This is a genomic window from Streptosporangium longisporum, from assembly GCF_039534895.1.
Lineage (GTDB): Bacteria > Actinomycetota > Actinomycetes > Streptosporangiales > Streptosporangiaceae > Streptosporangium > Streptosporangium longisporum.
Genome location: NZ_BAAAWD010000022.1, coordinates 1 through 56,947, shown reverse-complemented (window position 1 = coordinate 56,947; position 56,947 = coordinate 1). Strand labels below are relative to the sequence as shown.

Annotated in this window: 58 protein-coding genes and 1 pseudogene (1 of these 59 cut by a window edge); 37 read left to right on the top strand and 22 right to left on the bottom strand. The window is 70.6% G+C overall.

Translation table 11 applies throughout. The features are described 5' to 3' along the window. The 3 genes from ABD832_RS35660 to ABD832_RS35650 all read right to left on the bottom strand — a co-directional run. Positions 1-66, bottom strand: the beginning of a protein-coding gene (locus ABD832_RS35660) for an urease subunit alpha (protein WP_344904869.1). It extends 1,650 nt beyond the left edge of the window; only the first 66 of its 1,716 coding nucleotides appear in the window; it begins with the start codon at positions 64-66; its stop codon lies beyond the left edge, outside the window. Next, entirely contained in the window at positions 56-382 is a 327-nt protein-coding gene (locus ABD832_RS35655; RefSeq protein ID WP_344904866.1) for an urease subunit beta, read from the bottom strand. Before ABD832_RS35655 ends, ABD832_RS35660 begins: the two co-directional genes overlap by 11 nt. Positions 383-488: 106 nt before the next feature. After that, a complete protein-coding gene (locus ABD832_RS35650) occupies positions 489-791 on the bottom strand; it encodes an urease subunit gamma (protein WP_344904863.1) in 303 nt (100 codons plus the stop codon). A 327-nt stretch (positions 792-1,118) separates the two neighbouring features. Here ABD832_RS35650 and urtA point away from each other — a divergent pair, with 327 nt between their 5' ends. The 7 genes from urtA (at position 1,119) to ABD832_RS35615 (ending at position 8,270) form a co-directional block, all read left to right on the top strand. Further along, entirely contained in the window at positions 1,119-2,357 is a 1,239-nt protein-coding gene (urtA, locus tag ABD832_RS35645; RefSeq protein WP_344904860.1) for an urea ABC transporter substrate-binding protein, read from the top strand. Between the two features lie 117 nt (positions 2,358-2,474). Continuing rightward, complete coding sequence (urtB, locus tag ABD832_RS35640; RefSeq protein WP_344904857.1) at positions 2,475-3,341, top strand: urea ABC transporter permease subunit UrtB; 867 nt, start codon at positions 2,475-2,477, stop codon at positions 3,339-3,341. After that, positions 3,338-4,444 (top strand): urea ABC transporter permease subunit UrtC, encoded by a 1,107-nt coding sequence (gene urtC, locus ABD832_RS35635; protein WP_344904853.1) that lies wholly within the window; start codon positions 3,338-3,340, stop codon positions 4,442-4,444. The genes urtB and urtC overlap by 4 nt, the downstream gene beginning before the upstream one ends. 5 nt (positions 4,445-4,449) lie before the next feature. Beyond that, the gene (gene urtD / locus ABD832_RS35630) at positions 4,450-5,199 is read left to right on the top strand and encodes an urea ABC transporter ATP-binding protein UrtD (protein WP_413224485.1); all 750 of its coding nucleotides are present in this window, start codon (positions 4,450-4,452) and stop codon (positions 5,197-5,199) included. Next, positions 5,177-5,866, top strand: a complete 690-nt coding sequence (urtE, locus tag ABD832_RS35625; RefSeq protein ID WP_344904848.1) for an urea ABC transporter ATP-binding subunit UrtE — start codon at positions 5,177-5,179, stop codon at positions 5,864-5,866. Before urtD ends, urtE begins: the two co-directional genes overlap by 23 nt. A 170-nt stretch (positions 5,867-6,036) precedes the next feature. After that, positions 6,037-7,254, top strand: a complete 1,218-nt coding sequence (locus ABD832_RS35620; protein ID WP_344904845.1) for a transporter substrate-binding domain-containing protein — start codon at positions 6,037-6,039, stop codon at positions 7,252-7,254. Further along, positions 7,251-8,270 (top strand): hypothetical protein, encoded by a 1,020-nt coding sequence (locus tag ABD832_RS35615; RefSeq protein ID WP_344904842.1) that lies wholly within the window; start codon positions 7,251-7,253, stop codon positions 8,268-8,270. The genes ABD832_RS35620 and ABD832_RS35615 overlap by 4 nt, the downstream gene beginning before the upstream one ends. Here the strand turns inward: ABD832_RS35615 and ABD832_RS35610 are convergent. Both ABD832_RS35610 and ABD832_RS35605 read right to left on the bottom strand, forming a co-directional pair. Next, positions 8,248-9,675 (bottom strand): pyridoxal phosphate-dependent decarboxylase family protein, encoded by a 1,428-nt coding sequence (locus ABD832_RS35610; RefSeq protein WP_344904839.1) that lies wholly within the window; start codon positions 9,673-9,675, stop codon positions 8,248-8,250. The genes ABD832_RS35615 and ABD832_RS35610 overlap by 23 nt on opposite strands. Before the next feature lie 251 nt (positions 9,676-9,926). Further along, positions 9,927-10,172 carry a DUF2630 family protein gene (locus tag ABD832_RS35605; RefSeq protein WP_344904836.1) on the bottom strand — a complete coding sequence of 82 codons (246 nt, stop codon included), beginning with the start codon at positions 10,170-10,172 and terminating at the stop codon, positions 9,927-9,929. Positions 10,173-10,458: 286 nt separating this feature from the next. Between ABD832_RS35605 and leuA the strand changes: the two genes are divergently transcribed. From leuA to ABD832_RS35570, 7 genes are all read left to right on the top strand, one after another. After that, positions 10,459-12,201, top strand: coding sequence for a 2-isopropylmalate synthase (gene leuA / locus ABD832_RS35600; protein WP_344904833.1), 1,743 nt, complete (start codon positions 10,459-10,461; stop codon positions 12,199-12,201). A gap of 627 nt (positions 12,202-12,828) precedes the next feature. Beyond that, a complete protein-coding gene (locus ABD832_RS35595; protein ID WP_344904830.1) occupies positions 12,829-12,972 on the top strand; it encodes a hypothetical protein in 144 nt (47 codons plus the stop codon). Between the two features lie 28 nt (positions 12,973-13,000). After that, positions 13,001-13,657, top strand: a complete 657-nt coding sequence (locus tag ABD832_RS35590; protein WP_344904827.1) for an SSI family serine proteinase inhibitor — start codon at positions 13,001-13,003, stop codon at positions 13,655-13,657. 167 nt (positions 13,658-13,824) lie between these two features. Beyond that, positions 13,825-14,610 (top strand): aminoglycoside phosphotransferase family protein, encoded by a 786-nt coding sequence (locus ABD832_RS35585; RefSeq protein WP_344904824.1) that lies wholly within the window; start codon positions 13,825-13,827, stop codon positions 14,608-14,610. A 143-nt stretch (positions 14,611-14,753) separates the two neighbouring features. Next, positions 14,754-15,140 carry a TraR/DksA family transcriptional regulator gene (locus ABD832_RS35580; protein ID WP_344904821.1) on the top strand — a complete coding sequence of 129 codons (387 nt, stop codon included), beginning with the start codon at positions 14,754-14,756 and terminating at the stop codon, positions 15,138-15,140. Between the two features lie 153 nt (positions 15,141-15,293). Continuing rightward, on the top strand, positions 15,294-16,577 hold the full coding sequence (locus ABD832_RS35575; protein ID WP_344904818.1) for an FAD-binding protein: 1,284 nt from the start codon (positions 15,294-15,296) through the stop codon (positions 16,575-16,577). Positions 16,578-16,817: 240 nt separating this feature from the next. Next, on the top strand, positions 16,818-17,369 hold the full coding sequence (locus ABD832_RS35570; RefSeq protein ID WP_344904815.1) for a hypothetical protein: 552 nt from the start codon (positions 16,818-16,820) through the stop codon (positions 17,367-17,369). Between the two features lie 81 nt (positions 17,370-17,450). Here ABD832_RS35570 and ABD832_RS35565 read toward each other — a convergent pair whose 3' ends face one another. From ABD832_RS35565 to ABD832_RS35555, 3 genes are all read right to left on the bottom strand, one after another. After that, positions 17,451-18,335 (bottom strand): acyltransferase family protein, encoded by an 885-nt coding sequence (locus ABD832_RS35565; RefSeq protein ID WP_344904812.1) that lies wholly within the window; start codon positions 18,333-18,335, stop codon positions 17,451-17,453. Positions 18,336-18,590: 255 nt separating this feature from the next. Continuing rightward, positions 18,591-19,034: a hypothetical protein gene (locus tag ABD832_RS35560; protein WP_344904809.1), complete on the bottom strand. Its 444-nt coding sequence runs from the start codon at positions 19,032-19,034 to the stop codon at positions 18,591-18,593. A 228-nt stretch (positions 19,035-19,262) separates the two neighbouring features. Further along, positions 19,263-19,964, bottom strand: a complete 702-nt coding sequence (locus ABD832_RS35555) for a TetR/AcrR family transcriptional regulator (RefSeq protein WP_344904806.1) — start codon at positions 19,962-19,964, stop codon at positions 19,263-19,265. Between the two features lie 174 nt (positions 19,965-20,138). Between ABD832_RS35555 and ABD832_RS35550 the strand changes: the two genes are divergently transcribed. Both ABD832_RS35550 and ABD832_RS35545 read left to right on the top strand, forming a co-directional pair. Continuing rightward, complete coding sequence (locus tag ABD832_RS35550; protein ID WP_344904800.1) at positions 20,139-21,083, top strand: NAD-dependent epimerase/dehydratase family protein; 945 nt, start codon at positions 20,139-20,141, stop codon at positions 21,081-21,083. 26 nt (positions 21,084-21,109) lie between these two features. After that, a complete protein-coding gene (locus ABD832_RS35545; protein ID WP_344904797.1) occupies positions 21,110-21,997 on the top strand; it encodes a Gfo/Idh/MocA family protein in 888 nt (295 codons plus the stop codon). A 120-nt stretch (positions 21,998-22,117) separates the two neighbouring features. On the opposite strand, the gene ABD832_RS35540 is transcribed toward ABD832_RS35545, so the two are convergent. Beyond that, positions 22,118-23,002 (bottom strand): DUF2382 domain-containing protein, encoded by an 885-nt coding sequence (locus ABD832_RS35540; protein ID WP_344904794.1) that lies wholly within the window; start codon positions 23,000-23,002, stop codon positions 22,118-22,120. Between the two features lie 593 nt (positions 23,003-23,595). Here ABD832_RS35540 and ABD832_RS35535 point away from each other — a divergent pair. After that, positions 23,596-25,200 carry an alkaline phosphatase D family protein gene (locus ABD832_RS35535; RefSeq protein WP_344904791.1) on the top strand — a complete coding sequence of 535 codons (1,605 nt, stop codon included), beginning with the start codon at positions 23,596-23,598 and terminating at the stop codon, positions 25,198-25,200. Between the two features lie 148 nt (positions 25,201-25,348). Here the strand turns inward: ABD832_RS35535 and rocD are convergent, their stop codons facing one another. From rocD to ABD832_RS35510, 5 genes are all read right to left on the bottom strand, one after another. Then, positions 25,349-26,560 (bottom strand): ornithine--oxo-acid transaminase, encoded by a 1,212-nt coding sequence (rocD, locus tag ABD832_RS35530; protein ID WP_344904788.1) that lies wholly within the window; start codon positions 26,558-26,560, stop codon positions 25,349-25,351. Further along, positions 26,557-27,396, bottom strand: coding sequence for a dimethylargininase (ddaH, locus tag ABD832_RS35525; RefSeq protein WP_344904785.1), 840 nt, complete (start codon positions 27,394-27,396; stop codon positions 26,557-26,559). Before ddaH ends, rocD begins: the two co-directional genes overlap by 4 nt. 132 nt (positions 27,397-27,528) lie before the next feature. Next, positions 27,529-28,026 carry an Lrp/AsnC family transcriptional regulator gene (locus ABD832_RS35520; RefSeq protein WP_344904782.1) on the bottom strand — a complete coding sequence of 166 codons (498 nt, stop codon included), beginning with the start codon at positions 28,024-28,026 and terminating at the stop codon, positions 27,529-27,531. Positions 28,027-28,143: 117 nt separating this feature from the next. Beyond that, on the bottom strand, positions 28,144-28,851 hold the full coding sequence (locus tag ABD832_RS35515; protein ID WP_344904780.1) for a DUF5941 domain-containing protein: 708 nt from the start codon (positions 28,849-28,851) through the stop codon (positions 28,144-28,146). After that, positions 28,848-30,425: a CDP-alcohol phosphatidyltransferase family protein gene (locus ABD832_RS35510; RefSeq protein ID WP_344904777.1), complete on the bottom strand. Its 1,578-nt coding sequence runs from the start codon at positions 30,423-30,425 to the stop codon at positions 28,848-28,850. The genes ABD832_RS35515 and ABD832_RS35510 overlap by 4 nt, the downstream gene beginning before the upstream one ends. A gap of 169 nt (positions 30,426-30,594) precedes the next feature. Here ABD832_RS35510 and recO point away from each other — a divergent pair, with 169 nt between their 5' ends. Both recO and ABD832_RS35500 read left to right on the top strand, forming a co-directional pair. Beyond that, positions 30,595-31,332: a DNA repair protein RecO gene (gene recO / locus ABD832_RS35505; RefSeq protein WP_344904774.1), complete on the top strand. Its 738-nt coding sequence runs from the start codon at positions 30,595-30,597 to the stop codon at positions 31,330-31,332. Further along, positions 31,329-32,144, top strand: coding sequence for an isoprenyl transferase (locus ABD832_RS35500; protein WP_344904771.1), 816 nt, complete (start codon positions 31,329-31,331; stop codon positions 32,142-32,144). The genes recO and ABD832_RS35500 overlap by 4 nt, the downstream gene beginning before the upstream one ends. 78 nt (positions 32,145-32,222) lie before the next feature. Here the strand turns inward: ABD832_RS35500 and ABD832_RS35495 are convergent, their stop codons facing one another. From ABD832_RS35495 to ABD832_RS35470, 6 genes are all read right to left on the bottom strand, one after another. Then, complete coding sequence (locus ABD832_RS35495; RefSeq protein ID WP_344904768.1) at positions 32,223-32,771, bottom strand: CGNR zinc finger domain-containing protein; 549 nt, start codon at positions 32,769-32,771, stop codon at positions 32,223-32,225. Positions 32,772-32,942: 171 nt separating this feature from the next. Then, positions 32,943-33,353 (bottom strand): Fur family transcriptional regulator, encoded by a 411-nt coding sequence (locus ABD832_RS35490; protein ID WP_344904765.1) that lies wholly within the window; start codon positions 33,351-33,353, stop codon positions 32,943-32,945. After that, entirely contained in the window at positions 33,350-34,183 is an 834-nt protein-coding gene (locus ABD832_RS35485; protein ID WP_344904762.1) for a metal ABC transporter permease, read from the bottom strand. The genes ABD832_RS35490 and ABD832_RS35485 overlap by 4 nt, the downstream gene beginning before the upstream one ends. Beyond that, positions 34,180-34,932, bottom strand: coding sequence for a metal ABC transporter ATP-binding protein (locus ABD832_RS35480; protein ID WP_344905414.1), 753 nt, complete (start codon positions 34,930-34,932; stop codon positions 34,180-34,182). Before ABD832_RS35480 ends, ABD832_RS35485 begins: the two co-directional genes overlap by 4 nt. A gap of 36 nt (positions 34,933-34,968) precedes the next feature. Next, complete coding sequence (locus tag ABD832_RS35475) at positions 34,969-35,955, bottom strand: metal ABC transporter substrate-binding protein (RefSeq protein ID WP_344904759.1); 987 nt, start codon at positions 35,953-35,955, stop codon at positions 34,969-34,971. A 294-nt stretch (positions 35,956-36,249) separates the two neighbouring features. Further along, entirely contained in the window at positions 36,250-36,639 is a 390-nt protein-coding gene (locus ABD832_RS35470) for a DUF6703 family protein (protein ID WP_344904756.1), read from the bottom strand. 218 nt (positions 36,640-36,857) lie between these two features. Here ABD832_RS35470 and ABD832_RS35465 point away from each other — a divergent pair, with 218 nt between their 5' ends. From ABD832_RS35465 to ABD832_RS35420, 10 genes are all read left to right on the top strand, one after another. Beyond that, positions 36,858-37,136 carry an antibiotic biosynthesis monooxygenase family protein gene (locus ABD832_RS35465; protein ID WP_344904754.1) on the top strand — a complete coding sequence of 93 codons (279 nt, stop codon included), beginning with the start codon at positions 36,858-36,860 and terminating at the stop codon, positions 37,134-37,136. Positions 37,137-37,468: 332 nt separating this feature from the next. Beyond that, a complete protein-coding gene (locus ABD832_RS35460) occupies positions 37,469-38,854 on the top strand; it encodes a glycine--tRNA ligase (RefSeq protein WP_344904751.1) in 1,386 nt (461 codons plus the stop codon). A 242-nt stretch (positions 38,855-39,096) separates the two neighbouring features. Then, the gene (locus tag ABD832_RS35455) at positions 39,097-39,264 is read left to right on the top strand and encodes a hypothetical protein (RefSeq protein ID WP_344904748.1); all 168 of its coding nucleotides are present in this window, start codon (positions 39,097-39,099) and stop codon (positions 39,262-39,264) included. Continuing rightward, positions 39,261-40,316: an AAA family ATPase gene (locus ABD832_RS35450; protein ID WP_413224486.1), complete on the top strand. Its 1,056-nt coding sequence runs from the start codon at positions 39,261-39,263 to the stop codon at positions 40,314-40,316. Before ABD832_RS35455 ends, ABD832_RS35450 begins: the two co-directional genes overlap by 4 nt. Further along, positions 40,316-41,236, top strand: a complete 921-nt coding sequence (locus ABD832_RS35445) for a DUF58 domain-containing protein (RefSeq protein WP_344898453.1) — start codon at positions 40,316-40,318, stop codon at positions 41,234-41,236. Before ABD832_RS35450 ends, ABD832_RS35445 begins: the two co-directional genes overlap by 1 nt. Next, positions 41,233-42,021 (top strand): VWA domain-containing protein, encoded by a 789-nt coding sequence (locus ABD832_RS35440; protein WP_344904745.1) that lies wholly within the window; start codon positions 41,233-41,235, stop codon positions 42,019-42,021. The genes ABD832_RS35445 and ABD832_RS35440 overlap by 4 nt, the downstream gene beginning before the upstream one ends. Positions 42,022-42,034: 13 nt before the next feature. Continuing rightward, positions 42,035-42,172, top strand: a complete 138-nt coding sequence (locus ABD832_RS35435; RefSeq protein ID WP_344904742.1) for a hypothetical protein — start codon at positions 42,035-42,037, stop codon at positions 42,170-42,172. 10 nt (positions 42,173-42,182) lie between these two features. After that, on the top strand, positions 42,183-43,103 hold the full coding sequence (locus ABD832_RS35430; RefSeq protein WP_344904739.1) for a S1C family serine protease: 921 nt from the start codon (positions 42,183-42,185) through the stop codon (positions 43,101-43,103). A gap of 125 nt (positions 43,104-43,228) precedes the next feature. Continuing rightward, complete coding sequence (locus ABD832_RS35425) at positions 43,229-43,471, top strand: response regulator (protein WP_344904736.1); 243 nt, start codon at positions 43,229-43,231, stop codon at positions 43,469-43,471. A gap of 150 nt (positions 43,472-43,621) precedes the next feature. Then, a complete protein-coding gene (locus ABD832_RS35420) occupies positions 43,622-43,903 on the top strand; it encodes a hypothetical protein (RefSeq protein WP_344904733.1) in 282 nt (93 codons plus the stop codon). 469 nt (positions 43,904-44,372) lie between these two features. Here ABD832_RS35420 and ABD832_RS35415 read toward each other — a convergent pair whose 3' ends face one another. Next, entirely contained in the window at positions 44,373-44,813 is a 441-nt protein-coding gene (locus tag ABD832_RS35415; protein ID WP_344904730.1) for a hypothetical protein, read from the bottom strand. 146 nt (positions 44,814-44,959) lie between these two features. Between ABD832_RS35415 and ABD832_RS42410 the strand changes: the two genes are divergently transcribed. From ABD832_RS42410 to ABD832_RS35400, 4 genes are all read left to right on the top strand, one after another. Beyond that, complete coding sequence (locus tag ABD832_RS42410; RefSeq protein ID WP_425582713.1) at positions 44,960-45,400, top strand: sensor histidine kinase; 441 nt, start codon at positions 44,960-44,962, stop codon at positions 45,398-45,400. A 137-nt stretch (positions 45,401-45,537) separates the two neighbouring features. Then, on the top strand, positions 45,538-45,849 hold the full coding sequence (locus tag ABD832_RS35410; RefSeq protein ID WP_344904726.1) for a hypothetical protein: 312 nt from the start codon (positions 45,538-45,540) through the stop codon (positions 45,847-45,849). Positions 45,850-45,961: 112 nt separating this feature from the next. Beyond that, positions 45,962-46,645: a hypothetical protein gene (locus ABD832_RS35405; RefSeq protein ID WP_344904723.1), complete on the top strand. Its 684-nt coding sequence runs from the start codon at positions 45,962-45,964 to the stop codon at positions 46,643-46,645. 386 nt (positions 46,646-47,031) lie between these two features. Then, the gene (locus ABD832_RS35400) at positions 47,032-47,880 is read left to right on the top strand and encodes a putative PEP-binding protein (protein WP_344904720.1); all 849 of its coding nucleotides are present in this window, start codon (positions 47,032-47,034) and stop codon (positions 47,878-47,880) included. Between the two features lie 2,316 nt (positions 47,881-50,196). Here the strand turns inward: ABD832_RS35400 and ABD832_RS35395 are convergent. Continuing rightward, on the bottom strand, positions 50,197-50,346 hold the full coding sequence (locus ABD832_RS35395; protein ID WP_344904717.1) for a hypothetical protein: 150 nt from the start codon (positions 50,344-50,346) through the stop codon (positions 50,197-50,199). A gap of 5,311 nt (positions 50,347-55,657) precedes the next feature. Here ABD832_RS35395 and ABD832_RS35390 point away from each other — a divergent pair. The 4 genes and pseudogenes from ABD832_RS35390 to ABD832_RS35380 all read left to right on the top strand — a co-directional run. Then, a pseudogene (locus ABD832_RS35390) lies at positions 55,658-55,903 on the top strand (hypothetical protein); the annotation flags it as partial. Further along, positions 55,854-56,240: a sigma factor gene (locus ABD832_RS35385; RefSeq protein WP_344904713.1), complete on the top strand. Its 387-nt coding sequence runs from the start codon at positions 55,854-55,856 to the stop codon at positions 56,238-56,240. The pseudogene ABD832_RS35390 and the gene ABD832_RS35385, both read left to right, overlap by 50 nt. 27 nt (positions 56,241-56,267) lie before the next feature. Next, on the top strand, positions 56,268-56,330 hold the full coding sequence (locus ABD832_RS42405; protein ID WP_425582718.1) for a hypothetical protein: 63 nt from the start codon (positions 56,268-56,270) through the stop codon (positions 56,328-56,330). A gap of 34 nt (positions 56,331-56,364) precedes the next feature. Next, positions 56,365-56,947 (top strand): sigma factor-like helix-turn-helix DNA-binding protein (locus tag ABD832_RS35380; RefSeq protein ID WP_425582717.1); only part of this gene is annotated, 583 nt, incomplete at its 3' end.

Genomic DNA, 56,947 nt, shown 5'->3' with positions numbered 1-56,947 from the left:
CAGCCTGATCCGGTCGCCGACGGTGGGGCCGTAGAGCGCGGCGTAGCGGGATCGGTCAATGAACACGGGGGCTCCCGTCGAGAGGTCCGGCCCACTCCGGGCGGAGGCCGGGGACGATCCGCGATCCGCCGATCGGCACCAGGGTCACGTCACGCTCCACGCCGGGCTCGAAGCGCACCGCGGTCCCGGCCGGCACGTCCAGCCGGGTGCCCCAGGCGGCCTGCCGGTCGAACTCCAGGCCGGGGTTGCACGCGGCGAAGTGGTAGTGCGAGCCGACCTGGACGGGCCGGTCGGCGGTGTTGACGACGCGGACGACGATCCGCTCGCGTCCCGGGTTGAGCGGGACGGGCTCGTCGCCGTACAGGATCTCGCCGGGTCTCATCGGGGCTCACCGCTCCTCGGGTCGCGGGGTCGGCCGGTGCTCGGGTGATCGCCGGCGTTCACGGCCGCGTCCACCGGGTGACCCGCGTCCGCGGGACGGCCGGTGTTCACGGGATCGGCTGGTGGACGGTGACGAGCTTGGTGCCGTCGGGGAAGGTGGCCTCGATCTGCACCGACGGCAGCATCTCGGGCACCCCCTCCATGACGTCGTCACGGGAGAGCACCGTGCGTCCCGCCTCCATCAGCTCGGCGACGCTGCGCCCGTCCCTCGCCCCCTCCATCAGGAAGGACGCGATGATCGCCGTGGCCTCGGGGTGGTTGAGCCGGAGACCACGTGACCTGCGGTCGCGGGCGACCCCGGCGGCGACGTGGATGAGCAGGCGTTCCTGCTCGTGTGGTGTGAGCCGCATTCCCGGACCATAGGAACCGGTGGTTTCCACGGTGTTGCACGTCGATGTCGTGCCGGTTTCCAGGTGCCGCGACCCTCCCGAACCGGGCAGAACCGCCTTCCGGGACCCCTCCGCGGAAGGGCTCACCGCGTCTGTCGACGTAGATATCACGAAATGGCGGAACCGGCGGAACGGACGGGGTGAATTCCGCGCCGCCATCTCCTGTCACGCCGGTGAAATCCCGGCCATGCGCAATTAACAACCGCGAACTCACCGGGAAACCTCACTCCGTCACCTTGGCGGCAGATAGATCGGTGCGGGGGCCGTACCGGCCAAGGAGGAAAGTCGATGAGGAACTCAGCATGGCGTTCCGCGGCGCTCGTCGCCGCGCTGGCCACAGCCCTGACCGCCTGTGGCGGTGAGGCCCCCGCGGACAGGAACGCCGCCTCCGCCGCCGGCGGTGACGCGGACGGCATCAAGGTCGGCATCCTGCACTCGCTGAGCGGCACCATGGCCATCAGCGAGGTGACGGTCAGGGACGCCGAGCTGCTCGCCGTCGAGGAGATCAACGCCGCCGGGGGAGTGCTCGGCAAGAAGCTGGTCCCGGTGGTGGAGGACGGCGCCTCCGACTGGCCCACCTTCGCGGAGAAGGCCACCAAGCTCATCCGCCAGGACAAGGTCGCCACCACGTTCGGCGGGTGGACCTCGGCCAGCCGCAAGGCGATGCTGCCGGTCTTCGAGCGGAGCAAGGCCCTGCTGTGGTACCCGGTGCAGTACGAGGGCCTGGAGAGCTCGCCCTACATCTTCTACACCGGGGCCACCACCAACCAGCAGATCATCCCGGGCCTGGACTACCTCAAGGAGCAGGGCAAGAAGAAGATCTTCCTGGTCGGCAGCGACTACGTCTTCCCGCGCACCGCGAACAAGATCATCAAGGCGTACGCGGCCGCGAACGGCATGGAGGTCCTCGGCGAGGAGTACACCCCGCTGGGCCACACCGAGTACAGCACGCTGACCAACAAGGTCGTCCAGGCCAAGCCGGACGCCGTGTTCAACACCCTCAACGGTGACAGCAACGTCGCCTTCTTCAAGCAGCTCGCCAGCGCCGGGATCACCGCGAAGGAGATGCCCGTGCTGTCGGTGAGCGTCGCCGAGGAGGAGGTCAAGGGCATCGGCGTCGACAACATCGCCGGCCACCCGGTCGCCTGGAACTACTACCAGACCACCGAGACCCCGGCGAACGAGAAGTTCGTCGCCGCCTTCAAGGCCAAGTACGGCGCCGACAAGGTCACCTCCGACCCGATGGAGGCCGGCTACAACGCCGTCTACCTCTGGGCCGAGGCCGCCAAAAAGGCCGGGACCGTCGAGGTCGAGGCCGTCAGGAAGGCCGCCGGGGGCATCGCCCTGGAGCGCCCCGAGGGCCTGGTCACCATCGACGGCGAGAACCAGCACATGTACAAGACCGCCCGGATCGGGGTGATCCAGCCCGACGGCCTCATCAAGGAGGTCTGGAACTCCGGTGAGCCGATCAAGCCCGACCCCTACCTCAAGGGCTACCCCTGGGCGAGCGGCCTGGCCGACGGCTGATCCCCCACAGACCGGCTCCGGACCGGGCCGTGACCAGATCACGGACCGCACCGTGACGCGCCCACACCGCGGCGCGGCCCGGCCCGGAGCCAGAGACCCGCAGGAAGGGGACCTCCGGTGGAGGCGTTTCTCAACCAGCTGCCGATCGGCCTGTCCATCGGCGCCGTGCTGCTCCTCATCGCCATCGGCCTGACGTTCACGTTCGGCCAGATGGGCGTGATCAACATGGCCCACGGCGAGTTCATCATGGCCGGGGCGTACACCGCCTACCTGCTCCAGGACCTCACCGGCCGGATGGCCGTGATCGTCGCACTGCCCGTCGCCTTCCTGGTCGCCGGGCTGATGGGACTCCTCCTGGAGCGGCTCGCGATCCGGCACTTCTACGGCCGCCCGCTCGACACCCTGCTGCTCACCTGGGGCGTCAGCCTGGTGCTCCAGCAACTCGCCCGCGACCTGTTCGGGGCGCCCAACGTGCAGGTCCAGGCTCCCGCCTGGCTGCAGGGCGGCATCGCCTCCCTGCCCTACAACCGGCTGTTCATCTTCGGCCTGGCGATCGCCACCGTGGTCGGCGTCTGGGCGTACATGAACCGCACCGGCCAGGGCCGCCGGATGCAGGCCGTGATGCAGAACCGGCAGCTCGCCGCGGTCAGCGGCATCGACACCGCCCACGTGGACCAGCGCACGTTCTTCATCGGCTCCGGCCTGGCCGGGGTCGCCGGGGTGGCCCTCACGCTCATCGGCCCGGTCGGGCCCGCCCTGGGCACCTACTACATCGTCGACGCCTTCCTGGTGGTCGTCGCCGGAGGGCTCGGCCAGCTCCGCGGCGCCGTGATCGCCGCCGCCGGGCTCGGGCTGCTCAACTCCTACGCCGAGTTCTGGACCGACGCCAGCCTGGCGAAGGTCATCGTGTTCGCCGCCGTCATCGCCTTCCTCCAGTTCAGGCCGCAGGGCCTGTTCGTACTCCGATCGAGGGCACTCACGTGAATCTCGCACGCCTCAGGGGGCCGGGGGTCTTCGCGGCGGTGGCCGTGGCCGCCCTGGTCGTCGCGCCGCTCCTGCTGGAACCCTTCCGCCTCGGCCTGCTGGCCAAGTACCTCTGCTTCGCGATCGTCGCCCTGGGCATCGGCCTGGCCTGGGGACAGGGCGGCATGCTCGTCCTGGGCCAGGGCGTCTTCTTCGGCCTCGGCGGCTACGCCATGGGCATGCACCTGAAGCTGGTGGACGCCCAGGGCGACCTGCCCGACTTCATGGTCTGGAGCGGCGTCGAGCAGCTCCCCGCCCTGTGGAGACCGTTCGCGAACCCGGTGTTCGCGCTGGCCATGGTCGTGCTCGGGCCCATGCTGATCGCCACCGTGCTGGGCCTGCTGGTCTTCCGCCAGCGGGTCCGCGGCGCCTACTTCGCGATCCTCACCCAGGCGCTCGCCGCCGCGTTCGTCATCCTGCTCATCGGCCGGCAGGGCCTGACCGGCGGCACCAACGGCCTGACCAACTTCTACGACCTGTTCGGCCAGGACCTGGCCGCCGACTCCACCCAGCGCGGGCTGTACATCGTGGTGGCGATCGTCACCGGCCTGCTCTACCTGGGCGCCCGCCACCTGGTGAACAGCCGCTTCGGACGGCTGCTGGTCGCGATCAGGGACGGCGAGGACCGCGTCAGGTTCCTCGGCTACGACCCGGCCCGGGTCAAGACCGTCGTCTTCGCGCTGTCGGCGGGCATGGCCGGGCTCGCCGGGGCCCTGTTCGTGCCGGTCGTCGGGATCATCTCGCCCGCGCTGCTGGGCGTGGTGCCCTCCCTGGAGCTCGTCGTCGCCGTCGCGGTGGGCGGCAGGTACGCACTGGCCGGGGCGGTCCTCGGCGCGGTCGTCATGGGGTACGCCAAGACGACCTTCAGCGAGCAGTTCGCCGACGGCTGGCTCTACCTTCAGGGTGCGCTGTTCATCCTGGTCATGACGCTCGCCCCGCGGGGGATCTGGGGCCTGGCGGCCTCGGCCCGCGACGCCCTGGCCCGCCGGTCGAAGCGCCCGCCGTCCCCGGAGGTCCCGCCCGTGGACACCCCCGGTGACAGGGTCATGGAGGAGGTCCGATGAGCCCGATGCTGGAAGTACGCGGGCTGAGCGTGGTCTTCGACGGCTTCCGGGCCGTCGACGGCGTCGACCTGACCGTGCGGGAGGGCGAGCTGCGCTTCCTGATCGGTCCCAACGGGGCCGGAAAGACCACGCTCATCGACGTGATCACCGGCCTGACCCGTCCCACCACCGGCGAGGTCCTCTTCGACGGCCGCGACCTGGTCGGCCTGCGCGAGCACAGGATCGTCCGGCTCGGCGTCGGGCGGACCTTCCAGACCTCGGTGGTCTTCGAGGAGCTCACCGTGGAGGAGAACCTCGACCTGGCCGCCTCGTTCCGCCGCCCGCTGTGGTCGCTGGCCCGGCGCAGGCGCGGCACCTCCGACGCCGTCGCCGAGGCGCTGGAGACCACCGGGCTGAAGGACCTGGCCGGACGCCCGGCCGGGGTGCTCTCCCACGGGCAGCGGCAGTGGCTGGAGATCGGCATGCTGCTCACCCAGCGGCCCAAGCTGCTGCTGCTGGACGAGCCGGTGGCCGGGATGTCCAAGGACGAGCGGGAGCGCACCGGCGAGCTCCTGACGTCCGTGGCGCGCGACCACACGGTGATCGTGATCGAGCACGACATGGAGTTCCTGCGCAGGTACGCCTCGCAGGTCACGGTCCTGCATGAGGGCAGGGTGCTGATCGAGGGGTCGGTGGACCAGGTCCGCGACGACCCGCGCGTGCAGGAGGTCTACCTCGGAAGGAGGCGGAGCGATGCTGTCGGTACGGGAACTTGACGCCGGGTACGGCAGGGCCCGGGTGCTGTTCGGGGTGTCCCTGGAGGTCGAACCCGGGCAGCTGATGTGCGTGATGGGCCGCAACGGGGTGGGCAAGACCACCCTGCTCAACACCGTGACGGGCGTGCTGCCCGCCACCGCGGGCACGGTCGTCTTCGAGGGCCGCGACGTGACGCGCCTGCCGCCGCACGAGCGGGTGCGCCTGGGCATGGCGTACGTCCCCCAGGGCCACGAGACCTTCCCGCAGCTCAGCGTGCTCGGGAACCTCCAGGTGACGCTGGAGGCCGCCAAGGGGCCCAGGGAGGCGCTGGAGGAGGCGCTGGAGACCTTCCCCCGGCTCAAGCCGCTGCTCAAGCGGCGCGCCGGGTTCCTGTCCGGCGGCCAGCAGCAGCAGCTCGCCATCGCCAGGGCCCTGGTCACCCGGCCGAAGCTGCTCATCCTGGACGAGCCCACCGAGGGCATCCAGCCGTCGATCGTCATCGAGATCGAGGAGGCGATCGAACGGCTGCACGCGACGGGGCTGTCGGTCCTGCTGGTCGAGCAGTACCTGGACCTGGCGCTGCGGCTGGCCGACCGGTTCGTCATTCTCGACGCCGGGCACGTCGTCCATTCCGGAGCGGCCGCGGATCTGCGCGAGGAGGGAATTCACCGCCTTCTCACCGTCTGAACCCCGTCCTTTTCCCCATGCCCCCCGGGCGGGGATTTCCCCGGCCCCACCGGGGATTTCCCGCCTGGTTCCCTTCCGGGAAAAGGCGTTTGATCTCTTCTTGGTGAAGGAGCGCCCGCCGCGCATGACGGCGGCATAACCTACTCGGAAAAAGGGAGTCCGGGGGTGTGATGGCGGAGAGACCTGCGGACGGGGGAGCGCGGCCGCGGGAGGTGCCGCCCCCCGCGGAACGGCACGAACGGCACGACCGGGACGGCGCCGGTCACACCGGTGACGACGACCGTCCCGCCGGGGGCGTCCCCGGCGGGCCCGGTGACCCCGACGATCACGCGGCCCCCGGGGACCCCGGCGATCCGGACGACCCCGGCGCCTTCGCGGGAGGGTACGCCGGACCTGCGCCGGGACCTCCCCGGGTGCGGCGGTTCCGGCGTTTCCGCATGATCGCCTGGATCGCGCTGGTGCTCGCCGCCGCCGTGGTCGCCGCGTCCATAGCCTGGGTGAACGGCCCTCCCACCGAGGCCGAGCTGCGCGAGAAGGCGGGCCTGTTCGACCGCGACAGGCTCCGGGTCGGCGTGAAGGTCGACACCCCCGGCATCGCGCTGCAGGAGCAGACCGGAAGGCGCACCTTCAAGGGCTTCGACATCGACATCGCCTACATGATCGCGGCCGACCTGGGCTACCTGCCGGACCAGGTCGAGTTCCTGGCGATCGAGACCGAGGACAGGGCGCGCATGCAGGCCCTGGACGACAACGGCCGGTTCGTCAAGGTCGACCTGGTGGTCGCGACCTTCAGCGTGACCCCCTCCCGCAAGGCCGACCCCTCGGTCGGCTTCTCCACCCCGTACCTGTTCACCGAGCAGTCGGTGGTGACCAGGACCGAGTACCCCGGCTCGATCACCTCCCTGGGCCAGCTGGGGGGCAAGAAGGTCTGCACGCTCGGCACCTCGACCTCCGAGAGCGAGCTGGCCAGGGCGACCAGGGCCGACGTCACCGGCAAGAACCTGATCAGCGACTGCGTGAGCGGCCTGCTGGACGGCGACTTCGACGCGGTGACCACCGACGCCGCCCTGCTGGCCGGGTTCGTCGCCCGCTCCGGCGGGAAGCTGCGCCACCACGACATCGCGCTGGAGAAGACCGAGATGTGGGCGGTCAACGCCGGGTCCAACGCGGCCCTGCGCACCCTGGTCGACCTCGCGCTCTACCGTTCCTACGCCGACCCGCAGGACCACCGCTGGGAGAACGCGTACCGCGACCACATCGACCCGCTGCTGTCGGCCAGCCCCCGGGTGAACGTGGCCCAGGCCGAGCAGCCGTGCGCGCTGCCCCCGCCGGTGCGCCGCTGGCCCTGGGAGCGGTCCCTGCCCGTCCAGGACTGCCCGTCCCGTTGAAGAACGAGGCACGGGTCGGGGACGCGCCGAGGAACCAGGAGTGGTTCCTCACGCTGCTGCCGGTCTTCCCGATCGTCCTGCTGGTGATGCGGCTCTGGTACGCCAGCAGGCAGGACACCCAGACGCTGCTGCTGCTCGTGCAGACCATCAGCCCGCTGGGACTGCTGAGCGCGGTCCTGCTGACCACGCTGTGGGTGCTGCCCGTCGCCTGCGTCGGCGGCCGGTTGCTCGGCACCCTCTACTGGATCAGCACGGGCCGCTCCTCGTGGCTGGTGCACGCGGCGCGGCGGCTGCCCGGCTGGGTGGTGGTCCTGACCGTCGTGGTGGGCGTGTGCACCTGGCAGCTGCGTTTCCTGCCGACCCTGATGATGCTCGCCCTCGCCCTCGCGGGCCTGACCGTGCGCGACCGCCTCCCCGGCCACGACGGGCTGCGCACCGCGGTCTGCTACGGCCTTCCGGTGATCGCGGGCGTGCTGTCGTACGTGCTGCTCTGGCCGGCCATCGTCGCCGCGTTCGCCCAGCGGGACGTGGCGACCGCGCTGCTGCTGACGCTCCCGCCGGGGCTGGCGGCGCTGCTGACCGGCCCGGTGCCCGTGGCGCCCGCCAGGGTGCTGACCCACGGCATCGCGATCGCGACGGCGGTGTTCACGCCGCTCCTGGTCGGGGTGGTCGTGATGCGGGCGCCGATCCTCCCGCTGATCGCCGTGCAGTTCGACGAGGGCGGCACCACCGAGGTGGTGGTGGGACACCTGGTCGCCACCGACGACCAGATGTCCACCGTGCTGGGCCGCGACGGCGCGGTCAGCTTCGTCCGCAACGACCGGCTGCGCTCGAAGGTGCTCTGCCCCGACCCGGGGGAGGTGCCCAGGACGTGGGTGAACCTGCACGGCTGGTACGTCGAGCAGAGCATGATCTCCTGGCTGGCCCCGGCCTCCGTCCGTACCCCGGACGACCCCCGCTGCCAGGGCCGCCCGGCACCGGACGGTGAGAGGATCAGGCCGGGCGGCGCTCGATGATCTCCCGGACGATCGAGGCCAGCAGGTCCACGTCGGCCTCGGTGGTCCGCCAGTTGAAGATGGCCGGTCGCAGCGCCTTGACCCCCCGGTAGGTGGTGGTCCCGGCGTAGACGCGGCCGTCGGCGAGCAGTTCCGCGCCGATCCACGCGTTCAGCGCGTCCAGCTCCTCCTCGCCGGCGCCCGGCGGCCGGTAGCGGAAGCAGACCACGCTCAGCCGTACCGGAGCCAGCAGTTCGAGGTCGTCGGCCTTCTCCACGACGTCGCCGAGGCGCAGGGCCAGGTCGTGATGGCGCTCGACCATCTGCCGGTACCCCTGCCTGCCGTACGCCCGCAGGGTCGCCCAGATGGGCAGCGCCCGCGCCCGCCGGGAGGACTCCGGGCCCAGCACGTTGTAGTTGACGTGCGGATCGTCACCGGGCGGCAGGTAGGCGGCGCCCCACGCGCCGAACGACCTGGCCATCAGCTCCGGCTCGCGGACGAAGGCGAAACCGCTCTCGTAGGGCACGTTCAGCCACTTGTGCCCGTCCGAGGTGACCGAGTGGGCCCGCTCCACCCCCCTGACCAGGTGCGACAGGCGCGGGGAGGCCGCGGCGAACAGCCCGAAGGCCCCGTCCACGTGCAGCCAGGCGCCGTGCCGCTCGGCCAGGTCGGCCATGTCGTCGATGGGGTCGAAGTCCCCGGCGTTCACCTCGCCCGCGTTCGCGATGATCACCGCGGGGCCGTCGATCTCGCCGAGCGCCCGGTCCATGGCCGCCAGGTCGACCCGTCCCGTCTCGTCCGCGGCCAGGATCCGCGCGCCGTCGCGCCCGCAGCCGAGCATCTGCAGCGCCTTGCGGCTGCTGGGGTGCAGGTACCCTCCGGCCAGCACGGGCATCCTCGGCAGCCCCGCCAGCCCGTCGGCCCCCACATCGGCGCCGTGCCGCTCCCCCCACCACTGCCGGGCGCAGGCCAGGCCGGTGAGGTTGGCGAACGTGGCGCTGGGGGTCAGCACCCCGCCGTACGAGGCGGGCAGCCCGAACAGGTCCTTCAGCCATCCCAGGACGACGGTCTCCGCGCGGGTTGCGAACGGCGAGGTCAGCCAGAGCCCTCCGGCCTGGTCCAGCAGCGAGGTCGTCCAGTCGCCCGCCTGGGCCGCCGGGGTCGAGCCTCCGACGATGAAGTGGAAGAACCGCGGGCCCGAGGAGTGGGTGGCCGCGCCGGTGCCGACGTGCAGCAGCCGCCGGACGGTGTCCATGGTGCCCTCGCCGTGCTCGGGAAGGGGATGGTCGAGCAGGTCGAGAAGATCGTCGGCCCCGTGGTCGTGGACGGGACGGTCGTCCAGGGAGCCGAGATAGGGTCCGGCGGCCAGGGCCACCGCCTCCAGCGCGGCCGCCGCCTGGTCACGCTCGTGCAAAGGGTCGCTCATCCCCAAGGATGAGCACGTCCGCCCCCGGCCCGCCAGTTCTCGTTCCACACCGCGGAACCGTACAGGACCGCTCCGGGCCGCTCCGGCCCGGCCGGGGCCGGGCCGGCCGCCACGTGCCGGGCGGTCTGTGCCGTGCGTCCGTGCCGGAGGACGTTCGTGCCGGTCGATCGCCGGTCGATTGCCGGTCGTGATCGGGCCGCGTGCCGGTCGCCCGCGGGCCGGGACCGGGTCGTCCGCGGGCCGTGGTCAGGTCACTGGCGGTAGTCCTCGACCTCGTCGATCGGGCGGGGGGCCGCGACGTCGGGGTCCTCGCCGAACTCGCGGCGCGCCCGGCGCTGCCTGAGCAGGTCCCACGCCTGGTCGAGGGCCTCCTCCAGATGCCTGATCCGGGTGTTCTCCTCGCCCGAGGAGATCGAGTGCGCGGAGAGCCTCTCGCGGAGCTCCTTCTCCTCGGCGATGAGCTCGTTGATGTGGGCGAGAATGTCGCCGTCCTTCATGGCCGTCCCCCCGTACTGTTCCTGTCGACGTCCCTTCGGACTGTATCCGATCAGGAAAAGGCCATATCGTCGCAGGTCCCGGCCGGTGCGCCGATGCGGCCGGAATCCGGCGTCCCGCCTGCTGAGACCGAGGCCCCCGCATTCCGGACAGTCTGCTAACGTGCTGTGCATGCTGCGCGGCCTGCTTCTTAGCTGCCGCGACGAGGGCCTGTAGGGGCCGGCTCCCTCGTCGCGGAGCGAGCCATGCGCGTCGGCCACGATTGTTTTCCCAGTCGAGGAGCCTTGCATGTACCCGCAGCAGCAGCCCAGTCCCATGCCGTTCGGCCGCTACCGGCCTTTCGAGCCGATCCGGCTGACCGACCGCACCTGGCCCGACAAGGTCATCGAGCGGGCCCCGCGCTGGTGCGCCGTCGACCTGCGTGACGGCAACCAGGCGCTGATCGACCCCATGGACCCCCAGCGCAAGCTCACGATGTTCCAGCTGCTGGTGAAGATGGGCTACAAGGAGATCGAGGTCGGCTTCCCCGCCGCCTCCCAGACCGACTTCGACTTCGTACGGCAGATCATCGAAGAGGACCTGATCCCCGACGACGTGGTGATCCAGGTCCTGACCCAGGCCAGGCCCGAGCTGATCGAACGGACCTTCGAGTCGGTACGCGGGGCCTCGCAGGCCATCGTCCACCTGTACAACTCCACCTCCACCCTGCAGCGCCGGGTCGTCTTCGGCCAGGACCGCGAGGGCATCACCGCGATCGCGGTCGAGGGGGCCAAGCTCTGCAGGAAGCTGGCCGACGACATGGAGGACACGGAGATCTACTTCCAGTACTCCCCGGAGTCCTTCACCGGCACTGAGCTGGAGTACGCCGTGGAGGTCTGCGACGCGGTCAACGACGTCTGGCAGCCCACGCCCGACCGCAAGGTGATCGTCAATCTGCCCGCGACCGTCGAGATGGCCACGCCCAACGTCTACGCCGACCAGATCGAGTGGATGCACCGCAACCTGGCCTACCGCGACTCGATCGTGCTCTCCCTGCACCCCCACAACGACCGCGGCACCGCCGTCGCCGCCGCCGAGCTGGGCTACATGGCCGGGGCCGACCGGATCGAGGGCTGCCTGTTCGGCAACGGCGAGCGCACCGGCAACGTCTGCCTGGTCACGCTGGGCATGAACCTGTTCTCCCAGGGCGTGGACCCGGAGATCGACCTCTCCGACATCGACGAGGTCCGCCGGGTCACCGAGTACTGCAACCAGCTGCCGGTCCACCCGCGCCACCCCTGGGGCGGCGAGCTGGTCTACACCGCCTTCTCCGGCTCCCACCAGGACGCCATCAAGAAGGGCTTCGAGCACCTGGAGCGCGACGCGGCCGCGGCGGGGGTCCCGGTCGAGGAGTTCGCCTGGGCCGTCCCGTACCTGCCGATCGACCCCAAGGACATCGGCCGCACCTACGAGGCGGTCATCCGGGTCAACAGCCAGTCGGGCAAGGGCGGCGTCGCCTACATCATGAAGGCCGACCACCACCTGGACCTGCCGCGCCGCCTGCAGATCGAGTTCTCCCGCGCCGTGCAGGCCCGCACCGACGCGCTCGGCGGCGAGGTGAACGCGGCGCAGATGTGGGAGGTCTTCACCGACGAGTACCTGCCCAACCCGGCCGCCTCCTGGGGCCGTCTGGGCCTGCTGGCCCACCGCACCGCCTCCCGGGGCGACGGGAAGGACGCCATCGGCGCCGACCTGCGCGTGGAGGGTGAGATCCGCGAGGTCGAGGGGGTCGGCAACGGCCCGATCTCCGCGTTCTGCGACGCGCTGTCCACGATCGGCATCGGCGTGCGCGTCCTGGACTACGCCGAGCACGCCATGAGCTCCGGCACCGACGCCAAGGCCGCCTCCTACGTCGAGTGCGAGATCGGCGGTCAGACCCTCTGGGGCGTCGGCATCGACGTGAACACCACGGCCGCCGCGCTCAAGGCCGTCATCTCCGCGGTCAACCGCGCCGGTCGCGGCCAGGGCGGGGTCACCGGCCGATCCGTGTGATCCGTGTGATCCGGACGCGGGGCGGTCACACGCCCCGCGTTCACGGTCCCATCCGCGCGGCGGGTCCTTCCCGCGGTGCGAGGACGGGGGCCGGAGACCGCCGGTGAGGCCTTTCCCCGGTGAAGGAACGGGCGCCGGGCACCCCCGGCGAGGCCTTTTCCCGGTGAATCGTCCGTGCCCCCGACGGCCGGTCGCGGCATTCCGTGGCATTCCCTGGCGAGTCGCTGCGGGACATCCCCACGCCCCGGCCATAGCATCGTTGCAGTTCAGGACATAAGTCACTCCCCTCGAATAATCCGAACTCCTCATTTTCGGTTATTTACGATATTTCTATCTATCGGGGAAACTTATGCACCGTATCCTTGGCCTGGCCGCTGCTGCCGGGCTCCTTCTCTCCGGCGGTACGGCCGTCGCGGACATGCGACCACCGGGCGACGGGAGCGACTCGCCGCTCGCCCGGGCCACCGCCCTGTCGGCCGTCCGGATCCCGCCGCCGCCCAGGCCGTGGCCGCCACGCCCCGCCCCCGAACCGCCGCCGTCCGAGCCGTCCCGGGGCCGGCCGACCCCGCCGCCTCCCGACCTGTCCTGGCCGCCCCCTTCCGACCCCGGGTCGCCGACGGATCCGTCGTGGGTACGGCCGACCCCGCCCACCTCGGGACCGCCGCCGTGGCCACCGTGGCCGCCCGGCCCGCCTCGTCCGGACCCCGGCCCTCCGACGTCGGAGCCGCCCTGGGTACGGCCGGTCCCGCCTCCGTGGCCACCGCGTCCTGACCCCGAGCGTCCGACGGAGCCGTCGTGGGTGCGGCCGACCCCGCCGACCTCGGGACCGCCTCCGTGGCCACCGCGTCCCGGCCCCGAGCGTCCGACGGAGCCGTCGTGGGTGCGGCCGACCCCGCCGACCTCGGGACCGCCTCCGTGGCCACCGCGTCCCGGCCCCGAGCGTCCGACGGAGCCGCCGTGGGTGCAGCCGACCCCGCCCACCTCGGGACCGCCGCCGTGGCCGCCCCGTCCGAACCCCGGGCCACCGTGGGGCCAGCCGCCCCCGCCTCGCCCGAGGCCGCCGTGGCCGCCGTGGCCTCCGCGTCCCGACCCGTGGCCCCCGCGCCCGGTCCCGCCCATCGTCATACCGCCGGACGGCGGCCGGCCGGTCGTCGGGCCGTACCGCAGGGAGCTCGCGCTCACCGTCACGGAGACGGGCAGGACGCGACGCGCCAGGCTCGGGTGTGCGCCGATCTACGGCACGCATCCCCGCGCGGCCGACGCGTGCGGGGTGCTGAGCCGTGCCCAGGGTGACCCGGCCCTCATCCGGCTTCCCTGGCGGGGATGCCCGCAGTACTACGACGCCGTGACGGCGACCGCGACCGGTCTCTGGAACGGCCGCCAGATCCGTTACTCCAGGACGTTCAGCAACCGGTGCGAGTTGTACGCCGCGACCGGACCGGTCTTCGCCTTCTGACACCGGTCTTCGCCTTCTGGCACCGGCCCGCCGGTGATCGGGCCGTCGCGGTGGCGGGACGCCCCCGCCACCGCGACGGCCCCCTTCCGGCCTCCGGCGTGATCAGTCTGGTTGCTGCAGAATCGTCCGTGTACGCGAAAAGCGGGGAACACGGAGGAAGGCGGCGGATGTCCGATCGGGAGGTTCTGACCGGTGGTGGCGTCAACGAGGTGGTGAGGATCGGCGCGACCGTGCGCCGTCCGACCGGGCCGTGGTCACCCGCGGTCCACGGTCTCCTGCGGCACCTGCGGGCGCGGGGCTTCACCGCGTCGCCCGCGGTGCACGGGGTGACCGGTGACGGCTTCGAGATCCTCGACTTCCTGCCGGGCGAGGTCAGCAACTACCCGGTCACCCCCGCGGCCGCGTCCACCGAGGCGCTGGAGAGCGCCGCCGAGCTGCTGCGCTCCTACCACGACGCCACCGTGGAACACGCCCGCGACGTGACCGGCGGCTGGATGCTGCCCGCCCGCGCGCCCGTCGAGGTCGTCTGCCACGGCGACTACGCCCCGCACAACTGCGTCCTCGACGGCGACCGGGTGGTCGGGATCATCGACTTCGACACCGCCCACCCCGGCCCCCGGCTGTGGGACGTCGCCTACGCCGTCTACCGCTGGGCCCCCCTCACCGCGCCCGCCAACAACGACGGCTTCGGCACGGCAGCGGAACAGGCCCGCCGCGCCCGCCTGTTCTGTGACCGCTACAGGCTCGGCGCCGCCGGCCGGAGCGGCCTGGTCGACACCGTCATCGCCCGCCTGCACGCCCTGGTGGACTTCATGCGGGCCCAGGCCGACGCCGGTAACGCGGCCTTCGCGGGCCACCTGGCCGACGGGCACCACGTCCAGTACCTCGCGGACGCCGCCTACCTCGACGAGCGGCGGGCCGTCTTCGACCGCCTGCTCGGTCCCGGAGGATGATCCCTGACCATGCCGGTTCCGTGGACGGCGATGTCCCTCGAAAGGCCGTAAACTACAGGGAGCCGCAGGTCGGCGGCTTTTCATCGGAGCCGGGCCGCTTCCGCCAGGGAACCGGATCCGCATCGGGATCGGACGGGACGGCGATGGGCGAACCTCCTTTCGAAGCCGCGCTGTCACCCGCGGAACAGGCCGCCATGGGCGAGCTGCTGGCCGCCGACCGGGAGAGCACGATCTCCCAGATCGCGGCGCTGACCCGCGACTGGGACGACCTCGTCGCCGCGTCGGCGATGGTGGCCAACGACGACGAGCACGACCCCGAGGGGGCGACGATAGCCTTCGAGCGCTCCCACCTGCGGGGCCTGCTCGACCGGGCTCAGGCCCACCTCGACGATCTCGACGAGATGACCGAGCGGCTCCGCCGCGGCACCTACGGCGTGTGCGACGGCTGCGGGCGGCCCATCGCGCCGGAACGCCTGCGGGCCCGCCCGGTCGCCCGCACCTGCATCCGGTGCGCGGGACGCGGACGCTGACCGGCCCCCCGGAGACGTCCCCGGGGCGTCCCGTGCACGTCAGGCGGACCGCTGGGGTCCCGGGGACTGCCGGACCACCTCCCGGGGCACCCCCGCGCTCGCGGCGTCGGCCGGGGACGCATAGCCTTGCCTGAGTCGTAGGGAGGGCACATCGTGACCGGGCGGCCGACGAACTGGGCGGGCAACATCACCTATGGGGCGGCGCGGTTCCACCGTCCCGCGACCGTCGAGCGGCTCCAGGAGCTGGTCGCCTCGAGCGACGCGATCCGGGCACTCGGCACCCGGCACTCCTTCAACGAGATCGCCGACCGTCCCGGCGGGGACCTCGTCTCCCTGGAGGACCTGCCCGGCACCCCGGAGCTCGACCCGGCGCGCGGCACGGTCACGGCCGGCGCCGGCGTGCGGTACGGCGAACTGAGCCGGTGGCTGCACGGCGAGGGGTACGCGCTGCACAACCTCGGCTCCCTGCCGCACATCTCGATCGCCGGCGCCTGCGCCACGGCCACGCACGGCTCCGGCGACGCCAACGGCAACCTGGCCACGGCGGTGTCCGGCCTGGAACTGGTCACCGCGGACGGCGAGATCACCGTCCTCGACCGGCGGCGGGACGGCGACCGCCTCGCCGGCGCGGTCGTCGGGCTCGGCGCCCTGGGCGTGGTCACCCGGGTGACCCTCGACGTGGTCCCCACCTTCGAGGTGCGGCAGTACGTCTACGAGAACCTGCCCTGGGCCGCCCTGGAGGAGCACTTCGAGGAGATCACCTCGGCCGCGTACAGCGTGAGCATGTTCACCGGGTGGAACGGCCCCGTGATCGACCAGGTCTGGGTGAAGCGGCGCGACGGCGAGACCGGATCGTGGGAGCCCGCGCCGCGCTGGCTCGGTGCCGTGGCCGCCCCGGCCGACCGGCACCCCCTGCCCGACATGTCCGCGGTCAACTGCACCGCGCAGATGGGCGTGCCCGGCCCCTGGTACGACCGGCTGCCGCACTTCCGCCTGGGGTTCACGCCGAGCAGCGGGGAGGAGCTGCAGTCGGAGTACCTCCTGCCGCGCCGGTACGCGCTCGCCGCGCTGCGCGCGCTGGACGGGATCAGGGAGACGGTGGCCCCCGTCCTGCAGATCTCGGAGATCCGCACCGTCGCCGCCGACGATCTCTGGCTGAGCCCCTCGTACGGCCGGGACGTCGTCGCCGTCCACTTCACCTGGAAGCAGGACTGGCCCGCGGTGCGGCGGGTGCTCGCCGTGGTCGAGGAGGCGCTGGAGCCGTTCGAGGCCCGCCCGCACTGGGGCAAGCTCTTCCTCACGCCCCCCGGCCGTCTGGCCTCCCTGTACGAGCGGCTGCCCGACTTCCGGAAGCTGGCCGCCGACCTCGACCCGGCGGGCAAGTTCCGCAACCCGTTCCTGAACGATCACCTCTTCGCGGGGGACGTCCCCTCCTGAGGGAGGCCGCCGGGAGGCGGTGATGTCGGCGGGATCGGTCCGGCACCGCCGGCCGGGAGCCGTCGCCCGGCGATCGGGTTCACCGGTTCCTGACCGGTCACAGCCACAACCTTGATCTGCGCATCGGCGCATCAGCGGATCGCATGAGCAGATTCGGGTAGCTAACTCCCATCACGGTGGTAACAGCGCGATATCCACCATAGAGATCGCGAACGAACACGTGTGACGAGGGGGAAACGCATGAAACGCAATACCGTCGTGCGGGCGATGCACGACGTCGGACTGGCCGCCTGGTTCGGAGGCTCGCTGATGGGCGCGGTGGGCCTCAACGGTGCCTCCGGCGTGGTCAGCGACAGGAACGAGCGGCTGCGGGTGGCGAACTCCGGCTGGATGCGATGGAAGCCGGTGAACGCCCTGGGCATCGGCCTGCACCTGGTCGGCGCCGTCGGCCTGCTCGGGGCCAACAGCAGCCGGGTGGCGCACCAGAAGGGGGTGGGGGCGAGCACCGCGGTCAAGGGGGCACTGACCATCGCGGCGCTGGCCGCGACCGCCTACAGCGGGGCGCTCGGCACCAAACTGGAGAACGCGGGCGACGTACCGGCGGAGAGCGGGGTCAAGCCCGAGAAGGAGACCCCGCAGGACGTCGCCAAGGCGCAGCAGCAGCTGCGCGTCATGCAGTGGGTCATCCCGGCCGTCACCGGGACGCTTCTCGTCCTGACCTCCCTGCACGGGGAGCAGCAGCGACCCGGCGAGGTCCTCCGGGGCGTCATACGCAAGACGTTCACCAAGTAGGACGAGGGGTCGCGGGCGGACACCCGGCCGCGCCGGGCCACCCTCGACCGGAACGGCATGGCTCTCCCGGACAGGGGAGGGTCATGCCCGCCCGGCCCCCAGCCATGCCAGAGGCCGGGGCACCCCGCGGTGCCGCAGCGCCATCCCGGCGGCGAAGGTGACCCACGCGGCGGCCGTGGCCGTCTGGACACCGAACTCGTCCCGTGCCAGCCGGATCCCGGCCGGCGGGACCAGCGCCACCCACCCGGCACGGCTCCAGGGGATCTCACCCCGCTCGGCCCGGTACAGCGCCGTCCCGGCGAACATGGTGGCCATGATCAGCAATCCCTGCCAGGGCCCGGGATAGCTCTGGTTGACGGCCGGCAGGACCAGGACGGTGCCGCCGACGACGACCGCGCCCACGCGCCGCACCGCGTCCGACCCCCCCAGCACGGCGGTCAGGCCCGCCACCACCGGTATGATCACCAGCAGCGTGACCGCCAGCATCCGGCCCGATCCTCCGGCCGACAGCAGCGCGACCGGGAACGCGCCCGCACCCAGCACCGCCACGGCCGTGAAGCCGAGCGCACCCGCGGTGCTCCCGCGGTTCAGGCCGAGGACGAACATCGCGGTCAGCAGCAGGTAGAAGGCCATCTCGTACGAGAGCGTCCACAGCACGTTGACCAGGTTCGGCATGGACAGCAGGTTCTGCAGCATCGTCAGATGCCCCAGCGCCAGGGAGACCGGCCGAGAGGTCCACCAGACGTGCGCCTCGTCCCAGCCCATGGCCACCAGCAGCGTCATACCCGCCACGCACAGGCCGAACAGCGGGTACAGCCGTAAGAGGCGGGATGTCCAGAAGGCCCGTAGGCTGCCCCGCCGCTCCAGTGACGCGGGGACGATGTAGCCGCTGATGAGGAAGAACACCATCACCCCGTACCAGCCGGGTTCGAAAGCGACCTTGACCGGAAATCGCGCCTCGGGCAACAGCGGTTCAAGCGCGTGCTCGAAGGGCTGTTGATCGTCCGCGAGTCCCGGCCGGATCGACCCCCGGTGAGACCGTCCCCCTCACCTGGGGTTCTTCCTGTCGGAGGTGGAGAAGTCGGCCAGGTTCACGTGGCGACCGGGATTCGCCTCTGCCGGAACCGACGACGCCCGGTGCGGTGGAGGGATCACCTTCTGTTGCGGCGCCATGAAGGAGCTCCCGCTCTGCCCGATGGTTCAGTGAGGTGTTTCAGCGGGTCAGTCGATCCGCTGGCAGATCGTCACCGGCAGCCGGGGGGACCACGTCGCGGTGGCGTCGTCGTACGCGCGGGCGTATCCGTTCTTCGCGCCGAAACAGGGGGCGGCGATCGTCGTGTCCACGTAGATGGCCCCGCCGGGGGTGATGGAGTGCGTCCGGGCGGTCTGCCACTTGGAGAACGCCGTCCGGCCGGTGTTGTACTTGACGACCAGGTAGACGCGGCGGCCGACGGTGAAGTTACCGCCGGCGACCTTGAGGTGGCCGTCGAAGGTGTAGCTGAACAGGAAGCTGGGGGAGGCGGCGTTGGTGACGCCCGAGGCGGACACGGCCGACACGGCCGACACGGCCGACGCGTTCGCGGCGGTGCCCAGGACCGGGATGCCCAGGGCGACGATTCCGGCGGTGGCGGTGACTCCGAGCAGGGTGCGGATGGTGCGGTTCATCGGGTCTCCTGAGTGAACCGTGCGGTTCGGGATGCTCTGGCGGTCGGGGCTTGCACCACCATTGATAGGCCGTCCCGGCTGCAGGGCGCTTTCAACGACCTTCGCGGCGCTTACGGCGGCCCTGAAACCCGCATGCAGGGGTCTCCAGGAACCTCCGGGCGGGTGACAGGAAGTACCGCTTGTCACGACGGGTGAAAGGCGTTACTGGTCGCGACGACATCTGACGTACTACGCGGGCAGTCCCAGCGTGCGGGCCTGGCAGCGCATGGCGTGGTCGAAGGCGGCCGGCCGGTCGAGGATCGTGTTGTCGAACTGGCCGAACATCTCGAAGCTGATCCAGCCGAAGAGCCCGGTCCAGGCGATCAGGCTGCGGACGATCACGTCGTCGGGCACGTCGGGCATGAGTGCGCGCACGCGTGCCGCGTCGTCGTGGAAGGGCGCGGGAACGGGCGGGTGGCCGTCGTCCGGGGGGTTCAGGGCCCCGGCCCGGTGGGCGTCGGAGACGATCCGGCCGTAGACGACGGTGTCGCGGATCGCGGCGGAGACGGTGTCCTGCGGCGCCTTGTAGCCGGGGACGGGGGAGCCGTACAGCAGGGCGTACTCGTGCGGATGGGCCAGCGCCCAGTCCCGTACGGCGTGACAGACCACCGTCCACCTGCCCGCGTGGTCCTCGCGCGGCACGGCCGCGTCGGCGTTCTCCACGGCCTCGCCGAGGGCGTTGTAGCCGTCGATGATCAGGGCCGTGAGCAGGTCGTCCCGTGAGGGGAAGTAGCGGTAGATCGCCGAGGAGGCCATGCCCATCTCGCGGGCGACGGCGCGCAGCGACAGGCCGCTCGCGCCGTCGACGGCCAGTTGCCTGCGGGCGACGTCGGCGATCTCGCGGGTCAGCTCGGCCCTGACCCTCTCGCGCGCGGTGCGACTCGAACTCATGCCCCGACCATATCAGAGCACCCGAAAGAAACGAGAGCACTGCTCTTGACGAACGATGCTCTTTTGAGAGAGCATTGCTCACAGAACGGAACGACAATCTCTGAAGGGGTCATCTCCGGCTCGTCCGGACCCGGTGAGCCCGCGCCGCCGATCATCAGTGAGGAAAGAGGCATCATGGCCAAGCACGTCATCGCCGGAGCCGGTCAGGTCGGCTCGGAGGTCGCCCGGCTGCTGGCCGGACAGGGACACGAGGTCGTCCTCCTCAGCCGCTCGGGCTCGGGTCCCGACCTTCCGGGCGTCAGCAGGGTCGCCGCCGACGTGAGCGACCGCGAGCGGCTCACCGCCCTGACCGGGGGCGCCGCGGTCCTCTACAACTGCGTCAACCCGCGCTACCACGAGTGGGCGCGCGACTGGCCTCCGCTCGCCGCGTCGCTGCTGGGGGCCGCCGAGACCACCGGCGCCGGATACGTCATCCTCGGAAACCTCTACGTCTACGCGGCCCCCGACCGGCCGATGCGCGAGGACGACCCGCTGGAGGCGCCCAGCGCCAAGGGGGCGATCCGGGCCCGGGTGTGGCGACAGGCCCTGGCCTCGCACGAGGCGGGCCGCTCCAGGGTCACCGAGGTGCGCGGCTCCGACTACTTCGGCCCCGGCTGCCTCGACCAGTCGCACCTGGGGGAGAGGTTCGTCCCCGCCCTGCTGTCCGGCAGGCCCGTCCGCTTCGCCGGGGACCCCTCCCAGCCGCACAGCTGGACCTACGTGCCCGACGTCGCGCGGACGCTGATCGCGGCGGGCGAGGGCGACCGCGCCTGGGGCCGCGCGTGGCACGTCCCGACGAACGAGCCGATGACGGCACGCGAGGTCGCCGCGCGCCTGTGCGCGCTCGCCGGGGTCCCCGACCCGGGGGTCAGGGCCATGCCCCACCTGCTGCTGCGCGCCGCCGGGGTCTTCTCGCCGATGCTCAGGGAGCTGGAGGAGCTGCGCTACCAGTTCGTCCGCCCGTTCGTGCTCGACTCCACCGCCACCCGGGAGACGTTCGGGATCGAGCCGACCCCGATGGACGAGGCGCTGACCGCGACGCTGGCATGGTGGCGCACGCGCCTGGCCGCCGCGGCATAGGAAGGCGCACCCCGTACCCTCTGAGCATGAAGCTCGCCGTCATCGGCCTCGGGGACATCGCGGAGAAGGCGTACCTGCCCGTCCTCGGCGCGACCCCGGGCCTGGACCTGCACCTGTGCACCCGCGACCGCGCCAGGCTCGACCGGCTCGGCGACGCCTACCGGATCGGGCGGCGGTTCTCCTCGGTGGAGGAGGTGATCGACGCGGGCGTCGAGGCGGCCTTCGTGCACGTGGCGACCACGGCGCACCCGCAGGTCGTCGAACCGCTGCTGCGCGCGGGCGTGCACGTCTACCTGGACAAGCCGATCGCCTCCACCCTCGCCGGGTCCGAACGGCTGGTGGAGCTGGCCCGGGAGAACGGGCGGTCGCTGCTCGTCGGCTTCAACCGGCGCAGGGCACCGGGCTACGCCGCCCTGCGCGATCTTCCCCGCGACCTGGTGGTGATGCAGAAACACCGGGCCCGCCACCCGGCCGACCCTCGGACCGTCGTCTACGACGACTTCATCCATGTCGTGGACACGCTCAGGTTCCTGGTGCCCGGCGAGGTCGAGGAGACCGGCATCCGCGTCCGGGTCGTGGACGGGCTGCTGGAGCACGTGACGCTGGAACTCTCCGGGGACGGCTTCACCGCCTTCGGCATCATGAGCAGGATGAGCGGCTCGGCCGAGGAGACCGTGGAGGTGACGGGAGGCGGCGCCAGGCGCCGGGTGGTCAACCTGGCGGAGGTGCTCGACCACTCCGGGGGCGAGACCCTGACCCGGCGGGGCGACTGGACCCCGGTCTCCCGGCAGCGGGGCATCGAGCAGGTCTGCCGGGAGTTCCTCGACGCGGTCGGTTCCGGCACCGTCGTGGACGCCGGTGACGCGCTGGTCACCCACGCGATCTGCGAGGACATCGTCGCCGCCGCGACCTGACGGGACGACCGGGGGCGAGGCGTCGCGACCGGCCGGCCGCGGCGGTCCAGGGCGTCGAGGCCGGCCGCGACGGTCCGGCTCACGCCGTCCCGGTCCCCAGGTCCGGGACGGCGGCGTCCGTCAGTGGTCGCGGCCCGGCCGGCCGTCGCCCTCGTCGTCGAGGTCGACCTCGACGTGCTCCTTGCGGACCTTGCCGGAGACCCTCTCCTGCTCGGTGACCTGCTCCTTGCTCATGCGGATCTGCTCGACCGGCACCGCCTCGGTGGTGACGACCGGCCGCTCCGCGTGCAGGGTGACCTCGTGCTCGGCCTCGGTGATGTCGGGGCCGCTCATCGCGTCGGCGCGGTTGGCGTCGGTGACGGGCTCACGCTCGATGCGCACCTCCTCGCGAGTGACGGGTACGGTGACCTGCTCCTCCTCGGTGACCACGTACTTGCGCAGCCGTGCCCGGCCCGTCTCCTGGGAGCGGGTGTCGACGTTGAGCTTCTCCTCGGAACGGGTCATCGCGTCGTCGTCGTGCCGGTCGCGTCCCTGCGTGCCGGGCATCGGACGGTCGGCCCCCGGACGGGGCCCCGGGCGCGGACCCGGGCCGGGAACCGGCGCGCGTCCGGTGTTCCCCTGCATGCCCGCGTTCCCCTGCATGCCCGCGCGGGTGCGGTCGCCCTGGCCGGGCCTGTCGTTCCCGCCCCAGCTGACGCCGTAGTACTCGTAGAGCCTGTGCTCCTCGTCCTGGGACAGGTGCCCGCCGGACTCGACGTCGACGTTGGGGGCGTCCTTGATGTGGGCCTTGTCGTACTCGACCTCCACGTGGTCGCCGACGACGGACGCCCGCTGGATGGGGACGAAGGTCTCCTTCATGCCGAACAGCCCGGTCTTCACGCACAGCCACTCGGGCTTGCCGGTGCTGTCGTCGAGGTAGACGTGCTTGATCTCGCCGACCTTCTGGCCCGCGGAGTCGTAGAGCTGGTGGTCGATCACCATCGGGATCTGCTCTTGGGTAATCATTCGTTTTCTCCCCCATGTTGGCTTCCTCACTGCCATACCTCTAAAAACACGAAGGAAACGAATGAAAGGGACAAAAGCCCTAAAATACCTTAAAGTCGGCATGGATCATCGGCGGGAGGCGGGGCCGTCCACCGGGCCCGGGGACACCCCCGGCGAGGTGTTCATGGTGGGGTTCGTACGGGCGTGAGAGGGAGTGCGGGGAGACGGATGTGGATGTCACGCTTCGCCAGGTCGCGGGTAGTGTTGTGGTGCACCCGGAAATCCTGGACGGCGTCCATCCGGCCGCCCCCGGCGGGCGGGGCCGAGCCGGAGAGCGGCGAGGAGTGGTGGGCATGGCACGCGGGCCAGGGTCCGGCCGGTCGGCCGCGAGATCGGCCGTGATCGGCCCGGGAGCGGTTCCCCCGCCCGTGCGGAGGCTCCCCGTGACGACCGGTGTGACGTGCCCATGACCGATTCCCGGGCGCGTCGCGACCCCCCTACCGGGAGATACGTTGTTATCGACCGGCGTCTTCGGGCAATCGTGGAGGAACGCGCAGATCTGGCAGGGTCCGACGAGGGACACCTGCCGTCCCGTAGTGACTGAGGGGATGAACGTGCCGGAACTTGTGGTCGGACCGATGCTGCGCTACGTCGACGAGGTGAGCGCGTCGGTGTGGATGGAGACGAGCGAGCCGTGCGAGGTGACGGTCGAGGTCGCCGGCGTGCGTTCCGAGGCCAGGACGTTCACCGTCCACGGGCACCACTACGCGATCGTGGACGTCCGCGACGGCGGGACCTACGAGGTACGCCTGGACGGCACGACGGTCTGGCCGCTGCCGGACCACCCGCCGAGCCGGATCCGCCTGCTCGGCCCCGACGGGCCGCAGAAGGTGATGTTCAGCTCCTGCCGCACCAGCGTGCCGCACGACACCCTGCACACGATCTCCCACGGGGTGGACGTGCTGCGCGCGTACGGGTGCACGCTGATGGAGGCCCCCGAGGAGCGCTGGCCCGACATGGTGCTGCTCCTGGGCGACCAGGTCTACGCCGACGAGCCGTCCTCGGAGATGCTGGAGTTCATCGCGAACCGCAGGGACAGCGACCCCAAGAAGGAGATCGCCGACTTCGAGGAGTACGCCGAGCTGTACCGGATCGCGTGGACCGACCCGGAGATCCGCTGGATCCTCTCCACCGTGCCCACCGCGATGATCTTCGATGACCACGACCTGCGTGACGACTTCAACACCTCCATCTCCTGGCGTACGGCGATGGAGAAGGTCTCGTGGTGGCGGCACCGGGTGATCTCCGGGCTCGGCGCCTACTGGGTCTACCAGCACCTGGGCAACATGTCGCCGCAGGACCGGGCCGTGGACGAGGTGCTGAACAAGGTGTGCGCGGCCGAGGGGGACGGGGCCGAGATCCTGGACGCGTTCGCCGAGCACGCCTACGACGTGCCCGCCGACAGCCGGTGGAGCTACGCCCGCGACCTCGGGGCCACCCGCCTGATCATGCTCGACTCCCGCTGCTCCCGGCAGCTCGACCCCGGCGACCGGCGCATGCTGGACCCGGTGGAGTGGGAGTGGCTCACCGAGCAGCTGCAGCGGGAGGGTGCGGAACGTTTCGTGATCGGCTCGTCGGTGCCGTTCCTGCTGCCCGCGGGCATCCACCACATCCAGAACTGGAACGAGGCGCTGGCCCAGGGGGCCTGGGGCAAGGGCGTGGCGCGCGTGTCGGAGATGCTGCGCCAGGCCGTCGACCTGGAGCACTGGGCGGCCTTCCGCCGCTCCTTCGAGGACCTGTCCAGGCTGCTGGCCGGGCTGGGCAAGCCGGTGATCGTGCTCTCCGGCGACGTGCACTACTCCTACGTCGCCAAGGCCCGCGAGCTGCCCATCCACCAGCTGGTCTGCTCCCCGATCCGCAACCCGCTGAGCCGCACCCTCCGGCTGGCCAACATCTTCGCCCAGTTCGGCATCGCCAGCCTGGTCGGCCGCCTGCTCTCCCGGACGGTGAAGATCCCCAGGCCGCCGTTCAAGTGGCGCATCACCAACGGCCCGTGGTTCTCCAACGCGGTGGCCGTCCTGCGCCTGGACACCTCCCCGGTCTCGGTCCGGTGGGACACCGCCACCGGCACCGAGATCACCGAGATCACCACGGTGGAGCTGGAGGACACCCCGGCCCGCCCGGCGCGGCCCCGCGAGGCCGGGCGCGTCGCGAGCTGACGCTCCCCGGCACCCGCGGGGGAGCGTCGTCCCCGCGGGCGGGCACCCGCCGGGGACCGTCCACGGCGCCCGGCGGGCGCTCACTCGCCGGCACCCGGCCCCGGCCGGTGCGCTCGGCCCCCGATCGGGCGGCCGGGCGCCGGCGGGATCACCGCGCGAGCTCCTCCAGGACGGCGCCGAGCCTGCCGATCGCCCACCGCAGGTCGTCCTCGGAGACGACCAGCGGCGGGGCGAGGCGGACGGTCGAGCCGTGGGTGTCCTTGGCCAGCACGCCGTGGGCCATCAGCGCCTCGGAGATCTCCCGTCCGCTCGCCAGGGACGGGTCGATGTCGACACCGGCCCACAGGCCGCGCCCGCGCACGGCCACCACGCCGTGGCCGATCAGGGCCCGCAGCTCCTCGTGCATGACCGCGCCGAGCTCCCTGGCGCGGGCCTGGTACTCGCCGGTGGCGAGCATCCCGACGACCGTGCTCGCGACCGCGCAGGCCAGCGGGTTGCCGCCGAAGGTGGAGCCGTGCTGGCCCGGCCCGATCACGCCGAGCACGTCCGCGTTCGCGGTGATCGCCGAGACCGGCACCACGCCGCCGCCCAGCGCCTTGCCCAGCACGTAGACGTCGGGGACGACGCCCTCGTGGTCGCAGGCGAAGGTCTCGCCGGTACGGCCGAGGCCCGACTGGATCTCGTCGGCGATCATCAGCACGTTCTCCGCGGTGCACAGCTCGCGGACCTGGGTGAGGTAGCCGTCCGGCGGGACCAGCACCCCGGCCTCGCCCTGGATGGGCTCCAGCAGCACCGCGACCGTGTCGGCGTCGATCGCCTCGCGGACCGCCTCGGCCGACCCGTACTTCACGATCCGGAAGCCGGGGGTGTACGGGCCGAAGCCGCCGCGGGCGTCGGGGTCGGTGGAGAAGCCGACGATCGTGGTGGTCCGGCCGTGGAAGTTGTCCTCCATCACGACGATGTTGGCCCGGTCGGGGGTCACGCCCTTGACCTCGTACCCCCACTTGCGGGCCACCTTGATCGCGGTCTCCACGGCCTCGGCGCCGGTGTTCATCGGCAGGACCATGTCCTTGCCGGTGAGGTCGCCCAGGCCGGCGGCGAAGTCGGCGAAGCGGTCGTGGAAGAAGGCGCGGCTGGTGAGGGTGAGCCGGGAGAGCTGCTCCTGCGCGGCGGCGACGATCTGGGGGTTGCCGTGCCCGAAGTTCAGCGACGAGTAGCCCGACAGGCAGTCCAGGAACCGCCGGCCCTCCACGTCGACCACCCAGGCGCCCTGCGCCTCGCTGATCACGACGGGCAGGGGGTGGTAGTTGTGCGCGCTCCGGCGCTCGCTCAGCTCGATGAACTCGTCCGTGCCGGTCATGCGTCCACCCCTTCCGGGCCCGGGGCCGTCGCGCCCGCGACGCGCTCCCTGATCTCCAGCGTGCAGCACTTGGGTCCGCCGCCGGCCTTGCGCAGCTCCGACAGGTCCACCGGGACGACCTCGAAGCCGCGGCGCTTGAGCTCCAGCTGCAGGCCCCCGGCCTCGGCGCTGATCACCACGTTGACGCCGTCGCTGACCGAGTTGAGGCCGAACGTGACCGCGTCCTCCTCGCTCGCCAGGACGGCGTCGGGGAAGAGGGTCCGCAGGACCTCCCGGCTCCCCGGGGAGAACGCTTCAGGGAAGTATGCCACGTTATGTCCGCTTAGCGGGAAGAGTGCCGTGTCCAGGTGGTAGAACCGCGGGTCCACCAGCTGCAGCGTCACCACCGGCCGGCCCAGGAACTCCTGCGCCTCCTTGTGGGCGCTGATGTCGGTACGGAAACCGGTCCCGGCCAGCACCAGGTGGTCCAGGGTGAGGAAGTCGCCCTCGCCCTCGTTGACGAAGGCCGCCTCGTGCACCCGCTCGTAGCCGTTCTGGGTGAACCACCTCAGGTACGCGGGTCCCTCGGCCGCGCGCTGGGGGTAGGCGAACCGCGCGCCGTAGACCCGCCCGTCCACGACCAGCGCCCCGTTGGCGGAGAAGACCATGTCCGGCAGGCCCTCGAGCGGCTCGATCAGGCTCACGCGGTGCCCGAGGTCGAGGTAGACGTCCCTGAGCGTCTCCCACTGCCTGATCGCCGTCGCGCGGTCGGCACCGGCCTCCGGGTGCATCCACGGATTGATCGCGTACTCGACCGCGAAGTGGTCGGGCCGGCACATCAGGTAATGCCTCGTCATCGATAACCCCGTTACGAAAGGTCTGGCGGCGGGCGCCGCCGGATCCCCGGCGGCGGCGTCATCAGCCTAGGAACGGCGTTACCGCAGGCCAAGGGGGCGTTCTTGCGTTACGCCACAGGATTGCCGCGTCTGTCAGGCGAAGAACGGCGATTCGTTGTGCGGGGCGACGAACGGCTCGCTGCGCGAGGTCACCAGCGGTGCCTCGATCAGCCGGGAGAGCACGATGGAGCTCTTGGTCCGCACCACGAACGGCTCGGCCGCGATGCGCTCGATCACCCGCTCCACGTGCCGCACGTCGGTGGCCCTGATGTGCAGCAGGGCGTCGGCCTCCCCGGTGATCGTGCACGCCGACACCACCTCGGGATGGCGGCCGATCGCCACCCCTATCTCCGACGGGGACGTCTTGCCCGCGCAGAACAGCTCCACGTACGCCTCGGTGGTCCAGCCGAGCGCCGCGGGCTCCACCCGGGCGGTGAAACCGGTGATGGCCCCGGTCTCGCGCAACCGGTCCACCCGGCGTTTCACCGCCGACGCCGACAGGCCCACCCGCTGCCCGATCTCCGCGTACGTGGCGCGGGCGTCCTCGACGAGTGCCCCGATGATGTCGCGATCAAGCCTGTCCAGTTCCACGCAGACCTGTATACAGCCAACGGGCTCCGGGCCGTGCGGTCACCGGCCCGGGACGGGAAAGGCCGCCGGACGGATGATCCGTCTGGCGGCCTTCACGGGCCCGGGGGGGAGCGGGGGTCAGGTGCGCTCGGCCTCGCCGCCGGCCTGCTCCTGCGCCTCCTCGGGGGAGGCCTCCAGGTCGTCGCCCGCCTGGGCGAGCGCGGTCTGCTTGTCCAGGCCGACCCAGCTCGTGATGCTCTCGACCGCGAACAGCACGCCCAGGTAGAGCGTGAGCGCGGCCAGCACCCACGTGAGCACGCCCAGCGCGGCACCCACGCCGATGATCAGGAGTCGCAGCTCCCAGCCCAGGCCCGCCCGGAACACCCAGGCGGCCGGCCAGATGCTCTGCCGCGTCCGGTACACCGTGTCGTAGGTGTGGTAGCCGATCACGTAGATCAGCACGTACAGCAGCCACTTGGGCGCCTCGGCCGCCAGGCCGATCAGGATGATCGTGAGGAACTCGGTACCGCGGATCAGCGGCGGCACCAGCCAGTCGAGCCTGCCCAGGTGGTCACGGGCGGCGGTGGGCAGCACCAGGACGATCATGACCAGCACCGGGGCGAGCAGGATCGGCCCGTCGTCGAGGATCCCGGCCACCGCCATGGCGACGATCACGACCAGCGCGGCGAGCGAGGCGGGCACCGCGGGCAGGCCGGGCCCGACCCTGCCGCGCAGCAGCGTCACCAGCGGGCCGTCGTCGCGGTAGGCGAGCAGCCGCGCGGTCTGCATGCGCAGCCGCTCCTCGTACGGGTCCGCGGCGGGGACCGTCTGTGGCTGAGTGATCATGCGAAAGACCTCATCAGGCGTCCGGTGAGCGAGTAGGCGGCGCCGATGCCGCCCCAGATGATCAGGGTCAGGAAGGTGATCCTGGCGTCGAACAGGGCGCTGACGATCGCGATGGCGGCGAACCGCTCACCGATGGGGAACACGATCATCTTCCGGGCCCAGTGCACGGCCCGGTACCTGCCGGCCCTGCCCCACATCCTCAGCAGGCTGCGGACCACGCCGACCTGGGCGCTCTTGCGCTGCTCCAGAGCCTGGCGCAGGCCGGTGTCGGCGCTGACCGACAGCGACACCGAGGGCAGCGGGGACGGGGCCTTCCGCCGGTTGGCCGCGCCGTAGGAGAAGTCCAGCAGGTGCTTGATGGACTGCAGGCCGATCGCGATCAGCGCCAGCGTCCAGACGTCGCCCACCCCGGAGACCGCCGCGCCGACCGCGAGGCCGGCGAAGACCACGTACTCCTTGAAGCGGTCGAAGGTGGCGTCCAGCCACGCCCCGAGCACGCCGAACTGGCGGGCGTACCGCGCGACCTGGCCGTCCACGCAGTCGAACACGAACGCGAAGTAGATCAGCACGCCGCCCGCGACCATCCAGACCCGCTCGCCGGTGGCGAAGCAGAGCGCCGCCGCCACGCCCAGCGCGATCGAGATCAGCGTGACCTGGTTGGGGGTCAGCCCCTTCCGGGCCGCCCAGCGGGCGATGAACCGGGAGTAGGTGCTGACGAAGTAGGTGGTGAAGAAGCCGTCGGCGCCCTTGACCGCGTTGTTCAGCCGGGCCCGGTCCTCGTTGAAGGTGGACATCTCGGCCACGGCCTCGGCGGCCTGCGCGGGGTCGTACACCCTGCGGTAGAACAGGTCGCGGCGGCCTCGGATGCCGACCGAGACGCCCTTGCGCACCAGGCCCAGGACCAGCAGCTGGACCAGGTCGTCCTCGGGCCCCAGCAGGTGGGCCATGTCGGCCAGCTCCCGGGCGGCCTCGGCCAGGACCGGCGCGTGCTTGTGGTGCAGGTGCAGCGGGCCGAGCAGGACCGCGTTGGGCCGGGTCACCGCGTGGAAGGCCGAGCCCACCGAGATGACCCGGGACCTGCGGGCGCGGACCCGGACGGGCAGCCCCTCCAGCCATCGGTCGCCGATCTCCGGCTGCGCCTCCTCGATCGGGACGTCGGCCACGATGACGTCGCCGTTCTCGTCCTCCTCCCGCGGCTCCTTGGTGATCAGGGCCAGGGCGCCGCGCTTCGACTTGGTGATCTGGTAGATCAGCTCGTCGTGGATCAGCGAGTTCGTCGGCAGGAACAGCAGGTTCTCGGTGGCGCCCTCGACCGCGTCGGCGATGGCGCGCAGGTCGCCCGCCAGATCGGCGGTCTCCACCAGGAGGCCGGGAAATCCCCGGTGGGCCGGGGCGTCGTCGGCGCGGACGATCGTCACCGGCTCGGGGTCGAGTGAGGCGAGCTGGCCGTGCAGCCTGCCGATCACCGTGGGGCAGCCGGGCAGCGCGGGCAGGGTCGACGCGGCGGGCGGCGTCGCCTGACCGGGAGCGGTATCGGGGCCGGGCGAAGAGCCCAGCAGGACCACGCGGGGCATGGCACCCTTTCGTGCGGAGACGGGTGTGAGGCGGTGTACCGGGGGCGGCATTTCGCCAGAGGCCAAAGTTTAGTGAGTTTTGGGTGAACAACACGCACCGATGATCCGACCGTGTCGTTCACCCATGCTTCCACCTCTGCCGGCCCGGTGGCCCCACTACACTGTGCGGGTGAGTCTGTACCGTGATGACGGCATCGTGCTGCGCACCCACAAGCTGGGAGAGGCCGATCGCATCGTCACCGTGCTGACCCGGCGGACGGGCAAGATCCGTGGTGTCGCCAAGGGCGTGCGGCGCACCATGTCACGATTCGGTGCCCGTCTCGAACCGTTCACCCACGTCGACCTCCAGCTGCACACCGGCCGCACGCTCGACGTGATCACCCAGGCCGAGACCATCCGGTCCTACGGCGGGCCGCTGGTGATCGACTACCCGCGCTACACGGCCGGCACCGCGATGCTGGAGACCGCCGACCGCCTGATCATGGGGGAGAAGGAGCCGGCGCTGCGCCAGTTCCTGCTGCTCGTCGGCGGCCTGCGCACCCTCGGCTCGGGGGAGCACGAGGCCAGGCTCGTGCTGGACGCCTACTTCCTGCGCTCCCTGGCCGTGGCCGGCTACGCCCCCGCCCTGGAGGCGTGCGCCCGGTGCAGGGCCGTCTCGGTACGGGCCTTCGCCATCGTGGCCGGCGGCGTGGTGTGCGGGACGTGCCGTCCCGCGGGCGCGGCCGTGCCCGAGGGGGAGACCCTGGCCCTGATGGCGGCGCTGCTGCGGGGCGACTGGGCCACCGCCGACGCCTCCCGCGGCAGGCACCGCGCCGAGTGCAGCGGCCTGGTCGCCGCCTACCTCCAGTGGCACCTCGAACACGGCATACGCTCTCTTCGACACGTAGAAAGGGAGCCCGTAACGTGAACGTCCGCCCGCCCGCCCCGCACCCCTCCGGCGCCGTCCCGCCCCCGATCCCGAGGGATCTCGTGCCCCGGCACGTGGCGATCGTGATGGACGGCAACGGCAGGTGGGCCAAGCAGCGCGGCCTGCCCCGCACCGAGGGCCACAAGGCGGGCGAGGCGTCGCTGTTCGACGTGATCGAGGGCGCGATCGAGCTGGGCGTCCCCTACCTGTCGGCCTACGCCTTCTCCACCGAGAACTGGAAGCGCTCCCCGGACGAGGTCCGCTTCCTGATGGGCTTCAACCGCGACGTGATCCGCCGCCGCAGGGACGAGCTGCACGCGATGGGCGTACGGGTGCGCTGGGCGGGCCGTCCCGGGCGGCTGTGGCGCAGCGTCATCCAGGAGCTGCGCGACGCCGAGGAGATGACCGAGCGCAACTCCACGCTGACCCTGCAGTTCTGCGTCAACTACGGAGGCCGCGCCGAGATCGTCGACGCCGCCCTGCGCCTGGCCCAGGACATCGCCGACGGGCGGGTCAAGCCGGGACGGGTCCGCGAGGAGACCTTCGCCCGCTACCTGGACGAGCCGCAGATCCCCGACGTGGACCTGTTCGTGCGCTCCTCGGGCGAGCAGCGCATCTCCAACTTCCTGATCTGGCAGACGGCGTACGCCGAGATGGTCTTCCTCAACCGCCTCTGGCCCGACTTCGACCGCCGTGACCTGTGGGAGGCCTGCGAGACCTTCGCCAAGCGCGACCGCAGGTACGGCGGCGCCGTGCCCAACACCCTGCCCGACGACGGGCCCCGTGACCTGCCGGGCCCGCAGGCTTCGTAGAACCCGTAAGAGTCCGCAGAGCCCGGTGACCCGCCGACGCTGCCGGTCCGGGGACCGGTTCTTCCCGCGGCGGCGGGCTCAGACCCGCCGTCGCGCCCGGTAGGCGGCGACGTGCATCCGGTTGCCGCAGGTGCGGCTGTCGCAGTAGACCCGCGAGCGGTTGCGGGACTCGTCCACGAAGACGTGCTCGCAGTCGGGGGCCGAGCAGGTGCGCAGGCGTTCCCACTCGTTCTCGACCAGCAGGTGGGCCAGGGCGACCCCGATGTCGGCCGCCAGGTGATCGTGGAGCGAGGCGTCCGGGGCGAAGTAGTGGACGTGCAGGGGATGGCCGTCGTGCTCGGTCAGGCGCGGGGTGATGCGGGTCCGGCTGAGCAGGCTGTTCAGCCGGACGACCGCGGTGGGCTGGTCCGGGGCGGTGAAGACCTTGTGGAAGGCCTCGCGCAGGGCGCACACCTCGCCGAGGTCGGCGGCGCTCACCTCACCGACCCCGCTGATCTTCCAGCGTGCCACGAAGTCACCGAGTTCCCGCAGTCCGGTCAGGGTGTCCCGGCCCCCGGTGGAGGGGGAGGTGTTGACCAGGTCGACCGCGGTGGCGAGTGAGTGCACCATGTCATGTCCGAATGGCATGTTGCCTCCAGTAGAGGACGGTCGCGACGTGAGGACGCGTACGGCGGCTCGCCGTGTCGGAAGCGTATATCCCCGGCGGACCCGTGGCGCCCTCTCGCGCGCCACCCCCCGTCCACTCCCCGGCCACGCTCCGTCCCACGCCCCGCGCGATCCCTGGCGGGAGCGGCGCCCTCAGGCGCGGCTCGGGGTCCGGGCCTGCTCCGCGGTGGCGGCCGAGCACGAGGCGCAGGTGCCGAAGATCTCCACGGTGTGGGTGACGTCGGTGAAGCCGTGCTCGGAGCCGATCGTCTCGGCCCACCGCTCCACCGCGGGCCCGGCCACCTCGACCGTACGGCCGCAGACGCGGCAGACCAGGTGGTGATGGTGGTCACCGCTGGCACAGGCCCGGTAGACCGACTCACCGTCGTCGGTCCTCAGCGTGTCCACGCGGCCGGTGTCGGCGAGCGCCTGCAACGCCCGGTAGACGGTGGTCAGTCCGATCTTGGCGCCTTCCGCGCGCATCTCCGCGTAGACGTCCTGCGCGCTGCGGAAACCCTCGCTCTGGCGGAGGACCGCGTGGACGGCATCACGTCTGTTGCTCATGGGCTGGACTCCTGAGGTCGGCTTCGCCGTACGAATCTACCGAGCCCGAGGGCGAGGACGAATCCCACCAGGGCGACGACCACAATGATCGCACCCGGCGGGACCTCGACGTAGAAGGAGGAGGTCAGGCCGCCGACGGTGGCGATCATCCCGAAGACCATGGACAGGAACATCGTGCTCATGAACCCCCGGGTGAGCTGCTGGCTCGTCGCCACGGGCACCACCATCAGCGCGCTGACCAGGAGCAGCCCCACGACCCGCATGGCGATGACCACGGTCAGCGCGGCCGTGACGGCGATCAGCAGGCTGAGGAAGCGGACCGGCAGGCCGGCGGCCTTGGCCACCTCCTCGTCCTGGCAGAGCACGTACAGCTCCCGCCCGAACGCGGCCACCACGCCGAGCACCGCCACCGCCAGCAGGCCGATCGCCCACACGTCCTGAACGGTGACGCTGCTGATCGACCCGAACAGGTAGGACAACAGCGTGGCGTTGCTGCCGCCCGGGGCCAGCGAGATCAGCAGCACGCCCCCGGCGATGCCGCCGTAGAACAGCAGCGCGAGCGCCACGTCCCCGCTGGTCCTGCCGCGCGCGCGGACCAGCTCGATGGCCACGGCGCCGAGCACCGAGACCAGCACGGCGGTCAGCACCGGGGCGGTCCCGGTGAGGAAGCCCAGCGCCACCCCGGTCAGGGCGACGTGCCCGATGCCGTCTCCCAGCAGGGCCAGGCGCCGCTGGACCATGAACGTGCCGATGGCCGGGGCGGCCAGGCCGACCAGCAGGGCGGCGATCAGCGCCCGCTGCATGAAGTCGAAGCGCAGAAGCTCGATCACGACGTGGGCCTCCAGTCGAGCGGGCCCACCGGCGCCTGCACGGCGTGCGGGTGTACGTGGTCGTGGCCGGGCAGCGCGTGCGTGCCGACCGCCCGCGGAGGGGGGCCGTCGTGGCAGACGGACCCGTGCCGCAGGACCACCGCCCGGGTGATCAGCGGCTCCAGCGGGCCCAGCTCGTGCGCGACCAGCAGGACCGTCTTGCCCCGCGCGACCAGCACGGACAGGGTCTCGGCCAGGAGCAGCTGGCTCTCGGAGTCGACGCCCGCCGTCGGCTCGTCCATGACGAAGGTGTCGGGCTCCCCGGCGAGGGCGCGGGCGATGAGCACCCGCTGCTGCTGCCCGCCGGACAGCGACTGCACCGGATCGGAGGCGCGGTCGGCCAGGCCGACGGTCTCCAGCGCCCGCATGGTCGCCTCGCGGTCGGCCGCGCCGGTCGGACGCAGGCGCCGCTGCCTGGAGATCCGGCCGGAGGCGACGACCTCCCGGATCGTGGTCGGCACGCCGCCGCCCACCGAGAGCCGCTGGGGGACGTAGCCGATCCGCCACCATTCGCGGAACCGGTCGGGAGGGCTGCCGTACAGCAGGGTCCGGCCGCCGGACAGGGGGACGAGGCCGAGCAGGGCACGGACCAGGGTGGACTTCCCCGACCCGTTCGCGCCGAGCACGGCCACCGCCTCGCCGGGCTCCACGGACAGGTCGATCCCGCGAAGCACCGGACGGCGGTCCAGGTCGACCTGGCCGCCGTTCATGGTGAAAACCGCTGTAGTGGATGTCACATATGACCCTTACGAGCAGCCGAGCGCCGCTTGGAGTGTGGTGAGATTCTGGCGCATAGCGGACAGGTAGTCGCCGTTGGAGGGGCGGCTCTCGATCGGATCGAGGACCGCGGTCTTCGCGCCGACCTCCTGGGCGAGAATCTCGGCGACCTTGGGGCTGACGAGAGTCTCGGTGAAGATCGTAGTTACTTTCTGCTGCTTGGCCACTTTTGCCACCTCGGCGAGGCGGGCGGGCGAGGGCTCGGCGTCGGGGTCGAGGCCGCTGATGCCGATCTGCTGGAGCTTGTACCGGACGGCGAGGTAGCCGAACGCGGCGTGGTTGGTGACGATCGCCCGCGAGGAACACGTGGCCAGGCCCTTGGTCAGCTCGCCGTCCAGCGCGGTCAGCTCGGCCGCGGTCCGGGCGGCGCGGTCGCGGTAGGCCGCAGCGTGCGCGGGGTCGGTGGCGGCGAGCTTCTCGCCGAGCCGGGTGGCGACCGTCGCGAAGCGGGTCGGGTCGAGCCACAGGTGCGGGTCGTACTCGACCTCGTGGCCGTGCTCCTCCTCCTCGTGCCCTTCCTCTTCGTGCCCTTCCTCCTCGGTGGCGGGGAGGGTGGCGACCGCGGTGGCCACGTCGAAACCGCGGTCGGCGGCGTGCTGCTCGACGGCCTCGTCCACGGCGGTCTGAATGCCCTTGATGTAGACGACGAGCCTGGTCTCCGACAACCCGGCGACCTGCGTGGGGGCCAGTTCCAGGTCGTGCGGCTCGACCCCGGGCTCGGTCAGGCCGGTGACGGCCGCGTCGGTGCCCGCGACCTTCTCGGTGAGCCACTGCAGGGGGTAGATGGCCGCGGTGACGCCGGGCTTCCCGGTCGCGGTCGCGGGCGCGCTGGAGCCCCCGGCGGAGCCTGTCGAACCGGCCTCGGCACCGCACGCGGTGGTGGCGGCGAGAAGGGCGGCGGACGCAACCAGGCTGGCGTTACGTATGAGGATACGTCGGGAGGACTCGGACATCATGCCGACAGTATGCCGGTAAATGAAAATGGTTGTCAAAATCGGCGAAGATCGGTCGGGTCACGGGGGCTTCGCGGGAGCGGGGCACGCGGGGGTGGGCGAGCGTCGGGCGGATGACGGGCCGGTGACGGGCCGGGGCCCGGGTCATCCCGGGCATGGGGGACGTCCGGTGCGCGGTGTGACCGGTGGCCGCGGTCACGGGGAGATCCTGCGGGCGGGCGGTCCACCGGGGTCGCACCGGAGACCGGGGGCGTACCGGAGGAGGAGGCCGTACCGGAAGGGGGTGTGCCGGGTCTGTCAGAAGGCGCCGAAGCGGTCGGCGGCGAGCAGGATCAGGAAGGTGAGCAGCGCGACGCGCAGGAGCCGGCCTCCGTTGCCCAGGGAGGGCCACGACATGTAGGCGAGCCAACCGACGAATCCGATCACCGGGAGGACGGCCACCCCGCCCCAGAAGGAGGAAACGGCGAAGCCGGCCAGCATGAGCACCACCAGCACCACCGGGGCGATCCACCGGGGGAGCTGGAACAGGAAGACGAGCGGGGCCGCGCTGCGCTGCTCGACCTTGCGCCGCAGCCCCGTCGCCCCCGGGGTGAAGAACTGCTCGCCCGCGGGCAGCGGTCGTCTGCCCCGCTGGGGACGGGACTGCGCCAGGGGGTGTGCGGGGCGTTCTCCGCGCTTGTCGGCCACGGGCCGAGCCTAACGCTCCGGGGCCCGCCGGTGACACCTCCGGTGCCCGGACGATCTCCAGGGCATCGGACCGGGCCGTCACGCAGGGACGCGGCCGAGGCTGCGAGCAAGGGCAGGGGCGGGGGCGGGGGCGGGTACAGGGGACGAGGGCGAAGGGCATGGGGGACGTGGACGGTGTCACGGACGGTGGCACGGGCGGGCTCTGGCATGCTGGGCGGATGCTCGCTCTCATCCGTTACTCGGTGCCGACGGCCCGGACCGAGGAGTTCCTGGCCCGGGCCCACGAGATTGTGGACACGCTCGCCGCGCAACCGGGGTGTCTCCGTGGCCGGGTGACGAGGTCGGTGGACGAGCCGGAGCTGTGGGCCCTGGTGAGCGAGTGGGAGGGCGCCGGGTTCTACCGCAGGGCGCTGGGGGCCGCGCGGATGGCGATGTACCCGCTGATGACACTGATGATCAACGAGCCGAGCGCCTTCGAGGACGCCGACCGCCCCTGAGCCCGCGCCCGTGATCGCGCGGCCCCCCGGGATCGTGCGGGGCCGGGGATCGCGCGGGCCCCCGGGATCATGCGGGGCCGAGGAAGGCGCGGGTCCCGGGATCGTGCGGGGCCGGGGATCGTGGAAGGGCCCGCCCTGTCGGAAGGGCCGGGGCCGGCCCGTGATCGCGCGGGACCCGGACGCAGGACCGAGGCCTCCCTGCGGGGGCGGACAAGCTTTGCCCGGCGAGGCGGGCGGGATGGGTCATGCGAATGTCCCGGCGGCCCGTCTCCCCTAAGCTGGAGGCTCCATCACTTCCTCGCCGACCTCCAGCCGGATGGAGATTTTCCCTTATGGCACGCCGCACGGACATCATGGACACCATCGTCAGCCTCGCCAAGCGACGTGGTCTTGTCTACCCCTCCAGCGAGATCTACGGCGGCCTGCGCGCGTCGTGGGACTACGGCCCGCTGGGTGTGGAGCTCAAGAACAACGTGAAGCGGCAGTGGTGGAAGACCGTGGTGCAGGGGCGTGACGACGTGGTCGGCCTCGACTCCTCGGTGATCCTGGCCCGCGAGGTGTGGCAGGCCAGCGGCCACGTGGAGACCTTCACCGACCCGCTGACCGAGTGCCAGTCCTGCCACAAGCGCTACCGTGCCGACCACCTCGAAGAGTCGTACGCCGAGAAACACGGCAAGCCCCCGGCGGGCGGCCTGGCCGACATCACCTGCCCCAACTGCGGCAACAAGGGCGCCTTCACCGCGCCCAAGCAGTTCAGCGGCCTGCTCAAGACCTACCTCGGCGCGGTCGAGGACGAGTCGGGCCTGGCCTATCTCCGGCCGGAGACGGCTCAGGGCATCTTCATCAACTACCTCAACGTGCAGCAGTCGGCGCGCAAGAAGATCCCGTTCGGCATCGGCCAGATCGGCAAGTCGTTCCGCAACGAGATCACCCCGGGCAACTTCATCTTCCGTACCCGCGAGTTCGAGCAGATGGAGATGGAGTTCTTCGTCAAGCCCGGCGAGGACGAGGAGTGGCACCAGTACTGGATCGACGAGCGCTTCCGCTGGTACACCGACCTGGGCATCACCCAGGACAACCTGCGGCTGTACGAGCACCCCAAGGACAAGCTCTCGCACTACTCCAAGCGGACCGTCGACATCGAGTACCGCTTCAACTTCACCGGCACCGAGTGGGGTGAGCTGGAGGGCATCGCCAACCGCACGGACTTCGACCTGACCGCGCACGGCAAGGCCTCCGGCACCGACCTCAGCTTCTTCGAGCAGGACAGCGGCGAGCGCTACGTCCCGTACGTGATCGAGCCGGCCGCCGGTGTCGACCGCGCCACGCTCACCTTCCTGATCGACGCCTACACCGAGGACGAGGCGCCCAACGCCAAGGGCGTCATGGAGAAGCGCACGGTCATGCGCCTCGACCACCGCCTCGCGCCGGTCAAGGTCGCGGTGCTCCCGCTCTCGCGCAACGCGGACCTGTCGCCCAAGGCCAAGGACCTGGCGGCCCAGCTCCGCCGCCGGTGGAACGTCGACTTCGACGACGCGGGCGCGATCGGCCGCCGTTACCGGCGCCAGGACGAGATCGGCACGCCGTTCTGCATCACCGTCGACTTCGACACCCTCGACGACCAGGCGGTGACCATCCGCGAGCGCGACTCGATGGCCCAGAAGCGCGTGGCCCTCGACCAGGTCGAGTCCTACCTGCGCCAGCACCTCAACGACTGAGACGGTCCGGCCCCGGTGATCGGGGCCACGTCCGCCCGGTGACGGCCGGCGACCCCGCACAGGGGTCGCCGGCCGTCGTGCTTTCCCGGCCCGCCCCTGCCCTCGTCCCCTTCCCCGTCCGCCCCGGCATCCCTTCGATGATCGACCGGAGCGAAAGACAACATAAAAACCCGCCTTACAGCGGTTTTCGGGGCCTTTTGATGACATCAGGGGGATCGTTCGTTCAACGAAGGGGGAGAACGATGACCCGCGTATCACCGTGGAAGGCCGTGCCGGGGGTCCTGGCCCTCGGCGGGGCCGTCTTCCTGCTCACCGGCAGCGCCGCTCACGCCGACCCGCGTCCCGACGCGGTCGAGCTGCGGCTGCTCGTCGACGACTGCCCCGCCCCGACCTCCGCGACCGCCCCGTGACCGGGGACGTACGCCAGGTGACCGGGGACGTACGCCAGGTGCCGCCCGGCACGGGTGACGACACCGGCAGGGTGCCGGAGAGCGCCGTGCTCGGGCGGGCGCTGTTCGAGGTCAAGCGTGTGATCGTCGGCCAGGACCGGATGGTCGAGCGCCTGCTCGTCGCGGTCCTGGCCCGGGGGCACTGCCTGCTGGAGGGGGTGCCCGGCATCGCCAAGACGCTGGCGGCCGAGACGCTCGCGGGTGTCGTGGGCGGCACGTTCGCCCGCATCCAGTTCACCCCCGACCTGGTGCCCGCCGACATCGTCGGCACCCGCATCTACCGGCCGTCCACCGAGGGGTTCGACATCGAGCTCGGCCCGGTGATGGCCAACTTCGTGCTCGCCGACGAGATCAACCGGGCCCCGGCCAAGGTCCAGTCGGCGCTGCTGGAGGTGATGGCCGAACGCCAGGTGAGCATCGGCGGGCGTACCCATCCGGTGCCCGCGCCGTTCCTGGTCCTGGCGACCCAGAACCCGATCGAGTCCGAGGGCGTCTACCACCTGCCCGAGGCCCAGCGGGACCGCTTCCTGATGAAGATCGAGGTGGGGTACCCGAGCGAGTCGGAGGAGCTCGCCATCCTGTACCGGATGAGCACCGACCGGCCCGTCCCGCGCGGGGTGCTCGACCCGCGGCGGCTGCTCGCGCTGCAGGCCGCCGTGGACGACGTCTTCGTCCACCACGCCGTCGCCGAGTACGCGGTCCGGCTGGTGTACGCGACCCGTGAGCCCGCGCGGTTCGGGCTGGCCGACGTCGCGCCGCTGCTGACCTACGGCGCCAGTCCCCGGGCGACGCTGGGGCTGGTGGCCGCGGCCCGCGCGCTGGCGCTGGTGCGCGGGCGCGACTACGTCCTGCCCGGGGACGTCGCGGACCTGGCCCGCGACGTGATCGCGCACCGGCTGGTGCCGTCCTTCGACGCGCTGGCCGACGACGTCCCCCCGCGGGAGATCGTGGACCGGGTGGTCGCGGCGATCCCGGTGCCCAGGGTCGCCCCCGGGCAGACCGAGGCGGCCTGATGCGGCACCTGCCGTCCGAACGGGTGCTGCGCAGGCTGGAGCTGACGGTCGTCAGGCGTCTCGACGGGCTGCTCCAGGGCGACCACCTCGGGCTGACCCCGGGCCCCGGCGGCGAGCTCGCCGAGGCCAGGCAGTACGCGCCCGGCGACGATGTACGGCGGATGGACTGGAACGTCACCGCCCGCACGGCGGAGCCGCACGTGCGGGACATGATCGCCGACCGGGAGCTGGAGACCTGGGTGCTGCTCGACGCCAGCGCCAGCATGGACTTCGGCACCGCGCTGATGGAGAAGAGGGAGCTCGCGCTCGCCGCCGTCGCGGCGGTCGGTTTCCTCACCGAGCGGACGGGCAACCGCGTCGGCACGCACATCCTGCACGGCGGCGAGGTCCGGCGCTTCCCCGCCAGGAGCGGGCGCGCGCACCTGATGGCGCTGCTCGGCACGATGTTCTCGCTGCCGCGTACCGAGCCGGGCACCCCGGCGCCGCGCCTCGGCCCGGCCGCCGACGACCTGCGCCGCGTGACGCGGCGGCGCGGGCTCGTGGTCGTCGTCTCCGACTTCCTCGACCCCCCGGAGAGCTGGGAGAGGTCGCTGCGTCATCTCGCGGTCCGTCACCAGCTCCTGGCGGTGGAGGTCGTCGATCCCCGGGAGCTGACCCTGCCCGACGTGGGGGTGCTCACGCTCGTCGACCCGGAGACGGGCCGTCGCCGGGAGATCTCCACGGCCGGTCCCCGCCTGCGCGAGCGCTACGCCGAGGCCGCCGCCGGTCAGCGGGCGGCCATCGCGGACGCCCTGCGCAGGGCCGGGGCCGCCCACCTGCGCCTGGGTACCGATCGCGACTGGGTCCGCGATCTGGTCCGCCACGTCATGGTCCAGCGCCGCCTGGCGCGGACGAGAGCCGTGAGAGGTGGTGTCGCGTGACGTTCCTTTCCCCCGTCTGGCTGTGGCTGCTGGTCCCCGCCCTGATGATCGCGGTCCTGTACGTGGTCATGTACCGGCGGCGCAGCCGGTACGCCCTGCGGTTCACCAACCTGGACCTGCTGGACAAGCTGGCGCCCAGGACGCCGGGGTGGCGCAGGCACGTGCCCGCCACGGCCTTCATGGGAATGCTGGTGCTCCTCGTCGTCGGGTTCGCGCGGCCGACGGCCGAGACGCGGGTCCCCAAGGAGGAGGCGACGATCATCGTGGCCTTCGACGTCTCCGCGTCGATGCAGGCCACCGACGTGGCGCCCGACCGGTTCACGGCGGCGCGCGAGGCCGCGCGGTGGTTCGTCGGGGACCTGCCCGCCCGCTTCAACCTCGGCCTGGTCACGTTCTCCTCCTCGGCCTCGGTGAGCGTGCCGCCCACCACCGACAGGGCGGCGGTGCTGTCGGCGATCGACCGGCTCACCACGGACTCCGGCACGGCCGTCGGCGAGGCGGTGTTCTCGTCCCTGGACGCGATCGACGCCCTGCGGAGCAGGGAACGGCCGCCCGCCCACATCGTGCTGATGTCCGACGGGTCGAGCACCATGGGGCAGGCCGCCGGAGCAGGCGGCCCGGGAGGCGACCTCCCGGCGCGTGCCGGTGTCCACCATCGCGTACGGCACGCCCGACGGCACGATCCGGATGGGCAACCGGGAGACCCCGGTGCCGGTGGACGGCCCGGCCCTGCGGGAGCTTGCCCGCAGCACCGGCGGGGGCTTCTACGAGGCGGCCTCCGGTGACGAGCTGCGGGCGGTGTACGACGACATCGGCAGCTCGGTGGGGTACCGGACCGAGCGGCAGGAGGTCTGGCCGTGGTTCGTCGGGATCGCGCTGCTCGGCGCGGTGGTGGCCGCCGGGACGTCCCTGTTCTGGTTCTCGAGGATCCTGTGAGGAGTCGATCATGGTGATGCCGCACGACCGGCCCCCCGGGCTCGGACGGCCCCGGGGCCCCGGTTTCGCCCCGGGCCCCCCGCCGCCCACCTCCCCGGAGGCGCCGTCGCGGGCGGCCGGCGCGACCGCCGCCCCGGCCGTCCCGGTACGGAAGGGGAGCGGGCGTCTCCTGGCCGCCGCGGTGCTCGTCGCCGCGCTCACCGGAGGCGCGGCGGGCGTCGCGGGCGGCCGGCTGGCCGTCGGGGACGAGGCGGCTCCCGCGGCCCTGCCCCGCGCCGCAGCGGCCCCGCCGGCCCCGTCCGGCTCGTCCGGCTCGCCCGGCTCGGCGGGTGGCCTCAGCGGTACCGCCGCCAGGGTGCTGCCGAGCGTCGTGTCGGTCGAGTCGGGCCGGGGCGCCGGGTCAGGCTTCGTGATCGACGGCTCCGGGCACCTGCTCACCAACGCACACGTCCTGGCCGGGAGCGCCGCGGGTGCCGGCGTCACCGTCGTGCTCGACGACGGGCGCCGATTGCCCGCCGTCGTCGTGGGCACCGACGAGGCCGTACGACCTCGCGGTGCTCAGGGTGGACGACGCGCCCGCGGGCTGACGCGCCGCGGTGCTGGGCAGGTCCGCGGACCTCGCGGTGGGGGGACCAGGTGCTGGCCGTCGGCTCCCGCTGGGCCTGGCGGGCACGGTCACCGGCGGCATCGTCAGTGCCCTCGACCGCCAGGTGAGGCTGGGCGGGCGCGGGCAGACCGCGTTTGCAGGACCGACGCCTCCATCAACCCCGGCAACTCCGGCGGGCCGCTGGTCAACGCCCGCGGCGAGGTGATCGGGATCAACACCGCGATCGCGACGCTCTCGCGGCGGGGGACCGGTTCGATCGGCATCGGCTTCGCCATCCCCATCGACCGGGCGGTGCCCGTCGCCGAACGGATCATCCGGGGGTGATGCGGAGTGAACGCGGACACGGGGACGGCGGCGTCCGAGAATGACGGGGGTGAGCGGGAGTGAACGGGAAGACGGGACGGCGGTGGCATCCGCGTTTCCGGCCGCCACGACCTAGGTTCTGTACCATGCGACTGCTCGTTGTCGAAGATGAGGAAGACCTGGTCGATGCCCTGCGCGTGGGGCTCGTCCGGGCCGGATACGCGGTGGACGTCGCCTACGACGTGGCCCAGGCGCGCGAGAAGCTCCAGGTCAACTCCTACGACCTGGTCCTTCTGGACCTCAACCTGCCCGGGCGGGGACGGCTTCGAGGTGTGCCGGGCCCTGCGCGGGACCGACCAGGGCCAGGCCCGTGCGGATCATCATGGTGACCGCGCGCGACCGGCTGGACGACCGGGTCAGGGGGGCTGGACGAGGGCGCCGACGACTACCTGGTCAAGCCGTTCGCCTTCCCCGAGCTCCTGGCCCGCGTCCGCGCCCTGCTCCGCAGGGAGCAGGGCGGCGGGACGGCGATCCTGCAGGTGGGCTCGCTACGGCTGGACACCTCCCGGGTGGAGAGCCATTCGAACGGGAGGGAGCTGGGGCTGACCCCCAAGGAGTTCGGGGTCCTGCACTACCTGATGACCCGTCCCGGGGCACGTCGTCTCCGCCGAGGAGCTGCTGGAGCACGTCTGGACGAGCACACCGAACCCGTTCACCAACACCGTGCGGGTGACGGTGGGCAACCTGCGGCGCAGCTCGGCACCGACGCCGTGATCGAGACCGTGGTCAGCAAGGGCTACCGGCTCAGGGAGGACACGTGAGGCCCCCCGCCGCGCACGCGATGGGAGGACGACACGTCGGACCCCTCGCCGCGCACGCGATGAGAGGACACGTGAGGTCCCTCCCCGTGCGCGCGGGCCGCCGTCGACCACGGGAGGACGCGTGAGGTTCTCCTTCGTGCACACGATCCGCTTCCGGCTGACCGTGCTCTACTCCAGCCTGCTGTTCCTGCTCTCCGGGCTGGTCGTCGGCCTGCTGTACGTCGCGGTGGCCAGGAGCGCCGAGGAGCGCCCCTACACCGTGCAGCAGGCCAAGCTCTACAGCGTCGACACGAGCGCTACATCGGCAAGGCCCGGTCGTCGAGCTCGCCGGAGGTCGAGAACGGGTCAACCTGCTGACCCTGAGGACCATGCGCGACTACTCGCTCCTGACCCTGGGCGGACTGTTTCGTGGCGAGCTTCGGCATCGGCTGGGTGCTCTCGGGCCGTGTGCTGCGCCCGGTCCGCTCGATCACCAGGGCCCGCCGCCGAGATCCAGGGCACCGACCTGTCGCGGCGGATCCTGCTCACCGGCCCCAAGGACGAGCTCCGCGACCTCGCCGACACCGTCGACACCATGCTCGGCCGCCTGGAGGGCGCGTTCCTGGCGCAGCGGCAGCTGATCGACGACGCCTCCCACGAGCTGCGCAGCCCCCTGGCCATCATCCGGGCCAACGTCGACGCCGTGGCTGGCCTCCCCCGACAGCACCGAGGAGGAGCGGATGCGCGCGGTGGCCATCGTGGACCGGGCCACCACCCGCATGACGCGCCTGGTCGAGGACCTGCTGGCGACCGCCCGCCCGCGTCCGCGCCCGCGCTGGCCGACGCCGAGGTGGACGTGGGGACGCTGGCCGCCGAGGCGGCCGAGGAGTTCACCACGCTCCGCGGCCGGGCGGGGGCTGACGATCCGCAAGGCGCTGCCCCTCCGGGCTGCGCGGGGTGGGGGACCACGACGCCCTGCGCCGGGCCGTGGGCAACCTGCTCTCCAACGCCGTACGGCTCGCCCCCGCCGGCAGCGAGAGTGGTCGTGGCGGCGGGCCGCAGTGACGGCTGGATCTGGTGGCGGTGCGCGACGCCGGGCCGGGGGTGTCCGAGGACGACCACGCGCGGGTGTTCGACCGCTTCTGGCGCGGCAAGAGCGGCGCTGAGACGGGGGAGACCGGTGGCGGGACCGGCCGCCGGGACCGGCACAGCGGCCTGGGCCTGGCGATCGTCCGCCAGATCGTGGAGTCCCACGGCGGCCACGTCCGCCTGTTCTCGCGGCCGGGCCAGGGGAGCGTGTTCGTGCTCTGGCTGGCCGGCCGGGGACGGGCCCGCCGAGGGGGAGGTGCCCGGCCTCAACCCGCTCGCGGACGCCGGCCCCCGATCACTCGCCAGGGCCGTCGTGAACGGGGCGTGAATGCCGTGGAATTGGTTTATACCAATTGGTGTAAACCAATTCTTGCGACGGCCGGAGTTGCCGTTCGTTTCGATCTTAATTTGCATTGGATTAGACGGTGAACATGTTTCTGAGCTGCGGTGATGTCGTTCCTGGCGGTGGGTGCCGTTTCATTGGCCGATTCGTCTGTAGAGTCCGGAGAGAGGCGGGACCAGACGTCGTTTTTTGAAGCCGTAGGAAGCCGTAGAAGGAGCCGACCGTGCCCAAGTACGTTTACGACTTCACCGAGGGAAACAGAGATCTCAGAGACCTGCTCGGCGGCAAGGGGGCGAACCTCGCCGAGATGAACCAATCTCGGGGCTGCCGGTGCCCCCCGGCTTCACCATCACGACCGAGGCGTGCCGTGAGCTTCCTGGCCGACGGCGTCCTGCCCGAGGGGCTGGAGGAGGAGATCGCCGGCCACCTGTCCCGCGCTGGAGGCCGAGCGATGGGCCGCGGGCTCGGCCAGGCCGACGATCCGCTGCTGGTGAGCGTGCGCTCCCGGGGCCGCGTTCTCCGATGCCCGGCATGATGGAGACGGTCCTCAACATCGGGCTGAACGACGACTCGGTCCACGGGCTGGGCCAAGCAGGCCGGCGGCAACGAGCGCTTCGCCTGGGACTCCTACCGGCGCCTCATCCCAGATGTTCGGCAAGACCGTCCAGGGCATCGAGGGGCGAGCCTGTTCGACGACGCCCTGGAGCGGCTCAAGGACGGCCGCGACGACCTGGAGCTGGAGGCGGCCGACCTGCGGGCCCTGGGTCGCGACGTACAAGGAGATCGTCCGCGCGCACACCGGCGAGGACATTCCCGGCCGACCGTACCTGCAGATGCGCATGGCGGTGGAGGCGGTGTTCTCACTCCTGGAACGCGCCGCGCGCCGTGCTGTCACCGCCGCCAGGAGCGCATCCCGGCCGACCTGGGGCACCGCGGTCAGCGTCGCTCGATGGTGTTCGGCAACTGCGGGCATGGACTCCGGCACCAGGGTCGCCTTCACCCGCGACCCCGGAACCGGCCAGCAGGGCGTGTACGGCGACTACCTGCAGAACGCCCATGGCGAGGACGTGCGATCGCGGGCATCCGCAACACCCTGCCGCTGCAGGAGCTCCGGACGCATCGACCGGCCCGTCTACGACGAGCTCATGCACACCATGCGCACCCTGGAGGAGCACTACCGTCGACCTGTGCGACATCGGAGTTTCACGGTCGAGCGCGGAAAGCTGTGGATGCTGGCAGACCCGCGTGGGCAAGCGCACCCCGGGCGCCGCGTTCCGCATCAGCCGTGCAGCTCGTCGACCAGGGCGTCATCGACCTCGACGAGGCGGTGACCAGGGTACACCGGCGACCACAGCTCGCCCAGCTGATGTTTCCCCGCTTCGCCGAGGACACCGGCAGCACGGTCATCGCCAGAGGGTGTAGACGCCTCACACGGCGCGGCCGTGGGCAGGCCGTCTTCTCCACCGACCGCGCCGGTCGAGCTCGCCGCGCAGGGCGAGCCGTCCATCCTGTACGTCCGCGGAGACCAACCCCGACGACCTGGCCGGATGATCCGCCGCCGCAGGGGGTGCTGACCAGCCGTGCGGCAAGACCTCGCACGCACGCCGACCCGTGGTCGCCGGGCTAATGGGCAGGACCTGCGTCTGCGGCGCCGACGGGCGCAGAGTGGACGGGGCGTCGGCCGCCGACCGCACGCTTCACCCGCCCCCGGCGGCGTGTGGTAGGTCTACGAGGGGGACGTCATCTCCATCGACGGCCCAGCGGGGCGCGTGTACCTCGGCGAGGTGCCCGTGGTCCCCTCCCCGGTCGTGGAGTACTTCGAGGGCTCGGGCGGACCGGGACGACGAACTGGTCCGCGCGGTCCTGCACCGCTCATGAACCCACGCCGACGAGGTGCGCAGGATGGACGTTGCGCGCCAACGCGGGACACGGCGAGGACTCGGCCAGGGCCCGCAGGTTCGGCGCCCAGGGCATCGGCCTGTGCCGCACCGAGCACATGTTCCTCGGGAAGACGCCGCCAGCCTGGTCCGAGGGACCTGGTGCTGGCCGCACCGTGACGAGAGCGGGACCGGGCGCCCTGGCCGCGCTGGAGCGCGCTGCAGAAGGAGGACTTCACCGCCATCCTTCCGCGGCGATGGAGGGACTGCCTGTCACCGTCCGCCTGATCGACCCGCCGCTTGCACGAGTTCCTGCCCGACTTCACCGAGCTGTCGGTGAAGATCGCCCTCGCCGGGGACGAGCGCGCCGGAGAAGGACCGCAGGCTGCTGGCTCGCCCTCCAAGCGCCTGCCACGAGGAGAACCCCATGCTGGGCCTGCGCGGGTGTGCCGGCTCGGCCTGACTCCATCCCCGGCGTGCTTCGCCATGCATGGTCCGGGCGATCGCCGAGGCGGCCAAGGCCGTGCCGGGCAGCCGTCCCGAGTATCATGATCCCGCTGTGTGGCCGCGGTTGCAGGAGCTGGCGCACGTCCGGGACGAGGCGCGGGCGTGTCCTCGCCGAGGCCGGCGCTCGAGTGCGCGCTGATCGGCACACTGATGTCGAGGTGCCGCGCGCGCACGCGCTGTGACCGCCCGCCCAGATCGCCGAGGCCGCCGAGTTCTTCTCTTCGGCACCAACGACCTGACCCAGATGACCTGGGCTCTTCTCCCGGGACGACGTCGAGGCGCGTTCTTCGCGAAGTACCTGGAGCTGGGCGTCTTCGGCGTGTCCCCGTTCGAGACGCTGGACGCCGACGGTGGTCGGCAGGAGCTCGTCGAGATCGCGTGGAGCAGGGCCGGAGCACCCGTCCCGACCTCAAGCTGGGCATCTGCGGCGAGCACGGCGCGACCCCGACTCGACTCACTTTCTGCCACCGGGCCGGCCTTGGACTACGTGTCCTGCTCGCGTTCACGCACTCAGCTCCCGTCGCCCGGTGGAGCCGCCCGACCCGCGCCACACCCTAGCACTGCGCCGGTCCGACCCGCTGACCGGCGGACCGCCCGAGGCCCCGTCACCGTCCTCCCCGAACCCACCCGTCCCTCGCCCGCCTGGTCGTCACCTCGCCCGTCCAGTCCCTTCCCCCGCCCGGTCAGGTCCGTATCCCAGGCCCAGGGCCCGGGGACGAGGGCCCGGTCCCCACGGGCGGCCGCTACGTCGGTGCCCGTACCCCTGGTAACCAGGTGTTTCCCAACCGTCTTCGGCCAATGAGGGCGGCCTTTCGCCGGATAAAATCAACGCACGTATGCACGGTTAGACCAAAACACCGATCAGGCCAGGTGGTGCCGGAACACCGCACTGGCCACACAACGAAAGAGGCCCGTTACCAGCCGCCACGACCGGGCCGCGGGTGCTGCACAACAGCGCCACGGGCATACGGCAAGGGCCCATCGCGGCCAAGAAAACGCAGGTCGTCACGGCCCCGGGGGTTAGACGACCCACTCCACAGGTTGGCGCAAGTACAATCCTCCGTACTTCACTACGCCTGACCCCCCACCTCGCCTAGCCGTAACTCAGTGCCCTGCGCTAGGTCGGGCAGCGGGGATGGGGCGAGGCTGCTGCGGCCGCGACCTCCGAATCCTGGATGGAGACCGCATGCTGTGCCACCACTATCCTGCGGTCCACATCAAAGCCGTTCGCGCCACATACACTGTGGGAGGCACGGGGCAGTTCGCTACATATCACACGAACGCTGGACGAGCTCGGCCTTGCCCCCCCCCCCCGCCGGAACTAAAATGGTGGGGGGGGGGGGGTCCAGGTAGCCCGGGACCCTGTGCTTCTGACGGGGCACAAACAACGCGCTATGAGCCTGCGCCTTGCTCACATGACACGCGCTGGAGCGCCAAGTACGGTCCACCAGAATTCGGGGGGAAAACATGGACACATCCGCAGTGCCGGGCTCACACATGGATACCCGAGCGACCCATCCACTGCCTGCGGTAGTCTCGACGTGGTGAAGATACCCGATGTGGACCACGCGAGTCGGCAGGAAGGCCAAGTAACATGCGTACTACAGACGATCGATCTGCCCGGGCTCTTTTGAGTTGGATCATTGGACATAGGGGGCGCCGCGAGGGCGACTGGAGCGTCAGCTGTTCGAGGCCACATGATCCATGGACATCGGCCACGACGACCACCTAACTGCCTATACTCACGGCTTGCACGAGCCGGAGGAGCCCGCCCGGAGCCACTCCGGCACCACTGACGTCTGTAGATGGGCAGGCGCTCCGCACCGCGAACCCGGTGAGCGTCCCATTTATTTGATCGTCGCTGCGTACACACCGGCCGACTGGTACCGCCTCCCGACGCCACGAGGCTCCTGTGGGAGGCTGGAGGCACGCGTCTCCTAGCTACCGCCCGACTCGCCCTAGTCGCTCTGGCCACCCGCCACTATCGCAACCGCTCGATCGACCCGACCCTCAGGCCGCGGATGCAAAGAGGCTCACACCAGCTCACAGAGCTCAGTCGTGTCATAAATTCACTGACAGGTAAGCGCCTTTACGATCTCCGTTACGCCACCCACGGCCGGTACGCTCTTTTACCAAGCAGGCGTACGACAGCCCATGGCCCGACGTGCGCACGGCGCCGACCTGAGCGTGACCACGAGACCACCCGGCTGGTAGTGTGCGCGCTGCTCAAGCGGAGCATCCACCGCCACCACTACTCCACGTGCATGACCCATTAAGGAGACAGAGCACCCCCAGACGCGCAAACAGGCGCGGCAGACGCGAGCTGTATCCACGACCTGGCCCGCACCAGATGATTCCAGCTGGGCCAGCCCCCAGGCACCCTGGAGCCTTACCAGCCAGCTCCAGGCCCCGCAGTTTCTCGGTCCGGGCGTACGGCAACACGCCACTGGCCGCCTGCGCGTGTCGGCTCATAAGAAACACCAGATCGCCTCGAGCGCTCAATCCACGAACACCAGTTCGGCTGGTGTCGCCTCGGCACCGCCGCCCTGTTCGGGCCCGCTGACCGGCGTCTCGCCCCCACGGCGCCCCGCGATGCGATTCCGGGCGACTTCCCCACCCGAAGGCACGAACATGAAACGCACGCTCACGAGGCGCGTTTTCAGGTCTGATGCAGCTTCGCACCCGCCCCTGGGCACCCACAAGACGGATCGAGGTGTCACGTCTGACTACCGCAAGACTGTTGCTGGATGTGATTTCTCACCAGACGGCTATCAGACGGACTACTTCGACGCCGGACTAGGGGGCTTCCCCTGCACAACGGGACCCTCGCGCGCGCACTGCACTGTTCGTCCTTCTGCATACCGGCGCTGACGCGCCCATCCACACCCCGGCAGCGAGACGGCGGCGCACACGTTCCGGCGATCGACGAGCGAGTACCCCGAGCTGCGCAAGGTGCTTACTCCGACTCTGCGCACCGAACCACGCAAACCACCTGTGGAAATACTGCTGATTGGAGCGGAAACCCTCGAGCGCATATATCACACTCCTCGACGCCCCTAAGCTAACCGGGAAGCGGGCGACCGGAAAACATTGTGGGGAGCCCACACGGGGGCCCTACACCACCGGGAGAGCTACCAGAGTGCTAGGCACATCGAGGGGGGAGAGGGAAAGCACGCTCGTCCCCCCGGCCACCTGGAGTCATCGCGGTAACGCACCTTCAAAATATCTGACCGGTAGGGGTGAGAATGACAAGCTCGTCTCCCTGGTGCGTCAAACCGCCCGATAGGGTACCGCTCTCCCAGGAGATTGGCCTGCATGAGGAACCGGGCTTTCCGCCTCGTCGTACTCTCCTGGGACTTCCCACGGCCCCCGGACCACCGGAGGGACGAATAAAGGGGGCGATCCAGCGTGACGGGGACGCGTTTCTCCGGACGTTCCCCCCGGCGCACGGCGGGACGCCGCACGCGCCGCCCGCGCAATCGCGGCCGCAGACCCGGCGATCCACTTCGCTTACCGCCAGGACACCACGCGAGCGCGATTCGCGCCGCACCAGCGTTGCAATCTGCTTCGGGCCTCCTTCCGGCGTCAGTCGAGTCATTTGAGCGGCCTGGGACTTCTTTCGTTAGGGCCGGGCCCTGCAGGCATGTGGGACGCGCACCACACAAGCCGTGAAAGCAGCGCGGAGCGCACCTACTGGCCGCTCCCGAGTCCGGTTCATCACGGTTCACCCCCCATTATGAACCCCTTCTTCCTGCATTCTCCCTACCGCGGGCGAAGAGCGTCTTGGGGTGGCACCTTCTCTCAAAGCCACGCGTTCAAAGGTAGTTTACCATCGGGGCTTCTGAACCACCAGCCGCGGTAGCGACCACAACCACGAGCTTGGGGGGAGGTCTTCAGGCAGAACGCACGAAGTAAGAGGTTTGTATTGAGGCTCGGGGGAGCGCGCCGTCTCCATCCCACGGATTGCTGAATACGAGGTTGAGTTGCCGCAGATTCCGGCCCCGAGCCGTTTACATGCCTCTGGCGGCCGCCACGCGCACCTCCCGGCATGATGCCGTATCTTGAGAGGACTCGTACACAGGTGGCCCCGACCAGTGTAGCCGGGTACCGTCACGCGGCCGCCGAAGACCTGTGACGAACCCCGGCTCTCGCACAGGCTGGGTTCAGGCCGAGACGCCGCCACGTGGCTGCGTTAGGAAGGGCCTATTCCTATCCAACAGCGGGGTATCTTCGGAGGTTGACCTGAGTCGACACCACCCCCGCACACCGGCGAAGAAGAACTGCGCAGCCCTCTGCCCGCCCAGATAGTACCCATCCTGCACGGTCTTGGCAAGCAGCAGCAGCCGGCTCTGGTAGTTGACCGAGCATCCTGTGACCGGAGAGCACGGTTTTAGAGCTATGTACTGGAAAAGCTTCGCGGCGGGAACCCCCCCCCCCCCCCGCCAACCAGGCGGGCCATCGGCCTTGGGGCACTATGTGGTCTCACACAGACCGCAACCGTGTCGTGCCGGGCACGGACGGGTCGCGGCCGCGCGCCGGGACTGGTTCGCGTCGTTGGAACGATTCCCAAGAGCGGGTCTGGTCAGGCCGGGGGGTGTGGGGGGCGCCCCCAGCCTCCGCCTCCGGGCCGTCGGGGGTGACCGATGGGCCGATGACGGCCAACCCACGCCACTGGGACGCGCACGCCTACCCGAGTGACACAGCACACCGCGCGGTCCACCGCAGGCCAGTCGTCGCCATGTGACGCTGGATTCGCATGCAATATCGCGCCCGCGTTACTAGTTATCGCGAGGATTATGTTCCGCTCAGGCGCTACCCCCATTGTAGTGGTAACCGACCGTCTAGGTATTGGTTCGACCAAGACCCTCTTTCGGCGGACATAATCTCATTCGTTCCTTTCCTTTGACGACACACCGCCGCCCCGTCCAGTACCCGCACCGTCCACGCTCACGGTTGCCTGTTCGGGGGCATGTCAGGGTGTAGGAGACCGGTAATACGCATCTACCGAGGAACGGTGTGGTGCGACTGTTTATATACACAGCGTGGCAGCACTACAACTATTAATCCTTTGGTCGTGTCAGGAGCAGGTATTTCAAGTGATTCCGAGGGGACAGACGCTGCGTCGCTTACGAGGATTCGCGATCTCACCCCGATGCACCGACACAAATAGTGGTGCTGCAGACACATCCAGCTCCGCAACCACAGTCGGCGGGCTCTCGCCTATGGCAACCTGATAAGGGCCTTTCTGTCCCTGTCCATGACTCGCATGAAGAGCCCGTCGTTCAACCTTCGAACCCCTCCCACTCCGCTGGCGCGTACTCGGTAATTGCTTACGGCCTGCGCTGAGTGGTCGGTGACGTCACTCCACCTTAAGCGCACCCCTTCGGCGCATGGAGCAACGCGTCGTATATTCGGCCCGAGTGGCCGTCATGAGACGGATGGCACAACGGGCACTGGAGCGTCCAGCTGTCCACGCTACGAGAGGGCACGGCATCGGTGCCGACCGCACGAGCAATGGGCCGACAATGCGCAGTCAGCCTGGGCTCGAGGCCCAGCCGAAGGCGGCGGGCGGATGTCTCCTACGTCCTCGATAAGCTGTCGGCCTCCCGACGCCGCCCGGCGGCAAGCTCCACACTCCCAAGGGCCCGCCCCGAAGCCGGCTTTCCTGTCCCGACACCAGGGGTCCGTCCGAGCGGGCGTCCAGACCGCACCGTAGGCGCGTTTCACCGGGCGTCGCGGTACCGCCACGAGGCGATTGTGGGAGCGCGCGGGCTTAGCGCAAGGGGCTACACCTGATGGGGACGGGGACTTCACTAGACCGACGGAATCTGATCAAACGGATCGGGCCTCGGCCACAAGGAGGGGGGTCGTGGTTGCTCTCGGCGCGGCCCCCGATTCACGATCCGGTTCAGCGTATGGCCCCTCGGCTAGCTCCTGTTGGCCACAATCACCTCTGACATCACGCACGCATCGGGTCAGGCTGCAACGGGAAGCTGAAACAGGGACGGCCGAGACGGGCCCGATCGTAGTACTCATGGAACCACTCCCGACCGAGCGACCCCCCGCTCACTTACGACAAGAGCGCGAGGTGTGTACGGGCCCATATCGGCGGCACCATATGCGCACAAAAGACGCAGGCAAGAGTACTCCAGATACCGCCTGCCCCAGGACCGTTCCATGATTTGTCGCGGGGGAATTACACCACGACGTGATGGCTCCTGTTCACCTGTCCGGGTGTGGCCCCGAACACGGCACGAGGGGTCCACCTGACCCTGGCAAACCGCGTTTTCCGGCCGAGGTAGCAATCAAGGGACCGTGCTCAGACAGGCTGCTGCTCGACAGTCACTGTGGATCTCGCACGGCTTTCCGATTGTGGGTCTTCACCCATTCGACCCCGGCGACTTCTGCCGCGGGCCCAGAAGGCAGGGCTGAACACCGCGCCTTCGCCACGGGATCAGCAGCAGAGTTAGTCAAGCCAGGGACCCTTCGCGTCGCGGTGCATAGCAACGACGGGCTCGGAAGCCCACTCGCGACTGCGCGTCCAGCACGGCGTGGACAGCGCCTGCTAATAACGTGCTCGCATTTAGCGCGACATAGAGTCGCGACGGCGAGGGAGCGCGTTCTTTCGCGGTTCGGCCACAGTCCTCGCAGCGTGAATATTCCAATGTCGACGTGAGCACCAAACGAGGGAAGCGATCCGCGACTCTGACACGCCGACCGCCCCGGAACAGGTGGCCGGCGCATCAAGGACCACTAGGTCACTGCGTCCAGCTGTTACGGCCGTACACGACTCGACGGCGCTGTGGCTGGGGTTCAAACAACGCAGCGACTCTCGTGCACTAGGTGACCAGAGTGTCGCACGAGATCTCCCTCCCCCCCGGCGGCACCGCGTCCCTAGCATGGTCCGCACAGCGCCCCGCGAAAGCCCCACGGGTCCGCGCCGGGTCGCTCGACGACCTCACCGACCACGGGCGTGCGGGGATCGAGTCCGACCGGTGCCCGTCGCTTATGCAGCTGGCCGGTTCTCAGAGTCCCGCGCTGCTCGGTCCCCCGCTTCGAGGCGTTGGCCTCGGAGGCCTTCACGCTCCCCGAGCACCGTTGGCCCTATACCGGTGATCGCCGACTGCGGCGGCACCGCGCGGCCGGGCAGGGGAGGGGGGGTCCGGCCGCGAATGGGTCGGACCTGCTGCTGGGGCAGGGGCCGAGGGACTCCCTGCGCGGGATGTCACCCCGGTTCGCACGTTCGGAACGAGCTGGCGGGGCCAGAATGTGGCGATGCGAGGAGCACGCTACGCAATCGGTCACCATGCTCGCGCGACGGAGCCTCGTACTACGGTAAGGCGCAGGCACATCACAGAGCCAGCTCAAGTCGAAGACTGCAGCGGGACGAACCAACCACACCCGCCGTGGGGGTTCTTCTTTTTGGTGTTTTTTGATTTTTGTTTTTTTTTCTTTTCCGGGAGGTGGACGAGTTGGGGGGTGGGAACAAAAGGGCAAAAAAAAAAAATCAAAGCAAAAAACGCAGGAGCGTTTACAAACGAGCTGTTGACGAGACGATGCTGTGGTCGCGTCTGGTAAGCAGCAGCGTGAGCGGTCCTGAAGGAGACGCACCGCCGCGAGCTTGACAGGCCGTAATCGTCGGCTTTAAGTGTCCATCCGTCGATTCCGCCACAAAACCTTTATAGGGGTGCTGTCGTAATTCCCCCACGATAAGGAACAGGAACCTCGTGTACCTACCACGGTGACAAAATATGGTCTCGCCATTTATGGGAGTCCCTAACTGGAACAGGCAGACTAGTAGTTCTGTCAACCGTGGGTGTCATTTCCACCACGGTGCTTGACAAAGTGGAGGCCGACAAATCGGTAAGACCAGACCGTGGCGACCTCTGATTCAGACCGAAGGGAAGAGAGCGCGGAAGCGTCACGGTCGATGACGTTGCGCCGCTCTCGACAGATCCGAGCTGCCGTCCCGACGCGCTCGAACGCGTCGTCCGCATGCTCGCCGAACAGGGTGTGGAGGTCCTCGAGCCCCAGGGTGACGAGGAACCGCCCGACCCGATGAGGAGGGTGTCGGTAAAAGGGGCCCGACCAGGCGATCTCGTCCGTACTTACCGCGGGAGATCGGCCGGGTGCCCCTGCTCAAGGCCGAGGAGGAGTGGAGCTCGCCAAGTCGATCGAAGCGGGCCTGTTCGCGAGGACAAGTGACCAGCGTTTCGTCTCACGCCTGGGGGTTCCGGAGTTCAGGGAGCTCGTCTGGCAGGGGAACGCGGGCCAAGCAGGCGCTGATCGAGGCAATCTCCGGCTGGTGGTGTCAATCGCCAAAGAGATATGTGGGACGCGGCATGCTCTTCTGGATCTCATCCAGGAGGGCAACCCGGGGCCATCCGGGCGGTCGAGAAATTCGACTAACACCAAGGGCTACAAGTTCTCCACATACGCCACCTGGTGGATTCGAGCCAGGCGATCACCAGGGCGATCGCGGAACCAGGCACGCAACCATTCGCATTCGGTGCACATGGTCGAGACGATCAACAAACTGTAACGGGTCCAGCGCCAGCTCCACCAGGATCTGGGCCGCGAGCCCGCCCCGGAGGAGATCGCCCTGGAGATGGACCTGCGATCGACCGGGTGATCGAGATCCAGCGGATCGCCCAGAGCCGGTCTCCCTGCAGTCCCCGATCGGGGAGGAGGACTCCGACCTCGCGGGACTTCATCGAGGACGCGGACGCGGTCGTGCCGATGGAGGCCGCCGCCTTCATCATGCTGCAGGACCCAGCTCGACGACATCCTCCGCGACCCTCTCGGACCGGGAGCAGCGCATCATCCAGTTGCGCTTCGGGCTCGCGGACGGGCATCCCCGGACGCTGGAGGAGGTCGGCGGGAGTCGGGGGACCGGGAGCGCATCCGGCAGATCGAGTCGAAGACCCTTGCCACAAGCTCCGCCACCCGACCAGGGCGCAGATGCTGCGCGACTATCTCGACTGAGGGCACCCCCCGTCCCCGTGCCCCGTCAGGGCCGGCGAACCGGCGTTCCGCCCGGTCGGCCGGCCCCCCGTCGTCGCTCGTCACCGCTCGGTCGTCGCTTGTCGCCGCTCGTCGTCGCGCGTCGCCGAGGGCCTTCCGCGAGCCGCTCTTCCCACGGTCCGGGCTTCCGCGGTTCGGGCTTCCGGCGGTCCGGCCTTCCCGTGGGCCGGCCTTCTCGCGGCTCCGGGCTTTCCCGCACGAATCCAGGTCCGGCCTTCCTGAGAG

Coding starts and splice junctions, on each gene's coding strand:
- ABD832_RS35460 (WP_344904751.1), top strand. CDS start 37,469: ATGGCACGCCGCACGGACATCATGGACACCATCGTCAGCCTCGCCAAG.
- ABD832_RS35490 (WP_344904765.1), bottom strand. CDS start 33,353: ATGAGCAACAGACGTGATGCCGTCCACGCGGTCCTCCGCCAGAGCGAG.
- ABD832_RS35480 (WP_344905414.1), bottom strand. CDS start 34,932: ATGAACGGCGGCCAGGTCGACCTGGACCGCCGTCCGGTGCTTCGCGGG.
- ABD832_RS35605 (WP_344904836.1), bottom strand. CDS start 10,172: ATGAAGGACGGCGACATTCTCGCCCACATCAACGAGCTCATCGCCGAG.
- rocD (WP_344904788.1), bottom strand. CDS start 26,560: ATGACCGGCACGGACGAGTTCATCGAGCTGAGCGAGCGCCGGAGCGCG.
- ABD832_RS35610 (WP_344904839.1), bottom strand. CDS start 9,675: ATGAGCGACCCTTTGCACGAGCGTGACCAGGCGGCGGCCGCGCTGGAG.
- ABD832_RS35475 (WP_344904759.1), bottom strand. CDS start 35,955: ATGATGTCCGAGTCCTCCCGACGTATCCTCATACGTAACGCCAGCCTG.
- ABD832_RS35430 (WP_344904739.1), top strand. CDS start 42,183: ATGGTGATGCCGCACGACCGGCCCCCCGGGCTCGGACGGCCCCGGGGC.
- urtD (WP_413224485.1), top strand. CDS start 4,450: ATGCTGGAAGTACGCGGGCTGAGCGTGGTCTTCGACGGCTTCCGGGCC.
- ABD832_RS35510 (WP_344904777.1), bottom strand. CDS start 30,425: ATGCCCCGCGTGGTCCTGCTGGGCTCTTCGCCCGGCCCCGATACCGCT.
- ABD832_RS35405 (WP_344904723.1), top strand. CDS start 45,962: ATGTTCGGCAAGACCGTCCAGGGCATCGAGGGGCGAGCCTGTTCGACG.
- ABD832_RS35445 (WP_344898453.1), top strand. CDS start 40,316: ATGCGGCACCTGCCGTCCGAACGGGTGCTGCGCAGGCTGGAGCTGACG.
- ABD832_RS35570 (WP_344904815.1), top strand. CDS start 16,818: ATGAAACGCAATACCGTCGTGCGGGCGATGCACGACGTCGGACTGGCC.
- ABD832_RS35495 (WP_344904768.1), bottom strand. CDS start 32,771: ATGCCATTCGGACATGACATGGTGCACTCACTCGCCACCGCGGTCGAC.
- ABD832_RS35580 (WP_344904821.1), top strand. CDS start 14,754: ATGGGCGAACCTCCTTTCGAAGCCGCGCTGTCACCCGCGGAACAGGCC.
- ABD832_RS35585 (WP_344904824.1), top strand. CDS start 13,825: ATGTCCGATCGGGAGGTTCTGACCGGTGGTGGCGTCAACGAGGTGGTG.
- ABD832_RS35545 (WP_344904797.1), top strand. CDS start 21,110: ATGAAGCTCGCCGTCATCGGCCTCGGGGACATCGCGGAGAAGGCGTAC.
- ABD832_RS35540 (WP_344904794.1), bottom strand. CDS start 23,002: ATGATTACCCAAGAGCAGATCCCGATGGTGATCGACCACCAGCTCTAC.
- ddaH (WP_344904785.1), bottom strand. CDS start 27,396: ATGACGAGGCATTACCTGATGTGCCGGCCCGACCACTTCGCGGTCGAG.
- ABD832_RS35555 (WP_344904806.1), bottom strand. CDS start 19,964: ATGAGTTCGAGTCGCACCGCGCGCGAGAGGGTCAGGGCCGAGCTGACC.
- ABD832_RS35455 (WP_344904748.1), top strand. CDS start 39,097: ATGACCCGCGTATCACCGTGGAAGGCCGTGCCGGGGGTCCTGGCCCTC.
- urtA (WP_344904860.1), top strand. CDS start 1,119: ATGAGGAACTCAGCATGGCGTTCCGCGGCGCTCGTCGCCGCGCTGGCC.
- ABD832_RS35560 (WP_344904809.1), bottom strand. CDS start 19,034: ATGAACCGCACCATCCGCACCCTGCTCGGAGTCACCGCCACCGCCGGA.
- ABD832_RS35620 (WP_344904845.1), top strand. CDS start 6,037: ATGGCGGAGAGACCTGCGGACGGGGGAGCGCGGCCGCGGGAGGTGCCG.
- ABD832_RS35465 (WP_344904754.1), top strand. CDS start 36,858: ATGCTCGCTCTCATCCGTTACTCGGTGCCGACGGCCCGGACCGAGGAG.
- urtE (WP_344904848.1), top strand. CDS start 5,177: ATGCTGTCGGTACGGGAACTTGACGCCGGGTACGGCAGGGCCCGGGTG.
- ABD832_RS35655 (WP_344904866.1), bottom strand. CDS start 382: ATGAGACCCGGCGAGATCCTGTACGGCGACGAGCCCGTCCCGCTCAAC.
- leuA (WP_344904833.1), top strand. CDS start 10,459: ATGTACCCGCAGCAGCAGCCCAGTCCCATGCCGTTCGGCCGCTACCGG.
- ABD832_RS35515 (WP_344904780.1), bottom strand. CDS start 28,851: ATGATCACTCAGCCACAGACGGTCCCCGCCGCGGACCCGTACGAGGAG.
- ABD832_RS35425 (WP_344904736.1), top strand. CDS start 43,229: ATGCGACTGCTCGTTGTCGAAGATGAGGAAGACCTGGTCGATGCCCTG.
- ABD832_RS35650 (WP_344904863.1), bottom strand. CDS start 791: ATGCGGCTCACACCACACGAGCAGGAACGCCTGCTCATCCACGTCGCC.
- ABD832_RS35550 (WP_344904800.1), top strand. CDS start 20,139: ATGGCCAAGCACGTCATCGCCGGAGCCGGTCAGGTCGGCTCGGAGGTC.